The sequence below is a fragment of the Paenibacillus sp. J22R3 genome (assembly GCF_056269305.1).
The window spans coordinates 1-54544 of record NZ_JBWDNS010000014.1; the positions used below are offsets into that span (position 1 = coordinate 1).

The following is a 54544-nucleotide window of genomic DNA, read 5'->3' on the forward strand; positions in this document are numbered from 1 at the left end:
CGAAGGAATAACTCCGCTCGACTTGCATGTATTAGGCACGCCGCCAGCGTTCGTCCTGAGCCAGGATCAAACTCTCCATAAAAGTGGTAAGCCCGAAGGCTTGGCCATTTTAAGAAATCGCTTGTTAGCTCATTCAAAAAACTAGCTTTGCGAAACGTTAGTTTCGCCATTTATGACCATTTGACTGGTCGCTCATTGTTCAGTTTTCAAAGAACAAATTCCGTTGTTCATTCGCCCGTGTCTCAGCGGCGACTTGATTAATATATCACACGCTTTATAAACAATGCAAGGGTTTTTTTGATTTTTTTATCCACATGTTCATAACACCTTGAAAAACCGTTGATATCAGCGGTATGTACGCATATTCAGGGCATATCGGGACAGCTCTTTCGGGGAGGCAATACGAGCATACATGCGGAAAATGACCTTATAGCGTTTGGCAATCGCGGTTTTAATATCGCCGTCTAACCGGGAATCGTTCAAATCGAGCAGCATTTCGTCGAGTTCTTTGCGTAGGACGTAGTCGAGTTCTTTACATTCTTTGTCGTTGAACAGAATTCCGAGCATATCCGTTAGTGGCCCCCTTCAAATAATCAGCCGGAAAATATCGGCCAACATGAAGAAACTGCTAATACCGCCTGAAAACGGCACAATTACTTCATATTATCCAAATTTCAGCAAATCGAAACGAATTTTCGCGCTCTGAAATTTAGAAAAAGCGGCGCCTATCGCATGTCACGATAAACGCCGCTTTATTGTTATGCTCAAATAATTGGAAATTTATTACTAACTAAGCAACCAAACTGTTACCGTGCTCTCAATAACTGCCGCAACAATCAACATAAACACAATTAAAACCATCACCGGCAGCGTCCGCATCACGAACAGCTCAAGCTCTTGCCCCCAGCCTTTACGCTTCGTAAAGACTGTTCCAAGCCCCTGCAGCATCATTCTGCCAAACCGCAAACCATATGCACAAGCAATTATGATTGCCGCGATCTCGATGATACCGTGTGGCAGCAGCCCTTTAAACACCATTGTAAATACGGCTTCATTCCCCTGCTCCGCTGTCTTGTGAACCAAGTAACCGAGCAGCATGCCATTAATCGCTAAGAACGCAATGGGTACGATCCCGAACAGCGAACCTACATACATGACCAGTATGGCTTTAATCGCATTATTGAAGAAAATAAACAGCATTAAGAATAAAGTCGGATGAGAGCTCGAATCAATATTTTCCGCAACACCCTTCAGTCCGCTAAGCTGACTGTTGATAAAGGAGTCTAAAGCCGGGTTAGTTGCACCTACCACGATGCCGGCTAGCAGAAAAATCGTGCTGAACGCGATGTAATGCCGCATCGTCTGCAAATGTCGAAGGATTTCTCTTGGCGAAAACATAAGTAGGCGTCACCTCTTTGGGCTGTTTTTGGGATAACACGAATAAGTTGTTGGTACGAGCATAGATTGTACTAGAACAAGCCCTTATTGGAGAGGAGTGCAATTGTAATGAATATGTTTTATGTGATGAATGGACGGAAACTAAAGCGTTACTTTCTAGTCACCGTAGGTATTTTGTTTGCTGCAGGCGTTATTTACGCGGAGAAAGACAACATTACTGTGTTTGCTCCCAATCAGCCTGCGGCCATCTACAGCGTTCCGACAGATAAGAAGGTTATTGCCCTGACGTTTGACATCAGCTGGGGAGATAAACGTACGGAGCCGATCCTTGAAGTATTGAAGGAGAAAGGTGTGAAGAACGTCACTTTCTTCCTCTCATCGCCTTGGAGTCAAACCCACCCCGATATCGTCAAGAAGATCGTCGACGGCGGTTATGAAATCGGCAGTCATGGTCACAAGCATGACAACTACAGCACGTTCAGTGATGAAGAAATTCGCAGCCAGATCGAGACCGCTCAAACGATTTTGACCCAAGTTACCGGTAAGACACCAAGCCTGATCCGTATGCCTAATGGGGATTTTGACAAACGCGTCCTTCGTATTGCCGAGCAAATGAACTACAAAGTCATTCAATGGGATACCGATTCGCTCGACTGGATGAATATTGGCACGGACAAAATCATCAATCGTGTGGTCAGTAAAGCACATCCCGGGGATATCATTCTGATGCATGCCAGCGATTCCGTGAAGCAAACCCATGAAGCACTGCCTGCCATTATCGAACAGCTGCGCTCCAAGGGTTATGAATTTGTGACGGTATCGGAATTAATCGCCCAAACGGAGCTTCAAGGCAAAACGGTACAAGATAAAACAGCGATGTTCGAGCAGCTTGATGCTTCAGCCGAACAATAATAGCAGCTTATACAGCCGGTTTCGCATTTGATGCGGAATCGGTTGTTTGTTGTTTGCGCACCAGTTTGTGCAGCCACAAGATTTGGTAGGCATTACATACGAACATTGGGATGATCATAAATATCATTGCCGTTACATTGCTTTCTTCGCCTCTAAGGCTTGGCCATGCTTCGAGCAGTGTAACTACAACTTGTAGGAACATCGTCGGTATGAATGCATTATTGTTCGTTAGTTTGGCTTTGTAATACGCTACTGCCCATGATGCCAGTCCAAGTCCAATCGGCAGCACCCAGAAAATCCAATTGTTATCGAGCTTCACGCGATCCTGGTAAAGCAAGTAGCCGATGCCGCCAAGTGCAAACAACGTCGTGTACGCCTGAAGTGCGTTCCACATGTAATTTCTGCGGATGACGCTAAGTGCGATGTAATTCAAGGTCATGTAAGCAAAGAAGCCCATTTGACTGAATGCGCCGAAAAGCAGACCGACAAGTGCCATCATGGCTGCATTAAAGCCTGCAGCCGAAAGGCCCATGAAGCCAAATGAAGCATCGGTCCATTGCATGATACTTCCGACAACAATGGTCACAACACCGCCAACGGCCATCGTACTCCAAAATAAGAAAAACAATTTGCGCAAGTTCACTATTTTCCACTCCTACAGGTTTGTTGAGATTGATGAATTCGGTATGTTTCAGGCGTTAATCGCCAGCGTTTCCGAATATGCCGAAACTATCCTTCATTTTACCATGTCCCATACAAAAAGCCATGCCGCTTCCATGATAATACGATGAACATTGTCGCATACTAAACACACCAACAGTTGCTTTTTCAGAAGGGAGACACTGACAGCATGGTTAAACGAATTACATGGCTTGGTGCCCTCATTGTCCTGACTTTCAGCCTGTCAAGCTGCGGTACGCAGCAATCCAGCGCATCGAGTGAGCCCATCAGCTATAAAGACATGAAGTCTATGGTAATTGACATACTCAAAACCGAAGACGCGCAAAAAGCGCTCCAGGAATCGGCTTCCGCCACAAGCGGCAACAACGGCTCCAGCCTCCGTTCATTGTCCGTGCAGGATCAAGAGCAGGTTCGACTGGCAGTTAAGGAAACGTTGGTCGCGCCGGAGTACAGCAAGGTAATTGAGAAGTTGATGACCGATCCTCGTTTTGCAGGAGAATTCGCGAAAGCCGTAAATAAGCAAAATAAGCAAATTCATAAGGATTTGCTGAAGGACCCTACGTACCAGAAGGATCTCATTCAAGTGATGAAGAGTCCGGAAATGGATAAAATGATTCTTGAAGTGCTGCAAAGCACCCAATACCGGAAACAAACCATGTCGCTCATGCAGGAATCGATGCAAAATCCTCTGTTCCGTCTTGAAATTCTGGATCTGCTCAAGAAGGCTGTTCAAGAGGAGCTTAAGCCTAAGCCGGACGAGAAGGTTACGAAAGAAAAAGAAGGCAGCGATAAAGGCGGCGGTGAGGGCGAAGGTGGCGGCGAAGGAGAAGGCGGCGGTGAAGGTGAAGGCGGCGGCGAAGGTGACAGCGGTATGAGTGATCAAGGCGGTTGATGACTGGATGATTGGATGACTAAAAAGCCGGTATTCTCACACGATTGGGTGTGGAATACCGGCTTTTTGTAAGTGAACGATTAGATTACGCTTCGCATTTCGCAATGACGCGGTCGGCGATGTCTAGGTAAATGCGGCCATTGTCCGTATCGGCTTTGTATACCGATGGTGCGAAATCCGGCTCGGACGGATGGTTGTCCGGCGCGCCAAGCGGGATTTGGGCGAGCAGTTCGGCATTCAGCGATTCAGCCAGCCTTGCGCCGCCTCCGCGTCCGAATACATATTCATGCTCTCCATCCTTGCTTATAAAGTAGGACATGTTCTCGACGATACCGATAATTTCATGTTCGGTCTTAATGGCCATCGCCCCTGCGCGTGCAGCAACAAACGCAGCTGTCGCGTGCGGCGTCGTGACGATGATTTCTTTACTTTGCGGAATCAACTGATGCACATCAAGCGCAACGTCGCCTGTTCCCGGCGGCAGATCAAGCAGCAAGTAATCCAGCTCGCCCCACTCGATCTCCGCGAAGAAATTGCGGAGCATCTTACCCAGCATCGGCCCACGCCATACGATTGGCGCATTGTCTTCTACGAAGAAGCCCATCGACATGACGCGTACGCCGAATTTCTCGATCGGGATAACGCGCTCATTCACGATCTGCGGACGATCCTCGATGCCCATCATATCGGGCACGCTAAAGCCGTAAATGTCCGCGTCGATGATCCCGACGCGTTTGCCCTTGCGGGCTAAGGCGACCGCGAGATTGACGGTCACCGTGGATTTGCCGACGCCGCCCTTGCCGCTGGCGACGGCGATGAACTGCACTCCGCTGCTGCTGCTCAGCAGCGGATGTGCCTCCAGCCCGGCCCCGTGGCCACGTACGGGGGCGGAGGCTGCAGCCTGCGGCTGCGCTGCCGCGGGCGCGGGCTTCGCTGCCGCAGGAGCGCCTTCGCCGGTGCGAAACCGGAAGTGCGCGGTTTCGGCCCCGGCGGCGGCAAGCGCTGCTCGCAGCGCAGCCTCGAGCGCGCGTTCAGCGCTCGCGCTTGCCCCAAGGACCGTCATGGATACGTGACGGTCCTCCTTAACCATCACATCGCGGAAGGTAATCGCACCTTCCGCCATATATGGGGCCGCCGCAGACTCAGCGGCCGCTAAAGCTTCTATGCGGGTCAACATGTTTATCCGTCTCCTCTTGTTCTTGAATGAATGCATATAACAACGTGTAAGTATGTACTCGCTCCATTATAACAAGACCAAGACCCTGTTCCAAGCCGCGCTTATTGGGGATCATTCGGTTCCGTGCTTGAAGCTGCTCCCCATTTCTCACCGGCAGTAAAGCGAAGAACACCTTGATAGATGGAAGCCGCAACCTTCTTCTGGTACTCGGCATCTGCAAGCCGTGCTGCCTCTCCCGGGTTGGATAAGAAACCGACTTCTACTAAGGCGCTCGGTACTTCATCCATAGCCTTAAGCAGATAAACCGTGTTTACAGTAGCAGCCACTCGCTCGGTATTCGCCAGATTGCGCCGAATTTCATCTTGGATCAGAGAGGCAAGAACCGCATTCTCCGGCAGATTCGGATAAAAGAACGTCTGTGCACCTGACCAACGCGGGGACGGGATACTGTTCATATGAATGCTGAGCAACATAGCAGCGTTCTTATCTTTTACAAATTTGGCGCGGTTCACTAAGTCCTGTGTCTTACGCTTGCTTATCTTCGACGTGCCTTCCTCAGCCAGATCGTAATCCCCTTCTCGTGTCATAACCACGATCGCGCCGGCTTGCTGCAAATAATCCCTCAGTTGCAAAGCGATGGCCAAATTCAAATCCTTCTCCACCATCCCTTGCTTGCTGACCGCTCCGCCATCAACGCCGCCGTGACCTGCATCTATGGCGATCACCTTACCGGATAAAGGCAGTGTCCAATACGTCCAGGTGCGTGTGGCAGGCACCTCCTGCGTGAGCAGAATCACAGTTAGTATGACCGCCACCACGCCAAGGGAAATGCGAACAGCACCGCGATACGTGATCCAGATGACGAAACGTTTCCGAACTCCGCGCATACAAAAGCCACCCCAATCTCCATCCGATGATCGTGCACAGGAGTCTGTCCTGTACTCTTTATCATCCTATGGGACGAGGTGGCTTGTTATGCTTTGAACAGCAGCCTATTAATTAACCGGCTGTTCAGACATGCCTTCAATAAGAATTTTGGCGACTTCCGGACGCGAGAATTCCGGCGGCGGGCAAACGCCATCACGCAGCAATGCGCGAACTTTCGTTCCCGATAACGTCAGATGACTCTCTTTGTCATGCGGGCAAGTTTTGCTCGATGCCATATTGCCGCATTTCGTGCAGAAGAAGCTGTGTTCGAAATAAAGTGGAATGATGCCAAGTTCATCTGCTGTAAAGGAACGTAGCAGATCCTGAGCTTCATACGTACCGTAGTAGTCGCCTACACCAGCGTGGTCACGGCCAACGATGAAGTGTGTGCAGCCGTAGTTTTTGCGAACCATAGCATGGAAGATCGCTTCACGAGGACCCGCATAACGCATAGCTGCAGGGAATACGCCAAGGAATGTCCGATCAGCGGGATAGTAGTTCTCAAGCAATGCGATGTAGCTCTTCATCCGAACATTTGCAGGTACATCATCCGATTTGGTTTCGCCTACAAGGGGGTTCAGGAACAACGCATCTACGATTTCCATTGCACACTTCTGAATGTACTCATGTGCACGGTGAACCGGGTTACGCGTTTGGAAGCCGACAATTGTACGCCAGCCTTTCTCCGCGAAGATCCGTCTAGTCTCAGAAGGATCAAAATAGAACTCATTGAACTTCTCAGGCACCGGACGGTTAAGAACCGTAATCGGTCCGCCAACATACGTATTAGGACGGCTGTAGGTTTTGGCAACACCAGGGTGCTCGATGTCATCTGTCTTATACACATTTAATGCCTCATGCTTCTGATCAACGCTGTAGATGCTTTCGATATCAATAACGCCATAAACAATACCGTCTTCGCCTACAAGTGCTGCACGCTGGCCTGTAGAGAGCTCAGAAGCTTTCGCCTCTTCTACTGCCAGTGTAATTGGAATGCTCCATACCGTGCCGTCTGCAAGGCGCATACGTTCAACTACCGAGCGATAGTCAGCTTCATTCAAGAAACCGGTAAGCGGCGAGAATGCACCGACTCCGATCAGATCCAAATCCGATACTGCCCATGTGTTAACAATGATGACCGGTAATGCTGCCGCTTCTGCCAGCAGCGCATCGCGCTCAGCTCCGCTTGCGACTCGGTTGATGAGTACGCCGCCATGTGGCTTAATGCTGCTCATGCTCTGAAAGCCCCCTCTTATTTATGCAATCCGCATTCTGTTTTTTCCTGACCCGACCAACGGCCTGCACGTGGATCCTCACCAGGCATTACCTGACGCGTGCAGTGCTCACATCCGATACTCGGATAGTGATTGTCGTGAAGCGGATTGTAGTACACATTGTTCGTGCGGATATAATCCCAAACATCTTCAGAAGTCCAGTTCGCAATTGGATTGAATTTCACTAATCCGAACTTTGTATCGTATTCAATCTTCTTCGCGTTCGCACGTGTAGGAGCTTGGTCACGGCGAATACCTGTAATCCACGCTTCATATTTGGATAGAATTTGCGTCAAAGGCTGTACTTTACGGATATCACAGCATTGGTTCGCAGCGCTCTTCCAAAGCTCTTCACCAAATTGAGCAGCTTGCTCTTCGGGAGTGATCATAGGCTTCACTTCAACAAAGTTAAGGTTGTAGATATCCGCCATTTTGTCGCGTGTTTCGTAGGTTTCTTTAAAGTGGAAGTCCGTATCCAGATAGAAAATATCCGTTTTCGGGCTGATTTTTTGCAGCATATCGACAAGTACGACATCTTCCGCGCCAAAGCTGCAGGCAAAGGTAATGTTCGGGAAAGTTTCTACCGCGAATTTAATAATCTCCTGCGGTGATGCTGTTTCCAATTCATCCGCTTTTTGCTTGATCAGTGCTTCCTTTTCAAACAAGTTCATGGTGATGACCTCCATATTCAAATTCCTAGTAAACTAATCTACATTAAATTATACGTCGATTGTTCCATTTGTTCAATATTTTTAAATGATATCCGGAATATGAAAAAAATGCCTTCTCTGCAAGCAGAGAAGGCATTTCCGTAAGTCGATATTAACGTTTGGAGAATTGTGGCGCGCGACGTGCTGCTTTAAGACCGTATTTTTTACGCTCTTTCATACGTGGGTCACGAGTCAAGAATCCTGCACGCTTCAAAGCTGGACGGAATTCCGGATCTGCTTTAAGCAGAGCACGGGAGATACCGTGACGGATAGCGCCGGCTTGACCGGAGATACCGCCGCCGTGTGCGATAACCAAGATATCGTATTTGCCTGCAGTCTCAGTAAGAGCAAGCGGTTGTTTAACGATCAGCTTCAGTGTTTCCAGACCGAAGTAATCATTCAAGTCACGTTTGTTAATAATGATTCGTCCTTCACCCGGCACGAGACGTACACGTGCTACAGAGTGTTTACGACGACCGGTTCCATAGTATTGAACTTGTGCCATGAAACTGTCCTCCCTCTATTTACCCGCGAAGTTCGTAAACTTCTGGATTTTGTGCTTGATGTGGATGTTCTGGTCCGGCATAAACTTTGAGCTTCATCTTCATTTTATCGCCAAGACGATTTTTTGGAAGCATGCCGTAGATAGCTTGCTCCAATACTAGCTCTGGTTTGTTCTTGATCATGTCCTGAGCCGGAGTTACTTTAAGTCCGCCTTGGTACATGGAGTGACGGTAGTACATTTTGTTTTGAAGTTTTTTACCAGTAAGGTGAATTTTCTCCGCGTTGATGACAACTACAAAGTCACCAGTATCAACGTGTGGAGTAAAAGTCGGTTTGTGCTTGCCGCGGATCAGGCTAGCAGCTTCGCTCGCTAAGCGACCAAGCGTTTTGCCTTCTGCGTCAATGACAAACCATTTGCGATCAACTTCGCTGGACTTTGCCATATAGGTAATGCGCATGGATGTTCCTCCTTGTTCATTCAAACATTGGTTCTAATTTATAATGTTACGGTACGTTAGAGATGAATGGTGGATCGACCAAAGGTCTACTCTAAGCCATCATCTGTAACCGGCTCGATTCCATTCAAAAATGCTATTGTTGGTTGGCGATCTCAGTCGGGGCTGTGGGAGAGCCACTAAGAAAGCACAAGTTATATTCTACAACATAGGATTAACAAGTGCAAGCTATTTGTTTAGGCATTATGCCCTCAGAGTACTGGTAATACTCGTCAATCGTCGTAGGAAACTTCCCAAAGCATCAGACCGTGAGCCATCGCTGTCGGACCGGCTGCAGTCCGGTCCTTCGCAACAAGGATACGCTCAAAATCAGATACGGTCAGCTTCCCTTCACCTACCCATAGTAAGGTGCCCACAATGATTCTCACCATATTATAGAGAAAGCCATCACCAGTCACAAATAGATCCAATTTCCCTTCACCTTGTTCGATTCTTGCCTCTAGGATCGTTCGCACATGTGTACGCTTCGTAGAACGCTGCGATGCAAAGGAAGTGAAATCATGCTTGCCAACCAATTTGGACAACGCTTCCCTCATCTCGGGCAAGCGAAGAGGCATGGGATAATGGAACCGGTAATCCCGTTCGAATACATCTGCAAACTTATTGGTGTCGATGGAGTAGCGATACGTTTTCCGTTTCGCGCTGTAGCTTGAATGAAAATCAAGCGGTACTTCATCGGCCTTTAAGATGGCGATGTCAACCGGCAATCGAGAGTTCAAGGCGAGCGCCCAGCGTCCGATCGGAATTGGCGAGGAGGTGATGAAATTAAACACCTGTCCCCTCGCATGCACACCTGCATCCGTTCTACCGGATGCCACGATATTCACTTTCTCACCAGTCAACACATGAATCGCTTGCACAAGCACGTCCTGCACCGTATTTCCGATGGGCTGCGTTTGAAAGCCATGATAATGCGTGCCTACATAGCTGACAACCATCCGTATGTTCTTCATCCCATATAGTCCCCCTTATGAACGGTATCAAGGGCAACAAAAAAAGGTGGCCGCAAGGTCCACCCTTTCCGAAAGAAACTTTCGCGGGCGCAAATATATGACGCCAGCCGTTTCTTCTTGCTACGCGCGATCCACCAGTTCCAAGTAAACCATAGGTGCCGCGTCACCGCGACGTGGTCCTAGTTTCAAAATACGCGTATATCCGCCCGGACGTTCCGAGTAACGGGTAGCCAGTTCGGAGAACAATTTTTGAATTGCATCTTGTTCACCAGCTACCAAAGACTCACGGCGAACGAAAGCTGCAACTTGACGACGAGCGTGCAGATCTCCACGTTTTGCAAGTGTGATTAGCTTCTCAGCGATTGGACGAAGCTCTTTTGCTTTCGCCTCAGTCGTTTGAATGCGCTCATACAAGAACAAGTCTGTAACGAGGTCACGGAACAATGCTTTCCGGGAGCTAGCGTCACGGCTCAATTTTGAATATGCCATCGATTTTCCCCTCCTTAAAACAGTCTATCGACCTTTAGTCTACGCTGCTTTTTATTCTTCCATGCGGAGGCCAAGACCCAGTTCTTCGAGCTTTTCTTGAACTTCTTCCAAAGACTTGCGTCCGAGGTTACGGACTTTCATCATGTCTTCTTCTGTTTTCGTGATCAGCTCTTGGACGGTGTTGATACCTGCACGTTTCAGACAGTTATAAGAACGTACCGAGAGATCGAGCTCTTCGATCGTCATCTCAAGTACTTTCTCTTTCTTGTCTTCTTCTTTTTCAACCATGATCTCAGCGTCTTTCGCTTCGTCAGTCAAACCAACGAACAGATCCAGATGCTCAGTCAAAATTTTGGCGCCGAGGCTTACAGCCTCTTCCGGACGAATGCTTCCGTCGGTCCAAACTTCAAGTGTGAGCTTATCGTAGTTAGTCACTTGACCAACGCGAGTGTTCTCAACCGAGTAGTTTACACGAGTAATCGGTGTGTAGATGGAATCAACAGGAATGACGCCAATTGGTTGGTCTTCCCGTTTATTCCGATCTGCTTGCACATAACCGCGTCCGCGATTAGCAAATACCCGCATGTGGAGCCGTGCACCGGAGGCCAGCGTCGCGATATGAAGATCAGGGCTTAAAATCTCGACATCGCTGTCTGCGCGAATATCGCCAGCCGTAACGTTGCCATCGCCTTCCGCATCAATCTCCAATACCTTCTCTTCGTCGGAATGGATTTTCAGCGAGAGGCCTTTGAGATTCAGGATGATTTCGGTAACGTCCTCCATCACACCTGGAACCGTAGAGAACTCGTGAAGTACACCATCGATTTGAACAGAGGTTACCGCTGCACCAGGCAGCGACGACAACAGGATTCGGCGAAGCGAATTCCCGAGCGTTGCTCCGTAGCCACGTTCAAGCGGTTCAACAACGAACCTTCCGTACGTGCCATCCTCGTTTAGTTCTACGGTTTCGATTTTCGGCTTTTCGATCTCAATCACAATAGTACCCTCCCTCAAAACGTCGCTCCGTTACCATTATCGCATAAGTAGTCAAATCATGTAGTATGGCAAACCTTCACAACCATTATTCACAAGTTGTAGTCATTTGATACCACAAATATTGACTATACGCGACGACGTTTTGGCGGGCGGCATCCGTTGTGCGGAACTGGAGTAACGTCTTTAATAAGGTTTACTTCCAGACCTGCTGCTTGTAGCGAACGAATCGCTGCTTCACGGCCTGCGCCAGGACCTTTAACCATTACTTCGACAGTTTTCATGCCGTGTTCCATTGCCGCTTTTGCTGCAGATTCAGCAGCCATTTGAGCTGCGAACGGCGTGCTCTTACGGGAACCTTTAAAGCCGAGGTTACCCGAGCTTGCCCAAGAAATCGCGTTTCCGTGCGGATCAGTAATCGTAACGATCGTATTATTGAATGTCGAGCGGATATGCGCTACGCCAGTATCAATATTTTTACGGTCACGACGTTTCGTACGAACCACTTTTTTTGGTTTAGCCATTTCGGTTATCCCTCCTTCTTATTTCTTCTTGTTCGCTACAGTCCGGCGAGGACCTTTACGCGTACGAGCATTTGTTTTCGTCCGTTGACCACGAACCGGAAGACCACGACGGTGACGAACACCGCGATAGCAGCCGATCTCGATCAGACGTTTGATGTTAAGCGAAATTTCACGACGAAGGTCGCCTTCTACTTTAACCGTTTTATCGATTGTTTCGCGAAGTTGGCTGACTTCATCTTCTGTCAGATCACGAACGCGTGTATTTTCGCTAATACCGGTTGTGCTAAGAATTTTATTGGCAGTCGTTCTGCCAATACCGAAGATGTATGTCAGAGCGATGACAACGCGTTTATCACGCGGTAAGTCTACACCAGAAATACGTGCCATGTATCGTTATCCCTCCTTATCCTTGTTTTTGTTTGTGTTTCGGATTTTCACAAATCACCATAACATTGCCTTTGCGGCGAATGACTTTACATTTCTCGCAAATCGGCTTGACCGATGGTCTAACCTTCATTGTGATTACCTCCCGAATTCTTTCGTCGGCAGGCCTTTAAGGCCTACTTCCGATAGGTAATGCGTCCTCTAGATAAATCATAAGGCGACAATTGAATGACTACTTTATCTCCTGTCAGAATGCGGATAAAATGCATTCTCAGTTTGCCCGATACGTGGGCGAGAATCTGGTGTCCATTCTCAAGTTCAACCTTGAACATGGCGTTAGGTAGTGGTTCGATGACCGTACCTTCGACTTCAATGACGTCTTCTTTGGCCATAGTCATTCTCCTTTCCCTTGCACAGCCTTCTGAATAGCATAACGCAGTTTAGCGTTAGTAACACGGCCGGTTTCCCGCATGCTGTCAGCCACTTCATGACTGACGACCGGTTGCATCAGAAGATGCAGTACGTTCTTCTTCTTCGATTGATCGAAGCGCCGCTTGTCTCCGTCAGCTACAAGGACGAAACGTTCATCCAGAACCTGAATGATGACGGCGTATGAGCCTCCGTCTTTTCCTTTAAGGACCTTAACTATACGGCCGATCTCCGGCATATGTTCCAATGCACTCAACCTGCCTGCTCCCTGGATAGGGTTAAGATTTCGCAGCCATCCTCTGTGACGGCAACCGTGTGCTCGAAGTGAGCGCATCGGCTGTTATCCTGTGTAACGACTGTCCAATTATCCTCCAGCGTACGCACATATCGCTCACCGATGTTGACCATCGGTTCTATCGCCAGCACCATTCCTGGTTTTAGACGAGGTCCGCGATCGGGTAATCCGAAATTCGGAATTTGCGGTTCTTCGTGCAAATCTGCACCAATGCCATGCCCCACAAAATCTCGAACAACAGAAAAACCAGCAGCTTCAATCACTTGTTGAATCGCATGCGAGATGGTGAACAAACGAACATCCGATTTCACGAGCGCGAGTCCTGCATAAAGCGATTGTTCTGTAATGTCGAGCAGTCGCTGGGACTCTTCACTAATACTGCCTACACCGTAGGTCCAAGCGGAATCGCCATGGTAGCCTTTATACTGTGCGCCAATATCTATGCTGATGATGTCGCCATCATGCAACTTACGTGATCCTGGAATACCGTGTACCAGCTCATTGTTTACAGAAGCGCAGATACTGGCAGGAAATTGATTGTACCCTTTAAAAGAAGGTATTGCGTCCTGACTGCGAATGTACGACTCAGCAATATCGTCCAATTCTTTGGTCGTAATGCCGGGACGAATAGCTTGTTTGAGCAAGCGATGCGTCTCCGATACAATTCGGCCAGCTATTCTCATTACTTGCAATTCCGATTCGGATTTGCAAATGATCATTCTGCTGTTCCCCGCAGGCAGCTAACGATGTCAGCTGTAACTTCGTCGATTTCTTTCTCGCCGTCTACTTCGCACAAAACGGCTTTACTTGTGTAGTACTCAAGTAATGGAGCTGTTTTGGAGATATATTCGTCGAGACGCGTGCCTACTTTTGCTTCCGTATCGTCTGACCGCTGGTACAGCTCGCCGCCGCATTTATCACAAACGCCTTCTTGCTTCGGCGGGTTGAACATAACATGGTAAGTGGAGCCGCATGCTTTACAAATGCGACGACCGGTCAGACGCGCAAGCAGTAGACCGCGGTCAACCTTCAAGTTAACAACATGATCGATACTGCGTCCCATTTCAGCCAACATCCCGTCCAGCGCCTCAGCTTGTTGCAGTGTGCGAGGAAATCCATCCAGCAGGAAGCCGCCATTACAATCCTCAAGTTGGAGACGTTCACGAACGATGCCGTTCGTAATTTCATCCGGGACAAGAAGTCCTTGATCCACGAATTCTTTAGCCTTCAGACCAAGAGGTGTGCCTTGCTTCATTGCTAAACGGAAAGCATCGCCAGTGGAAATGTGCGGGACACTGAAAGTGTCCACGATACGTTCCGCCTGTGTGCCTTTGCCGGCGCCCGGAGGGCCCATGAATAAGATGTTCATTAGCGTGTTCCTCGCTTTAAACATAATAGGCTCGGCCGGGTCCCGCCACACAACTAGATGCGCGGAAGCCCGCTTGCGAACCTATTGTTATTTATTGATAAACCCTTTGTAGTGGCGCTTGATCAATTGCGTCTCGATTTGCTTCATCGTATCCAGTGCAACACCGATTACGATTAGCAGCGAGGTTCCGCCTAGCTTCACATCACGAGGCAAATCAGCGAGCGTGCCGAAGAGTACCGGCAAGATCGAGATGAGCGATAGGAAGATCGCTCCGCTGAGTGTGATCCGCGACATGACGCGCGTAATGTAGGAAGATGTCGGCTTACCAGGACGAATGCCCGGGATGTAACCACCATTTTTCTTCATTTGATCGGCCATCTGCACCGGATTGATTTGCACAAACGTGTAGAAGAACGTGAAAGCGATAATCAGAATTACGTACAACACCATGCCTAGCGGCTTGTCGTAGTACATATGAGTTTGAACCCATGATGCCCATGCATGCGTCGACCAGAAGTTCGCGATCGTAACCGGGAACATCAGAAGCGATACTGCAAAGATAACCGGGATAACACCTGCACCGTTAACTTTCAGCGGAATGTGGGTAGATTGCCCACCGTACATTTTCCGTCCAACAACGCGCTTAGCGTATTGTACCGGAATCTTACGAATACCTTGTTGTACAAAGATAACGCCGACGATAATTGCGATAATCGCAATTACAATCACTACTACCTTGATAATGCTAAGGAAGATGTTGCTTGCATCAACAAACTCCGCTGTGTAGATCGAACGAATGTGAGAAGGAATTGCTGCTACGATACCGGCAAAAATCAAGACCGAGATCCCGTTGCCGATGCCTCTCTCTGTAATCTGCTCACCGAGCCACATGAGGAAGGCTGTTCCCGCCGTTAGAATTATCGCAATCATAATATAATCCGTAACCGTTGCACCAGGAATCATATCGTACTGATATTGCCGGTTAAAACCAATTGCAGTACCAAAACCTTGGACTAAACCAAGAACAATCGTACCGTAACGAGTAATCTGAGCAAGTTTACGTTTACCGTTCTCGCCCTCCTTCGCCCATTCAGCGAATTTAGGGATAACGTCCATCGACAGAAGCTGTACGATGATCGATGAGGTAATGTAAGGCATGATCCCGATCGCGAAGATCGAGAACTGGAACAGTGCCCCACCGGAAAACGTATTAAGCAAACCAAACAATTCAGAACCGGCCTGATCAGTTTGTGTAAATACATCTTTATTGACACCAGGAACCGGTATAAAGGAACCGATCCGGTAAACCAACAAGATGAACAACGTGAACAGGATCCGCTTGCGAAGGTCTTCCACTTTCCAAATGTTGGACACGGTCTTGAACAATTAGATCACCTCGGTTTTACCGCCGGCAGCCTGGATTTTCTCTACCGCAGATTGAGAGAACTTGCTTGCTTTTACCGTAAGCTGAACAGTGATTTCGCCATTACCCAAGATCTTGATTCCGCTCTGTGGGTTTTTAACGATACCTTGCTCAAGCAGAAGCTCAGGTGTTACCTCTGTGCCAGCTGCAAAGCTGTTCAACTCATCGATGTTCACAATCGCATACTCTTTACGGAACGGGTTGTTGAAGCCGCGTTTAGGCAAGCGACGGTACAATGGGTTTTGTCCGCCCTCGAACCCTGGGCGAACGCCACCACCGGAACGAGCATTTTGACCTTTGTGACCACGACCGGCTGTCTTACCGTTGCCGCTACCGATACCACGGCCTTTACGGAAGCCCTCTTTACGAGAACCCGGTGCTGGTGAAAGTTCATGCAATTTCATCGTACGTTGCACCTCCTTAATGTTTTACGCTGCTTTCTGTACGAGTTTGCTTCATCAGCAAAACTCGTCTTTGAAAGCATACTTTTGATGCGGTATATCGTTTACGCCATTAAAGACGATTTAAGCTTGTACTTCTTCCACTTTAACCAAGTGGCTGACATGAGTAATCATGCCACGGATAGCCGGGCTGTCGCTGTGGACAACCGATTGACGAATCTTGCGAAGACCAAGCGTAGCAACAGTCGCACGCTGCTTCTCGTTACGACCGATCAGGCTGCGAACGAGGGTGATTTGCAATTTTGCCATCGTATTCTCCTCCTTAGCCCAAAAGCTCTTTCACGGTTTTGCCACGAAGTTTAGCAACGTCCTCGGCACGTTTCAGACGGGAAAGTCCTTCTAGTGTCGCGTTAACCATATTCATGGAGTTTGAAGAACCAAGCGATTTGGTTAGAATGTCGCCAACACCTGCAAGCTCAAGAACGGCACGAACCGGTCCGCCTGCAATTACTCCAGTACCTTCAGATGCTGGTTTAAGCAATACGCGGCCAGCGCCGAAGTGTCCGAGAACTAGATGTGGGATTGTTGTTTTCACAAGTGGTACATGGATCAGGTTTTTCTTAGCATCTTCGATACCTTTGCGGATTGCATCCGGTACCTCGCCAGCTTTACCGATCCCTGCGCCAACATATCCTTTACCGTCACCTACAACTACCAGTGCGCTAAAGCTGAAACGGCGTCCGCCTTTTACTACTTTCGCTACACGGTTGATTTGAACTACTTTTTCAGTTAGTTCTAACGTATTTGGATCGATACGCAAGTCGACTTACCTCCTTCATAAGTATTATCGATTAAAACTCAAGTCCTGCTTCGCGAGCTGCATCAGCCAGTGCTTGAATTCTTCCATGGTACAAGTAACCGCCGCGGTCGAAAACCACTTGCTCTACGCCTTTCGCTTTAGCGCGAGAAGCGATAACTTCGCCGATTTTACGAGCAGCCTCGATGTTACCACCATTGCTGAATTGTTCTGCGATTTCTTTATCAAGCGTGGACGCTGAAGCGACCGTTACGCCTAGAACATCATCAATCAATTGTGCATAGATGTGTTTGGAGGAACGGAATACAGAGAGACGCGGACGCTGCGTAGTTCCGTTGATTTTCTTACGCACACGCAGGTGACGTTTGAGACGTGCTTTGTTTTTATCGCCTTTTGTAATCATTCGTTGTACACTCCTTTCCTTGTGCTTATGAAGCTATCCGATTAAGCAACGCTAAGCGTCTGCTTATTTCTTCTTACCAGCTTTACCTTCTTTACGAAGGATACGCTCGCCTTCATACTTGATACCTTTACCTTTATACGGTTCAGGCTCACGTACGGAGCGAATTTTCGCAGCAGTTGCACCAACGAGTTCCTTATCGATGCCTCTAACAGTGATTTTCGTGTTCGATGGAACATCGAACTCGATTCCGCTCTCAGGAGTGATTTCAACTGGATGCGAGTAACCTACGTTAAGTACGATTTTCTCGCCAGTTTTGTTTGCACGGTAACCAACGCCTACTAGCTCAAGGTTTTTTGCAAAACCTTCAGTTACACCACTAACCATGTTAGCGATGACGCTGCGAGTTGTACCGTGTAGGGAACGATGCAATTTATTGTCAGAAGGACGCTCTACAGTAATTACGCTGTCTGCTACAACCACTTTCATATCCTTGTGGATTTCGCGGCTCAGTGTACCTTTAGGTCCTTTAACAGTGATCAAGCTGTTGTCCAAGTCGATGTTTACGCCACCTGGAACTTGGATCGGTTTACGGCCAATACGAGACATTGTTACACCTCCAATCGTTGTGACAGTTAATTACCAAACGTAGCAGACGACTTCGCCGCCGGATTTAACTTGGCGTGCTTCTTTATCAGTCATAATTCCTTGGGACGTGGAAATGATTGCCATTCCCAGGCCGCCCAATACGCGAGGCACTTCAGTGCTTTTCGTGTAAACGCGTAGACCCGGTTTGCTGATACGTTTCAGCCCCGTAATTACACGCTCTTGGTTCGGGCCGTATTTAAGGAAAATACGGATCATCCCTTGTTTGTTATCTTCAATATACTCGGCATCGCGGATAAAGCCCTCGCGTTTCAAAATTTCAGCGATTTGCTTCTTTACTTTCGAAGCAGGCATTTCTACGGTCTCATGACGCACAACGTTTGCGTTGCGAATGCGTGTAAGCATATCTGCGATCGGATCAGACATAACCATTGTGTAAACCTCCTTCCCGAACTAGGCTGATTACCAGCTTGCTTTTTTAACGCCAGGAATCTGGCCTTTGTATGCTAATTCACGGAAACAAATCCGGCAAATTTTAAACTTTTGCAAAACGGAATGCGGACGGCCGCAACGTTCGCAGCGTGTGTAAGCCTGCACTTTGAATTTAGGAGCACGTTGCTGCTTAACCTTCATCGAAGTTTTTGCCACTTGGTATTACACCTCCTGTGGATTACTTCGTAAACGGCATGCCCATTTGGGTCAGCAGTTCACGAGCTTCTTCGTCCGATTTTGCCGTCGTGACGATGACGACGTCCATACCGCGTACTTTGTCAACTTTATCATACTCGATCTCAGGGAAGATCAATTGCTCTTTCAAACCCAGAGTGTAGTTACCACGGCCATCAAACGCTTTGTTTGATACGCCGCGGAAATCGCGTACGCGTGGAAGTGTGACATTGAACAGTTTATCAAGGAAATAGTACATACGCTCACCGCGTAGTGTTACTTTAACCCCGATCGGCATGTTCTCGCGAAGTTTGAAACCAGCGATCGATTTCTTGGAGCGAGTTACTACAGGCTTTTGACCAGAGATCAAACGCATGTCTTCAACAGCAACATCGAGAACTTTAGAGTTGGAAACAGCCTCACCAACACCCATGTTGATTACAACTTTCTCGATCTTAGGCACTTGCATTACTGTTGTATAGTTGAACTTCTGCATAAGAGCAGGAGTGATTTCATTCAGGAAACGATCTTTCATTCTTGCTGCCATGTAACGTGGACCTCCTTTCCGTATCGGTCAATTAATCAATTACCTCGCCGGATTTTTTAGCGATCCGGACTTTTTTGCCGTTATCAAGCACTTTATATCCGATCCGAGTTACTTTACCGCTCTTAGGATCGATGTGCATAACGTTGGAAACGTGAATCGCCGCTTCTTGCTCGATAATGCCGCCTTGCGGATTAGCTTGCGAAGGACGAGCATGTTTCTTCACCATATTGACGCCTTCAATGAGTACGCGGTTTTGACGCGGATACGCAGCAATAACGCGGCCTTTTTTGCCTTTGTCTTTGCCCGTAATGACCATTACCGTGTCATCTTTCTTCACGTGCAATTTATTGTTATGGGATTCTAACACTTTCTTCAACCGTGGCATGAGTTACACCTCCTGCGTGCTTGCGCGGAATGCGCAAAGTACTTTTTAGATAACTTCCGGAGCAAGCGATACGATTTTCATGAAGTCGCGGTCGCGAAGTTCACGAGCAACTGGTCCAAAAATACGTGTGCCGCGCGGGCTTTTGTCTTCTTTTACGATAACCGCTGCATTCTCATCAAATGCGATGTATGAACCGTCTTTACGGCGAACCGCACGTTTCGTACGTACGATAACCGCTTTAACTACATCACCCTTTTTGACAACGCCACCGGGTGTTGCTTGTTTGACGGAGCAGACGATCAAATCGCCGATATGGCCAACACGACGTCCAGTACCACCGAGCACACGAATGCACATCAGTTCTTTAGCGCCGGAGTTGTCAGCGACAGCTAAACGTGTAAATGGTTGAATCATTTCAACGTCCTCCTTTCGGGAAAATGCTTACTAAGAAGCATTTCTTACAAAATAACAGCAGCTTCAACGATTTCGACTAAACGGAACCGTTTGTCTTTCGATAGCGGGCGAGTTTCCATGACTTTAACGATATCACCGATCTTAGCTTGGTTGTTCTCGTCGTGCGCCTTGAATTTTCTCGTGTATTTAATACGTTTGTGGTACAGGTCGTGTTTTTTGTAAGTTTCAATGGCAACAACGATTGTTTTGTCCATTTTATCACTCACGACTTTACCTACTTGAACTTTGCGGGCATTACGTTCGCTCATGTTCATCCTCCTTCCATACATTCGTTATCGCTCACGGACAATCGCAGTTTAGCTGCTGATTCCGAGTTCTCTTTCACGAAGAACGGTTTTGGCACGAGCTATATCCTTACGTACGTCGCGGATGCGAGTTGGGTTTTCCAGTTGGCCGGTAGCCAATTGAAAACGAAGGTTGAATAGCTCTTCTTTGAATCCAGCGACTTTTTGTTCGAGTTCAACAGAGGTTAGGTTGCGGAAATCATTAGCTTTCATTTGCTTCACCACCCACTTCTTCGCGTTTCACGAACTTCGTTTTAACTGGGAGTTTATGTGCTGCAAGACGCATAGCTTCACGTGCGATCTCTTCAGATACGCCAGCAAGCTCGAACATTATTTTGCCCGGTTTTACGACAGCAACCCATTTTTCTACGTTACCTTTACCGCTACCCATCCGAACTTCAAGAGGCTTTTGCGTAATTGGTTTCGCAGGGAAAATCTTGATCCATACTTTACCGCCACGTTTAATGTAACGAGTCATCGCAATACGCGCTGCTTCGATTTGACGGTTAGTGATCCATGAAGGCTCAAGTGCTTGTAGACCGTATTCGCCGAAGGCTACTTCAGTACCGCCTTTAGCGCGACCTTTCATATGACCACGTTGTTGCTTACGATGTTTGACACGTTTTGGGACCAACATGATTAGTTGCCTCCTTCCTGTGGAGCTTTCTTCTTAGTTGGAAGGATTTCACCGCGATAGATCCATACTTTAACGCCGATACGGCCGTATGTTGTCGCAGCTTCTGCTGTTCCATAATCAATGTCTGCACGCAGCGTATGAAGTGGAACTGTACCTTCGCTATAACCTTCTTGACGAGCAATCTCAGCGCCGCCCAAACGACCGCTAACGGCAGTTTTGATACCTTTCGCGCCCGAACGGATTGTACGTTGGATGGATTGTTTCATTGCACGGCGGAACGAGATCCGACGCTCAAGTTGTTGTGCAATGCTCTCAGCTACGAGAATCGCATCAAGTTCTGGATGTTTGATCTCAGAGATGTTGATGTGCACTTTTTTGCCTTTAGCGATTTTCGACAGTTCGGAACGAAGGTTTTCAACTTCAGATCCGCCTTTACCGATTACCATACCAGGCTTAGCTGTATGAATTGTAACGTTAACGCGGTTAGCTGCACGCTCGATTTCGAACTTGGAGACAGCCGCATCTTTCAATTTGTTTTTGAGGTACTCACGGATTTTAACATCTTCCATGAGCAATTCGCCGAAGTCTTTGCCTGCGTACCATTTGGATTCCCAATCACGGATAATACCAACACGTAGACCGACCGGGTTTACTTTTTGTCCCACACGTTTTCCCTCCTTATTTTTCGGATACCACCAAAGTAATGTGGCTGGTTCTTTTGTTAATCCGGCTAGCACGACCCATTGCGCGCGGGCGGAAACGTTTCATTGTTGGCCCTTGGTTAACAAACACTTGTGTAATCACAAGTTTGTTCACGTCCAATTGGTAGTTGTGCTCCGCATTAGCAATTGCGGAATTCAGCAGCTTCTCAACGATTGGGGAAGCCGATTTTGGTGTGTGGCGCAGAATCGCGATTGCTTCGCCGACTTGCTTACCACGGATCAAATCAACAACCAGCTGAGCTTTACGAGGTGCAATGCGGACGTGGTTAGCGAACGCTTTAGCTTGTTGCATGGATGAACCTCCTCTCGACCTTTATTACCTAACTATTTAACCGATTAACGACGACCAGTCTTCTTGTCATCGTTACCGTGTCCTTTGTACGTACGAGTTGGCGCGAACTCACCGAGTTTGTGGCCAACCATATCTTCCGTCACATATACCGGCACGTGCTTCTTACCGTCATAAACAGCAAAAGTGTGACCGATGAATTGCGGGAAAATTGTAGAACGACGCGACCAAGTTTTGACAACAGTCTTCTTCTCAGCCTCGTTCAGAACTTCAACCTTTTTCAGCAAGTAACCGTCAATAAACGGTCCTTTCTTCAAACTGCGACCCATGGATGATCCTCCCTTCACGCTAGCGTTACGCGACGCAGCGCGTCACGCTCATGACGCCGAGGCGCCTATTACTTCGTACGACGACGAACAATGTATTGGCTCGATGCTTTTTTCTTTTTGCGTGTTTTGAAACCAAGTGTAGGTTTGCCCCATGGAGACATTGGAGATTTACGTCCGATTGGCGCACGGCCTTCACCACCACCGTGTGGGTGATCGTTCGGGTTCATTACAACACCACGTACTTCAGGGCGTTTGCCCATCCAACGGGAACGGCCGGCTTTACCGATTTTCACGAGTTCGTGATCTTCGTTACCAACAGAACCGATTGTCGCACGGCATTTTTTCAGAATACGACGTACTTCGCCAGACGTCAAGCGAATTGTGACGTATTGCTCTTCTTTACCAAGAAGTTGAGCAGTTGTTCCAGCAGCACGAACCAATTGTCCGCCTTTGCCTGGTTTTAGCTCGATGTTGTGGATAACTGTACCTACCGGGATGTTCTCAAGCGGCAACGCGTTACCGATCTTGATGTCAGCATCTGCTCCGGAAACGATTTTATCCCCAACTTTAAGGCCTTTAGGTGCGATGATGTAGGCTTTCGCTCCATCCACATAGTGGATAAGTGCGATGTTGGACGTACGGTTCGGATCGTATTCGATCGTCGCGACGTTACCTACGATACCGTCCTTGTTACGTTTGAAGTCGATGATCCGGTATTTACGTTTATGGCCGCCACCGTGATGACGAACCGTAATTTTACCTTGGTTGTTACGACCAGCTTTTTTGAAAAGCGGCGCAAGAAGCGATTTCTCCGGTGTGCTTGTGGTGATCTCTTCAAATGTCGAGACGGACATACCACGTCGCGCTGGAGATGTCGGTTTATACTTCTTAACTGGCACTTCGATTCCCTCCTTAACCGATATCTAACGTTCTTTCACGAGAAGCCGGGGACTTCTTCGCTAATTAAACTGTTTCGAAAAATTCTAGCTCGTTGCTATCTGCGCTCAATTGCACGATCGCTTTTTTCCACTCGGATGTATATCCGCTGTGTTTACCGTAGCGTTTAGGCTTAGCCGGCATGCGAAGCGTGTTCACGCTCGATACTTTCACTTTGAAGATCGATTGAATCGCAAGTTTGATCTCAGTTTTGTTTGCACGAAGATCAACTTCGAATACATACTTTTTGTTCGCCATGAAATCACTTGTTTGTTCAGTAATGATTGGGCGCTTGATAATATCGCGAGGATTTTTCATTACGCAAGCACCTCCTGTACTTTTTCAACCGCTTCTTTAGTGATAATCAGCTTGTCGTATTTCATAACGTCTAGAACATTGATGCCATCGGCTGCAACGAACTTCACATTAGGAATGTTACGAGCTGAAAGTGCTACATTATCTTCGTAGCTAGCTGTTACAACCAGTGCTTTACGAGCCACTTTCAGGTTGTTCAGAATTGCTACGAATTCTTTAGTCTTCGGTTGCGCGAACGCCAGTTGATCCAGAACGATAATTTCGTTGTCGATCACTTTGGAAGACAATGCAGATTTGATTGCTAGGCGACGAACTTTCTTAGGAAGTTTGAAGCTATAGCTACGTGGAGTTGGTCCGAATACTGTACCACCGCCAACCCATTGTGGGGAGCGAATGCTACCTTGACGTGCACGGCCTGTACCTTTTTGTTTCCAAGGCTTACGACCGCCACCGCGTACTTCGGAGCGTCCTTTTGTTTTGTGCGTACCTCTGCGTTCAGAAGCTTGCTGCAAAAGAACTGCGCTATGCAATACGTGAACGTTTGGTTCAATTCCGAATACCGCTTCGGACAATTCAACCTCGCCAACTTGCGAGCCATTCACGCTATAAACTGCTACTTTCGGCATTTCATGTTCCTCCTTTCTTAGGCGATTATTTCTTCACCGTAGATTTAACTTTTACAAAGCTATTTTTAGGGCCCGGAATGGAGCCTTTAACGAGCAATACATTACGTTCCACATCAACGCGCACGATTTCAAGGTTCTGGATTGTAACTGTTTCGTTACCCATGTGCCCTGGAAGGTGTTTGCCTTTTGGTACGCGGTTCGCTTGGATAGAACCCATCGAACCTGGACCACGGTGGTAACGCGAGCCGTGCGCCATAGGGCCGCGGCTTTGGTTCCAACGTTTGATGTTACCTTGGAAACCTTTACCTTTGGAAGTAGCTGTAACGTCAACGAACTCGCCAGCTGTGAATAGGTCAGCCTTCAATTCCTGGCCAACTTCATATTCAGCAATGTTGATGCTGCGGAATTCACGAACGTAGCGCTTAGGAGCCGTTTCCGCTTTTTTAGCGTGGCCGATTTCTGGCTTAGTAGCTCTCGATACTTTCTTGTCGGAGAAACCAAGTTGTACGGATACGTAACCGTCGTTGTCTTGGTCCTTCTTCTGTAAAACAACACAAGGGCCTGCTTCGATAACCGTAACCGGAATTACGTTACCTTCAGGAGTAAACACTTGCGTCATTCCAAGTTTTTTACCTAAGATACCTTTCATGTTGACACCTCATTTCCTTTCCATTTTCAAATATGCATAACTTACAGTTTGATTTCGATATCTACACCGGATGGCAGATCTAAGCGCATCAATGCATCAACCGTTTGCGGCGTTGGGTTAACAATGTCGATCAAACGCTTATGAGTGCGCATTTCGAATTGCTCCCTAGAATCCTTGTACTTGTGTACCGCACGCAGAATGGTGATGATTTGCTTCTCAGTAGGAAGCGGAATCGGCCCAGACACGCCTGCACCGGAACGTTTCGCAGTTTCAACAATCTTCTCTGCGGATTGATCCAGAATTCTATGATCGTATGCTTTCAAGCGAATACGAATCTTTTGCTTAGCCATATAAGTCCCTCCTTCTATCGCCCAATTTAGTATCGGACATACTCCGCAAGAAAACCCGACACGCCCCTCATGGCAAAGGAGCCGTGTGTGTCGGCAACCTCTCGCATCATCGCAACGTCACAGACCAACGCTCACTATTATATCTGAAACGCTGGGCGAATGCAACAAAAATGTTGGCTTTGTAAAAAGAAAAGATTGTCCGACCTTCGTTGCGTTTCGCGACGTAAATAATGGCCTGCGGCAGCTGTTGTAATCCTGTTGCTTCATATATAGAACATAATCGGTGACAACAGGATTACAAAGGCTGCACGTAAACTCTTCGGCTCATTATTCACTTTGCTTCACAACTTTGTGTTGGCACCAAAGCATTTCTTTCTAACAAAACCCATGAAAGAAAACATAATAAAAAGTGGCTTTAACATGAAGCCACTTTTTCATCAGTTCGATCAGTCACTTTGCCATTGCTAGCTTGCCTGTGCTGTTTCAGCGCCTGCGTCTTTGTCTTCACTTATAATAGTGAAATTCGAGCTTTTACGCAAACATCAAAATTTAGTAATAAAAAAGCCCCCACCGAAGTGAGGGCTTTATGAGCTGCAGCTTACGCTGCAGTTTCATTATTTTTGGATGGAAGCTACAGCGCCGGCGCCTACAGTACGGCCACCTTCACGGATTGCGAAGCGAGTACCATCTTCCAGAGCGATTGGAGCGATAAGCTCAACCGTTACTGTGATGTTGTCGCCTGGCATAACCATCTCAGTACCTTCAGGCAAGCTGATGATACCAGTTACGTCAGTTGTACGGAAGTAGAACTGTGGACGGTAACCTGTGAAAAAAGGTTTGTGACGTCCGCCCTCTTCTTTAGTCAGAACGTAGATTTGAGCTGTAAAGTTCGTGTGTGGTTTAACGGAACCTGGCTTAGCAAGTACTTGACCACGCTCGATGTCTTTACGGTCTACACCACGAAGCAATGCGCCGATGTTGTCACCAGCTTGTGCGGAATCAAGCAATTTACGGAACATTTCTACGCCTGTTACGATACATTTGCGAGTTTCTTCAGCAATACCGATGATTTCAACTTCGTCAGATACTTTAACTACGCCACGCTCAACGCGTCCTGTAGCAACAGTACCACGACCTGTGATTGTGAACACGTCCTCAACTGGCATAAGGAACGGCTTCTCAGTATCACGTTGTGGAGTTGGGATGTAAGTATCGACTTGTTCGAACAACTCGATGATTTTGTCAGCCCATGGGCCATCTGGGTTTTGAAGAGCTTCACGAGCAGCGCCGCGGATGATTGGAGTATCATCACCTGGGAACTCATATTCGCTAAGAAGGTCGCGAACTTCCATCTCAACGAGTTCAAGCAACTCTTCATCTTCAACCATGTCGCATTTGTTCAGGAATACGACGATGTAAGGTACGCCTACTTGGCGGGAAAGAAGGATGTGCTCACGCGTTTGCGGCATTGGGCCGTCAGCTGCGGATACAACCAGGATTGCTCCGTCCATTTGTGCAGCACCAGTGATCATGTTTTTAACATAGTCGGCGTGACCTGGGCAGTCAACGTGTGCATAGTGACGGTTAGGAGTTTCATACTCAACGTGAGCAGTGGAGATTGTGATACCGCGCTCGCGCTCTTCTGGAGCTTTGTCGATTTGGTCGAATGCTACAGCAGCACCACCGTATCTTTTCGAAAGAACTGTAGTGATTGCAGCCGTCAAAGTTGTTTTACCATGATCGACGTGACCAATTGTACCAATGTTAACGTGCGGTTTATTACGTTCAAATTTAGCCTTAGCCATTGAACTATTCCTCCTTAATAAGTAGAAGATTATGTGATCGGCTGTGCGGGAGCTTAATGCCCCCAACATTCAGCCAAAGTGCAACTTATGAGATGCAAGTTGTCAAAGAGCTACTAGTTAGCAGCGCCTTTGGATTTGGAGATGATCTCTTCCGAGATCGAACGTGGTACTTCTTCATAGTGCGAAAGCTCCATGGAGAACACGCCGCGACCTTGTGTACCGGAACGAAGTGTAGTGGAGTAACCGAACATCTCAGCCAGAGGCACCTTAGCACGAACGATCAACGCACCATGGCGTGTGTCCGAACCTTCGATACGACCGCGGCGGGAGCTCAACATACCCATTACGTCGCCCATGTACTCTTCAGGAACGCTAACTTCTACTTTCATGATAGGCTCAAGCAAAATCGGAGAACATTTCTCTTTCGCTGCTTTAAGCGCCATCGATCCAGCAATTTTGAACGCCATCTCCGAGGAGTCAACGTCATGGTAGGAACCGTCGACTACGACTGCTTTGATGTCAACAACCGGGAAGCCGGCAACGACACCATTTTTCATCGATTCTTCGATACCTGCTTGAATTGGAGCAATGAACTCACGTGGAATCGAGCCACCCACGGTTTTGTTCTCAAACACAAAGCCTGAGCCTGGCTCAAGCGGGGAGAATTCAACCCAGCAATGTCCGAATTGGCCGCGTCCGCCGGATTGACGAACGAATTTACCTTCGACCTTCGCAGCCGTTTTGAACGTCTCACGGTAAGCTACTTGAGGCTTACCAACGTTTGTTTCGACTTTGAATTCACGAAGCATACGGTCAACTAGAATTTCAAGGTGAAGCTCACCCATACCAGCGATAATCGTTTGGCCGGTCTCTTCGTCCGTGTGAGCACGGAACGTAGGATCTTCCTCAGACAGCTTTTGAAGAGCAATACCCATTTTGTCTTGGTCAGCTTTTGTCTTAGGCTCAACCGCAAGCTGGATAACCGGCTCAGGGAAGTTCATGGACTCAAGGATAACCGGGTGCTTCTCATCACAAAGCGTATCGCCAGTAGTTGTATCTTTCAGACCTACAGCTGCTGCGATATCACCGGAGTAAACTTCGCTGATTTCTTGACGGCTGTTAGCGTGCATCTGAAGGATACGACCGATCCGCTCACGTTTGCCTTTCGTTGCATTCACAACGTATGAACCGGAGCTAAGTACGCCGGAGTATACGCGGAAGAACGTCAGTTTACCTACGTAAGGGTCAGTCATGATTTTGAACGCCAATGCTGCGAAAGGCTGGTCGTCAGCAGACTTGCGGATCGTCTCAGTACCATCTTCAAGGTGACCCTTGATGTCTGGAACGTCGATTGGCGATGGCAAGTAGTCAACAACTGCATCAAGCATCAATTGAACGCCTTTGTTACGGTACGAAGAACCAACGATTACTGGGAAGATCTTAACATCGCAAACACCTTTGCGAAGTACGGATTTAATCTCAGCAACAGTGATTTCTTCGCCTTCGAGATATTTCATTGTGAGCTCTTCATCAAGCTCAGCAACTTTCTCGATCAGTTCCAAGCGAAGTTCTTCGACTTGGTCCTTATATTCCGCAGGGATTTCAATTTTCTCCGGATCTTTACCAAGATCGTCTTTGTACTTGTAAGCAACTCGTTCAACCAAGTCAATTACACCTACAAAGTCGTTCTCAGCGCCGATCGGCAATTGAATTGCCACTGCATTTGCGTTAAGACGCAAGCGCATATCTCTAACTACGTTAAGGAAGTCTGCGCCGATAATATCCATTTTGTTGACGTAAGCGATCCGCGGTACGCCGTAACGATCAGCTTGACGCCAAACGGTTTCGGATTGCGGCTCTACGCCTTCTTTCGCACTGAAAACACCAACGGCCCCGTCCAATACACGCAGGGAACGTTCAACTTCAACAGTGAAGTCAACGTGCCCCGGGGTGTCGATAATATTAATGCGGTGACCATGCCATTGAGCAGTAGTAGCAGCGGAAGTAATCGTGATTCCGCGCTCTTGTTCCTGCTCCATCCAGTCCATCGTTGCTGCACCTTCGTGCACCTCGCCGATTTTGTGGGTACGGCCTGTGTAGAACAGGATCCGCTCTGTCGTGGTAGTTTTACCTGCATCAATATGCGCCATGATCCCGATATTACGCGTATTTTCCAAGGAGAACTCTCTTGCCATAATTCAGTCTCCTTTCGATTAAGCGAATTCTACCAACGATAGTGAGCGAATGCTTTATTCGCTTCAGCCATTTTGTGTGTATCTTCGCGTTTTTTCACGGATGAACCAGTGTTGTTGGAAGCATCGATGATTTCAGCTGCCAAACGTTCTTCCATTGTTTTCTCACCGCGGTTACGTGAATAGTTCACGAGCCAACGGAGACCAAGCGCTGTACGGCGCTCCGGTTTAACTTCAATTGGTACCTGGTAGTTCGAACCGCCTACACGGCGTGCCTTAACTTCAAGTACTGGCATGATGTTCTTAATTGCTGCTTCAAAAACTTCCATCGGTTCTTTACCCGTACGCTCGTTGATAAGTGTGAACGCATCATACAAAATTGTTTGAGCGACACCGCGTTTACCATCGATCATGATACGGTTGATCAAGCGAGTTACAAGCTTGCTGCTGTACAACGGATCTGGCAATACATCACGTTTTGCTACTGGACCTTTGCGTGGCATGTGGAAGTCCCCCTTTCTTCTAGTTTTTCATTTTAGGATGAGGATAACCGTCGCCGGCTATGCCTTATTTTTTAACTTTAGGACGTTTAGTTCCGTATTTGGAACGAGCTTGTTTACGGTTGTTTACACCCGCTGTATCAAGCGCACCGCGAACGATATGGTAACGAACACCCGGAAGATCTTTTACCCGGCCGCCGCGTACCAATACTACGCTATGCTCTTGCAGGTTGTGTCCAATACCGCCGATGTAAGCTGTAACCTCAACGCGGTTTGTCAAACGTACACGCGCATATTTCCGCAAAGCGGAGTTCGGTTTTTTCGGAGTCATCGTACCTACACGTGTACAAACCCCACGTTTTTGTGGTGAACTAAGGTTTGTCTCTTCACGTTTCAATGCATTGAAACCTCTTTGCAGGGCTGGCGATTTCGATTTAACGACTTTCGCTTCACGGCCTTTGCGAACGAGTTGGTTAATTGTTGGCATGTTGCATCCCCCTTCCTCACTTAGTAAAACATTTCAAGACATATTGGCTATTTAAGCCCACAGATCCAGGCGGTTCATAAAGAAACAAACGAAAGTTTCTACCTTGTCATTCAACTCGGTAAAAACGTTACTTCTTTATTCGATTTCCGGTATAACCGCTGCCATCGCTGCACCAACTTCAATTCCACAGGTTTCCCCAAGGTCCTTCATTGATTCAGACCAGATGATTGGCACTCCCGATGTTTCGCAAAGCCGAACAATACTGTTCTTCAGCCGCGGATCTGTATCTTGTGCTACATAGACTTGAGTGGCTAATCCTTGCTCAACCATCTTCGTCGTTTGCTTGCTACCAATTACAAATCGCATCTCAACCATCCTTCCAAGTCAGTCAAAACTAGAACGATCAAGTTTCGTTAATGACATGCGTAGAGGTTGTGCGATTTGGCACACTACGACATATTAGCATCTAGGCTTGGTAATTGTCAAGCACGACTCTTTAAGAATTACAGGAGAAAATGGATTATCATGACATGGCATGACGGCGCAAAGAGCGGCAGGCTTACTTCCGTTTGCAACGGCTGCAGCCCCGCTCGCTCTTTGTCCTCATGCTGCCTTATATCACTTCCCGATTAAGACTCAACCGGTACGCTCTCTGCTTCAACTTGCAGTTCTTCCATGCCTGGTTCATCATCCATACCAGCTACATGCACGCTGCGATAACGCTGCATACCTGTACCTGCCGGGATGAGCTTACCAATGATAACATTCTCTTTCAAACCAAGCAACTGGTCGACTTTACCTTTGATAGCGGCATCAGTCAAGACACGAGTTGTCTCTTGGAATGAGGCTGCTGACAAGAAGGAGTCAGTTTCCAGGGATGCTTTAGTAATACCCAGCAATACCGGTTTAGCTACCGCCGGCTCTTTGCCGGAGAGAATTGCGTCGCGGTTTGCCGCTTCATACTCATGAATGTCAACAAAAGCACCTGGCAGCAACGTTGTGTCGCCAGCTTCTACGATACGGATTTTGCGAAGCATTTGCTTCACCATAACCTCGATATGCTTATCGTTGATTTCTACCCCTTGGTTCCGGTATACGCGTTGAACTTCCTGAAGGATATAGTTCTGAACGCCACGGATGCCTTTAATACGGAGCATATCCTTCGGATCGATCGAACCGTCTGTGAGCTCATCGCCGGCTTCGATCTGCTTGCCTTTGGCTACGCGGATACGCGAACCATAGGTAACAGCATAAACTTTTGATTCTGCTTCACCTTGAACTTCGATTTCACGGCGGTCTTTCGTTTCGCGGATGTCTTTAATGACACCGTCGATTTCGGAAATGATCGCTTGACCTTTCGGGTTACGTGCTTCGAAAAGCTCTTGGATACGCGGCAAACCTTGCGTGATATCGTCTCCGGCAACACCGCCGGTATGGAAAGTACGCATTGTAAGCTGTGTTCCCGGTTCCCCGATGGATTGAGCAGCGATAATACCGACCGCTTCACCGATCTCAACGAATTTACCTGTTGCCAAGTTACGTCCGTAGCAAATTTTACATACGCCATGACGAGCACGGCAGCTAAGAACGGAACGGATTTGCAGGCTTTCTACTCCAGCAGCGATAAGTTCCTCTGCTTTATTGGAATCGATCAACTGGCTGCGGTGTAGAATGATTTCGCCGTTTTGTGGATTACGTACAGTTTCAAAGGAGTAACGGCCTTCAATACGGTCGTAGAGATCTTCGATAACCTCTTTACCGTCTTGAATTTTACTTACTCTAAAGCCTTTGTCTGTTCCGCAATCATCCTCACGAACGATTACATCTTGTGCAACGTCAACCAGACGACGAGTCAGGTAACCTGAGTCAGCTGTACGCAATGCAGTATCGGCAAGACCTTTACGCGCACCATGCGTCGAGATGAAGTACTCGAGTACGGTTAGGCCTTCACGGAAGTTGGACTTGATTGGCAATTCGATAATCCGACCGGATGGATTCGCCATCAAACCACGCATACCGCCAAGCTGCGTAATTTGCGATTTGTTACCCCGTGCTTTGGAATCCACCATGAGCATGATGGAGTTGTAACGATCCATCGATTTCATAAGGATTTCAGTGATTTGATCTTTGGTTTTGCTCCAAATTTCAATTACACGGTCATAACGTTCTTCGTTTGTAATCAAACCACGACGGTATTGATTCGAAACGACTTTTACTTTCTCTTCGGACTCTCTCAAGATCTCAACCTTCTCAGGAGGTACGATAACGTCAGATACCGCAACCGTAATACCTGCACGAGTCGAGTACGTAAAGCCCAGTTCCTTGATCTTGTCGAGCATGATCGAAGTTCTGGTTGTGTGGTATTGACGGAAGCACTCCGCAATAATTAAGCCGAGATACTCTTTACCTACACCGCCAATTTGAGCCAACCCATCCATAAACTTAAGCAAGTCAGCGCCCTTATCATGGACAAAATATTTATCCGGGGTACCTTGCAGCAAGTTCACCTTGGTAGGTTCATTGATGTAAGGGAAATCCGGCGGGTAAATTTCGTTGAAGATTACTTTACCAACCGTGGTGCAGATCAGCGTCTTCTGCTGTGCATCCGTGAAGGACGTTTTCTTCAGAACTTTAACCGGAATAAATATACGTGCATGCAGCGATACAATACCGCGTTGGTATGCAGAGATCGCTTCGTTTACAGTAGCGAATACAGAACCGCTGCCTTTACCCTCTTTGTTGTCCATCGTCAGGTAGAAGCTTCCGAGAACCATATCCTGTGAAGGCGTTACGACCGGCTTGCCGTCTTTCGGGTTCAAAATGTTACCCGAAGCAAGCATGAGCAAACGTGCTTCAGCTTGCGCTTCAGCAGAGAGCGGTACGTGAACTGCCATTTGGTCACCGTCAAAGTCCGCGTTATAAGCGGTACATACGAGCGGGTGAAGTTTAATTGCGCGACCTTCAACCAAAATCGGTTCGAACGCTTGGATACCCAAACGGTGAAGGGTCGGGGCACGGTTGAGTAGAACCGGGTGCTCCTTGATTACTTCTTCTAGCACATCCCAAACTTCTGGGCTGACACGTTCAACTTTACGTTTCGCACTCTTAATGTTGTGTGCAAGACCTTTGTTAACGAGTTCCTTCATAACGAATGGCTTGAAGAGCTCAAGCGCCATTTCTTTCGGCAATCCGCATTGGAACATTTTCAAGCTAGGACCTACGACGATAACGGAACGACCGGAATAGTCAACCCGTTTACCGAGCAAGTTCTGACGGAAACGTCCTTGCTTACCTTTGAGCATATGGCTGAGCGATTTAAGCGGACGGTTACCTGGACCCGTTACCGGGCGACCACGGCGGCCATTATCGATCAAAGCATCAACCGCTTCTTGAAGCATACGCTTCTCATTCTGCACGATAATATCCGGAGCACCGAGATCGAGCAGACGTTTCAGACGGTTGTTACGGTTAATTACACGACGGTACAAGTCATTCAGGTCAGACGTTGCAAAACGTCCACCGTCAAGCTGTACCATTGGACGAAGTTCCGGCGGAATGACCGGCAGCACATCAAGAATCATCCATTCCGGCATATTGCCGGAGTTACGGAATGCTTCGATAACTTCAAGACGTTTGATCGCACGGTTACGACGTTGGCCTTGAGCGGTACGAAGATCTTCTTTCAATGTTTCAAGCTCACGCTCGACATCGATGTCTTGAAGCAGTTTCTTGACTGCTTCTGCACCCATGCCGGCATGGAAGCCATAGCCGTACTTCTCACGGTAGCTGCGGTATTCTTTCTCGGACAACAGCTGCTTTTTCTCAAGCGGCGTATCGCCTGGATCCGTTACCACATATGATGCAAAATAGATGATCTCTTCAAGAGAACGAGGCGACATATCAAGCGCCAGCCCCATACGGCTCGGAATTCCTTTGAAGTACCAGATATGGGATACAGGAGCCGCTAGCTCGATATGCCCCATACGCTCACGACGCACTTTCGCACGCGTTACTTCAACACCACAGCGGTCACAGACAACGCCTTTATAGCGAACGCGCTTGTATTTACCGCAATGACATTCCCAGTCTTTCGTCGGTCCGAAAATCTTTTCGCAGAAAAGACCTTCTTTCTCCGGTTTTAAAGTCCTGTAGTTGATCGTTTCCGGTTTCTTTACTTCTCCGCGGGACCACGATCGGATTTTATCCGGAGATGCCAATCCAATCTTCATATACTCGAAGTTGTTCACGTCCAACAAGGAGCAACCCTCCTTCGTCATGGTTCACTAATATGCTGTATTTAACGCCGTTAACGGCTAAAGGAGCACAGCGCAAGCGGCTCCTTCAACCTTACATCCGCCCGTGAAGTTGGACTTCGGCATGCTTATGACTTCCGGCAGGAAAGCAACGATTACTCGACGCCTACTTCTGCACCTTCCAAATTGAGGTTGAGCTTGTCATTCGCTGCATCATCCTCATCGTCCATCTCTTTCATTTCGATCTCTTCTTCATTCTCAGATAGGATCTTAACGTCCATACCTAAGCTCTGAAGCTCTTTGATCAAAACTTTGAAGGATTCAGGCACGCCCGGTTCCGGAACGTTCTCACCCTTCACGATAGACTCGTACGTTTTGACACGGCCGACGACATCATCGGATTTCACGGTCAAAATCTCTTGCAATGTATAGGCAGCCCCATATGCTTCAAGCGCCCAAACTTCCATCTCCCCGAAACGCTGACCGCCGAACTGCGCTTTACCACCCAGCGGCTGCTGAGTAACAAGTGAGTAAGGACCAGTTGAACGAGCATGGATTTTGTCATCAACCATGTGCGCCAGTTTAATCATGTACATGACGCCGACAGTTACTTCACGCTCGAACGGCTCACCGGAGCGTCCGTCGTAAAGAACGGTCTTACCGTTACGCTGCATACCTGCTTCTTCCATGGAGTCAAACACGTCATACTCACGCGCTCCATCGAATACCGGTGTTGCAGCATGGATGCCAAGTTTCTTACAAGCCATACCAAGATGGACTTCCAGTACTTGACCGATGTTCATACGCGAAGGTACACCCAACGGGTTAAGAACAACCTCTACTGGCGTTCCGTCCGGTAGGAAAGGCATATCTTCTTCTGGGAGGATACGAGCGATAACCCCTTTGTTACCATGGCGTCCTGCCATCTTATCCCCTTCAGAGATCTTACGTTTCTGCGCGATGTAGGCACGAACCAATTGGTTAACGCCTGGCGGCAATTCGTCGCCATTCTCACGAGTAAATACTTTAACGTCTACGACGATACCATCAGTACCATGAGGTACACGCAAGCTAGTATCACGTACTTCACGCGCTTTCTCACCGAAAATCGCATGCAGCAAACGCTCTTCAGCCGTCAATTCCGTAACCCCTTTAGGCGTTACTTTACCAACGAGAATGTCCCCTGCGCTAATTTCAGCACCGACGCGGATAATTCCACGCTCATCCAAGTTGCGGAGCGCTTCTTCACCGACGTTCGGAATGTCGCGCGTAATTTCTTCCGGTCCGAGTTTCGTGTCACGTGCTTCCGACTCATATTCTTCGATATGAATGGACGTGTACACATCCTCTTTAACGAGTTTCTCGCTTAGTAGGATCGCATCCTCATAGTTGTAGCCTTCCCACGTCATAAACGCAACGACAACGTTACGTCCGAGCGCCAATTCGCCCATTTCCGTGGAAGGACCATCCGCAAGGATATCACCTTTCTTCACGATGTCGCCTTTACGGCAGATCGGACGCTGGTTGATACAAGTACCTTGGTTAGAGCGCATGAACTTATGCAGCTTCGATTTCACCAAGTCGCCTGTTACCGGCTTACCGTCAATCATCTCAACGCGGCGCAGCCAGATCTCATTGGCTGATACGCGTTCGATAACGCCATCGTATTTCGCAACGATACATACACCTGAATCTTTAGCAGACTTATGTTCCATACCCGTTCCGACAAGTGGAGACTTCGGAATTAGAAGTGGAACAGCCTGCCGCTGCATGTTGGATCCCATGAGCGCACGGTTGGAGTCATCGTTCTCAAGGAACGGAATGAGCGCCGTAGCGACGGATACAACCTGTTTAGGCGATACGTCCATATAGTCAACACGTTCAGTAGGCATGGTCAAAATATTGTCAGCCTGTTTGTTGTAACGAACGATAACCGCATCGTCGAGGAACTTACCTTCGTCGGTAAGCTTCGCATTCGCTTGCGCGATGACGTAGTTATCTTCTTCATCAGCAGTCAGGTAGGCAATTTGCTCCGTAACAATAGCCGTCTTCGGATCTACCCAACGGTAAGGAGCTTCGATAAAGCCATATTCATTAATACGCGCGAATGTCGACAAGGAGTTAATCAGACCGATGTTCGGTCCCTCCGGCGTCTCAATCGGACACATACGGCCATAGTGAGAGTTATGAACGTCACGAACCTCAAAGCCCGCGCGCTCACGCGTCAAACCGCCGGGTCCGAGTGCAGACAGACGACGTTTGTGCGTCAGTTCAGCAAGCGGATTGGTTTGGTCCATAAACTGCGAGAGTTGGGATGAACCAAAGAACTCTTTAATCGACGCAATAACAGGACGGATATTGATAAGCGCCTGCGGTGTAATCGCATTAGCATCCTGGATGGACATACGCTCTCGAACAACACGCTCCATACGGGACAAACCGATACGGAACTGGTTCTGAAGCAGCTCGCCAACCGAACGAAGACGACGGTTACCTAGGTGGTCAATATCATCCGTGCTTCCTACGCCGTGCAGCAAATCTATGAAATAATTGATGGAAGCGATTATATCAGCAGGTGTAATATGCTTAACAGCTTTGTCGATAATGCCGTTGGCAATGACCTTAATCACTTTAGTCTCATCAAGCGGGGAGTATACGCTCACCGTTTGAAGCGGAATACTATCCGCATCAAGAACGCCATTTGCCACATTGTACGTTTTGAAGCCTACATTGTTCTCCAGATGAGGGATTAGCTCATCCAGCAAACGACGGTCGATCATTTGACCAGCTTCCGCCAGGATTTCCCCTGTAGAAGGATCAATCAGCGTTTCCGCAAGCCGCGTGTTGAACAGACGGTTCTTAATGTGCAGCTTCTTATTGATTTTGTAACGACCTACGTTTGCCAAATCATAACGCTTTGGATCAAAGAAGCGCGCTACCAGCAAGCTCTTTGCATTATCAAGCGTAGGCGGCTCACCCGGACGGAGTCTTTCGTAAATCTCGATAAGAGCTTTTTCCGTGGAATCGGTGTTATCCTTATCCAGCGTGTTTCGAATATATTCGTCATGGCCCAGCAATTCTAAAATTTCAGCATCCGTGCCGAATCCAAGGGAGCGAAGAAGCACTGTAACCGGGATCTTCCGAGTACGGTCAATACGAACATAAATAATGTCCTTCGCATCGGTTTCAAGCTCCAGCCACGCACCGCGGTTTGGAATCACCGTAGCCGTATAATTTTTCTTGCCGTTTTTGTCCACTTTCGTGCTAAAGTAAACGCTAGGTGAACGAACCAATTGGCTGACGATAACACGTTCCGCGCCATTAATAATAAATGTGCCCGTCTCGGTCATCAGCGGGAAATCACCCATGAACACTTCTTGCTCTTTCACTTCACCAGTTTCTTTGTTAATGAGTCGAACCTTAACACGCAGCGGTGCCGCATAAGTCACGTCGCGTTCTTTCGACTCATCGACAGAATACTTAGGCTCGCCAAGTGAATAGTCGATGAACTCAAGCATCAAATTACCTGTAAAATCCTGAATCGGCGAAATGTCTTGGAAAAGCTCAAGCAAGTCCTTCTCCAAAAACTTCTCGTACGATTTTTGTTGGATTTCAATCAGGTTCGGAACTTCGAGCACCTCGCGGATGCGGGCATAGCTTCTACGCGTGCGACGCCCATACTGAACAAGTTGTCCTGCCAACTTAACCTCACCCCTCATGTCTGCTTCACAGAAAGTGAACAATGACCTTGTATAAACAAGCTTAAACAGTTCGCTAATCGTACCCGTAAATTTGCGAGCAAGACCGCGAACGTTTATCACATTGTTAAAACCAGAATGTGCAGCAGGCAAATTCTGATTCAAATAAAGAAAAGCCCTTATCGAGAAATCGAAAAAAGAGCATGCTTCTGTCAGCCACAACTCTGTGGTACAATAAACCACAAAAGTCTCATATCAAGTAATTTTGACCCAAAATGTAAACATTATACGTCAAATCCGCTGTTTCTATTCATTTAAAATAGCGCTTGACATTTTAGTGGACTAAAGAGATTGTGCCCATTTTAATGCTGACATTTCATAATGATATCACATCAGAAAAGTCAAGTCAACAAAATGTTGCGTTTTTCCCTAGACTTCCTTCTGTGCCCTAAATATGCGATAACCCTTTTCTTTCGTAACCTCTTCCACGTTTCCAAAAATCGCTTCGAGCTTCGCCGCCGCAGATGGTGCCCCTTGCTTCTTCTGAATGACCACCCACATCGCCCCGCCAGGTACTAACAGCTTCGCACCTTCTTCAAATATCCGATGGACAACCTCTTTGCCCGCCCGGATCGGCGGATTCGTTATGATCGTGTCGAAAGTTTGACCCATCACCCGTTCATAAATGTCGCTTTGCAACACTGTGGCGTTCAAGATCCCATTCAACTTCAAGTTTTCCGTTGCCAACGCAACTGCACGTTCATTAATGTCGATCATCGTTACATGCCCGTGCTCAGCCAGCTTCGCTGCTGTAATACCCATTGGCCCATAACCACAGCCGACATCCAGCACCTTCGCTTGCTTATCCAGCTGAAGCGCTTCGACAAGAACTCGACTGCCAAAGTCTATGCCGGTTTTCGAGAAAACGCCTGCATCCGTCATAAAACGCAGCTTATAGCCACAAAGCTCGGTCTCGAGAAGATGCCGATCATGCGCGGTTCCCGGTGTACGTGTGTAATAATGGTCTGACATCATATCCCTCCCATCCGGAACAACCTTAAAAATCAAGGAAACCCCTTGAAGCCGAAGCTTCAAGGGGTTTCCGCTATAAGCGGTTATTACTTCACTTCTACGGAAGCGCCTGCTTCTTCAAGCTTAGCTTTGATAGCGTCAGCGTCTTCTTTGGAGATTCTTTCTTTAACTGCTTTAGGAGCGCCGTCAACAAGGTCTTTCGCTTCTTTCAGGCCAAGACCTGTGATTTCGCGAACTGCTTTGATAACGTTGATTTTGGAAGCGCCAGCGTTGTTCAAGATTACGTCGAACTCAGTTTGCTCTTCAACTACAGCTGCTGCTGCGCCTGCTGCTGCAACTGGTGCTGCTGCTGTTACGCCGAATTCTTCTTCGATTGCTTTAACCAGGTCGTTCAGTTCTAGAACGTTCATGCCTTTAATGGCTTCCAAGATTTGTTCTTTACTCATGAGAGAAACCTCCAATAGTTTGTTTTGTTTTTGTTTTATTTCTTATATTCAGATGAATACGGCGTGCCGAGCTCGGCCCGACACAAAACCAATCATCTTAAGCTTCTTGTTTCTCTGCAACAGCTTTAACTGCAAGAGCAAAGTTGCGCATTGGAGCTTGAAGCACGCTGAGAAGCATGGACAGCAAACCTTCTTTGGAAGGTAGATCCGCCAGTGCTTTGATTTCTTCCGCGTTGAAGACTTGACCTTCAACTACGCCGCCCTTAAGTTTAAGTGCGTCGTTTTTCTTAGCGAAATCAGCCAAAATCTTAGCTGGAGCAACTGCATCCTCTTTGCTGAAAGCGATAGCCGTAGGGCCAGCCAGAACAGCATCCAATTCAGTCAGTTCCGCTTGTGCAGTCGCACGGCGAACGAGGGAGTTTTTCAATACTTGGAACTCGATGTTCGCTTCGCGCAATTGTTTACGGAGCTCAGTTACTTGCTTCACGTTAAGTCCACGGTAATCAGCAACAACTGTGCAAGAACTCTCGCGAAGTTTAGTCGTGATGTCTGCAACAGCCAGCTCTTTACCTTGAATGATTTTTGCGTTTGCCATAATGTACACCTCCCGTTATGTTGTCAACATCCCGATTAATGCAGCGGAATCCTTCCACGCGATGCATGAGAAAGGCCCCCGCAGACGTAGCGAAGGCCATGATGGTCCGTAAATCACTTCCTGCCAATCGGCGAAAAGCGCACAAACACGTTTATCATAACACCTCGGTAGGAAATTAAGCCGAGCGGGCACCTACTGTCTTCGGTATGCATATTCGATTATCAATTTCTGTTTCTCTTAGCGGAACGAAGCAGCGTTCAAACGAGCGCCGGGACCCATTGTCGAGGAAACAGAAATACCTTTCAGGTAAACCCCTTTAGCTGCAGCCGGTTTTGCACGGTTCAGCGCATCGATCAGTGTTTTCAAGTTTTCGTTCAGCTTCTCGGAGTCGAACGATACTTTACCGATTGGTGCATGGATTTGACCTGCTCTGTCAAGACGGTATTCAATCTTACCAGCCTTGATTTCTTGTACGGCTTTCGTAACGTCAAACGTTACTGTACCCGCTTTAGGGTTAGGCATAAGGCCTTTACCACCGAGGATACGGCCGAGTTTACCAACTTCAGCCATCATGTCCGGAGTAGCAACGCAAACGTCGAACTCGAACCAGCCTTGTTGGATTTTTGCGATTACGTCAGCATCGCCGACATAATCTGCGCCTGCTGCTTCTGCTTCTTTGGCTTTATCGCCCTTAGCAAAAACGAGTACGCGTTTTGTTTTACCAGTACCGTGAGGAAGTACAACTACGCCACGAACTGCTTGGTCTTGTTTCTTAGGGTCTACACCCAAACGTACAGCAACTTCAACCGTTTCGTCGAATTTAGCTGTAGCGGCTTTCTTAACGAGTTCAATCGCTTCAGCAGCCTCGTATGTTGCTTCAACATCGATCAGCTTAACAGCTTCAAGATATTTTTTACCGTGTTTAGCCATTAGAATTCTCCTCCTTATGTGGTAGTAACGGAAAATCCTCCCTGTGAAAGGGAGATCCTCCCACCTGAGCGAAGCAGCGCTTCGTCAGTCAGACAACGCCATCTGGTGTGTCTTCTGTCAGCCGTTAACGACTAGTCTTCAATAACAACGCCCATGCTGCGCGCTGTACCTTCAACCATGCGCATAGCTGCTTCTACAGAAGCTGCGTTGAGGTCAGGCATTTTTTGTTCAGCGATCTCACGAACGACAGAACGTTTAACCGTCGCAACTTTCTTCTTGTTCGGCTCTCCGGAACCTTTAGCAATCTTAGCAGCAACGCGAAGAAGTACTGCAGCCGGCGGCGTTTTCGTTTCGAAAGTAAACGAGCGATCTTCAAAAACAGTGATTACAACTGGGATAATCAAACCAGCTTGATCTGCAGTACGAGCGTTAAACTCTTTACAGAAAGCCATGATGTTAACCCCTGCTTGACCTAGCGCTGGACCGATCGGCGGAGCCGGATTCGCTTTACCCGCTGGAACTTGCAGTTTAACCAACTTGATGACCTTTTTTGCCATGATGAACACCTCCTTGCCGTAATAATCACACGCAAGTCCAAGAAACCGCGATTAGACCTTCTCTACTTGATTGTAGTCAAGCTCAACCGGTGTTTCTCTTCCGAACATGTTGACATGCACCTTCAGCTTACTCTTGTCGAGCAGAATTTCTTCCACTGTTCCGACAAAGTTAGCGAACGGCCCGACTTTAACACGTACCGTTTCCTTCAGATCGAATTCAATCTTAGGCTTCGGTTCTTCCATGCCCATATGGCGCAAAATTTGTTCCACTTCATCAGGCAGAAGCGGTGTAGGTTTTGAGCCAGAGCCAGTCGAACCGACAAATCCGGTTACGCCGGGTGTGTTGCGAACGACATACCAGGAATCATCCGTCTGAACCATTTCCACAAGAACATAGCCGGGGTAAACTTTACGCATGACGGTTTTCTTCTTGCCGTCCTTGTCTACCACTTCTTCTTCCATAGGAACAAGCACACGGAAGATCTTGTCTTCCATGCCCATCGATTCAACACGTTTCTCCAAGTTCGCTTTTACTTTGTTCTCATACCCTGAATAGGTGTGAACAACATACCATCTTTTCTCCATCGTTTCCATAACAAGCCACCCTTGGCCCCTTCTTAAACAATCAGTTCGACCAATGCGGAAATTCCGATGTCAAGAACCCAGAAGTAAACTGTCACCGCTATAATCGTAAAGAATACTACGAGTGTATAGCTTGTCAATTCCTTACGGCTTGGCCAGCGGACTTTCTTTAATTCCGCGAAGCTGTCGGTGAAGAAGGAAAAAGTCGACCCGAAGCTTTGCTTCAGCTTAGCTAAAAATGCCACGTCCACCAACCTCCATAATGACCTTATCGAGTTTCGCGATGAGGAGTATGCTCGTTACAATACTTGCAAAACTTCTTCATCTCAATACGGTCGGGGTGATTCCGTTTGTTCTTGCTGGAAGCATAGTTTCTTTGTTTGCAGTTTGTGCAAGCCAACGTAATAATTACCCGCATTGCTGACACCTCCCGAACTTACCATAAATAAATAAAGTGTGAAACGTTGTATGTGAACCCAGCCTGATTTTGGTCCCATAATAAAAAAAGACCTATTTAGGGCTACCAAAACACTTTATCACAAGCAATAGGTAGTGTCAACGGAAAACTATTCCTGCACACTTGCTATTCTTGTGCTGCTTGCTCACATCTCAGACAGGGCGACAACAACACAAAAAGAGCCGACAACTTCCATTCCGCAGTAAACAGTATGATCCGGACAAGGACATTTCAAACCTCGAAAAGCCCTCCCATTAAAAAAGAGCCGCAATCGGCTCCCTGGTTTCATCCATTTAGCTACCAATATCACGCAATTCCAAATACCGTTCGAGCTTCCGTTTCACCCGTTGAAGCGCATTATCAATGGATTTCACATGCCGATCCAAATCAACGGCGATCTCTTGATAGGATCTTCCATCCAAATAGAGCATAAGCACTTTACGTTCAAGATCACTGAGGATCTCGGACATTTTATCCTCAAGACCTACAAACTCTTCTTGATTGATAATGAGTTCTTCCGGATCCGAAACTCTCGTTCCGCAAATGACGTCAAGCAGCGTGCGATCCGAATCTTCGTCATAGATTGGCTTGTCCAACGAAACATAAGAATTAAGCGGGATATGCTTCTGACGGGTTGCCGTCTTAATCGCCGTAATGATCTGCCTTGTTATGCACAGTTCGGCAAAGGCTTTGAAAGAAGCTAACTTATCACCCTTAAAATCTCGTATCGCCTTATAAAGGCCAATCATGCCTTCTTGGACGATATCTTCGCGGTCGGCCCCAATCAAGAAGTAGGAACGCGCTTTGGCACGGACAAAGTTCTTATATTTATTGATTAAATATTCCAGCGCTTCGCTGTCACCCTCGCGAACCGTCTCGACAATGTCTTCGTCCGTTTTGCAGTCATAATCCAGCGTTTTCCATTCTCTGAGGTCGATGCTCACGAACAATCCCTCCGGCTCGAAAGGCGTACAATGCCCAAAACTATCAGTAGCTTAATCTATAACCGGCGCGCAATGTCTCAAAACTAGAGCAAATAACATATCTGAAACAACCTTCTACAACGTACCCTACGTGTAGAAACTTAGACTCAGTATACATTATGTAACCTTCAACCGTCAATGATGATCCCGCTGAAAACATGCTAATTATCTAGCAAAAATGGGAATTCCAACCGACTTAAATGAGAATTTCAAGCTAATATCTCACATGCCGGTAACGTAAAAGTCTAGCGCTTACATTTGACCTCTGCGCCATTGTTCCAGTTTCATTCGTACATCATTGCTAATATTACCATCCAGCTCATTGCGAACCGTCGTTTTCTGTTCGACCTTTCGCTCAATTGCTTTACGGTTTTGCTGGATTTCGATAAGCAATTCTCTGGCTGATTTCCGCAAGGCACCTTTACCGAAAGTGACCGCCTGCTCAGCCATATCGGATGTCGCGACATGAATGTTGCGGCTTCGAAGCGCAAGCTCCGACGCAAGACGCTCAATACAAGCGTCGGCTGTTTCTTTCTCCTTCGTAAACACGACGGTCAGCCTATGCTGTTTGAACGTGGAGCCTGCTCCGGGAACTTGATGCGCATCGAATACCACGATGACCTTCATACCGGTGAAGCCTTGATAGTCCGCCAGCATTTCCAGCAGTCGGTCCCGCGCATCCTCTAAATCCTTATCTCCCAAAGCTGACAGGACCGGCCAAGCGCCAATCATGTTATATCCGTCAACCAGCAGAACGTCATCCCGCCGCTGCATCGCCTACTTGGCGAGGCGCTGCCGCAAGACTTCGTACATCAGTACACCTGCTGCAACTGAAGCATTGAGTGAATTTAATTGGCCGTTCATCGGAAGCTTGATGAGGAAATCGCATTTCTCACGAATCAGTCTGCCAATCCCTTTTGCTTCATTGCCAATGACAATCGCCAGCGGCATATCAAACTTCGTAGATGAGGAATAGACATCCTGCTTCGCGCCAACGTCAGCGCCTGCTACCCAAATACCCTCTTCCTTCAGCTTGTCGATTGTTTGCGCCATGTTCGTAATCCGAGCAACCGGCATATATTCCACTGCACCGGCCGATGTTTTGGAAACCGTTGCTGTCAGCGAAGCAGAGCGACGCTTCGGAATGATAACGCCATGTACACCGGTACACTCCGCTGTCCGCAGAATAGAGCCTAAGTTATGGGGATCTTCAATTTCATCAAGCAGCAAGAAGAATGGCATCTCTCCGCTTTCTTTGGCGCGCGCAAGAAGCTCTTCAATTTCGTAGTACCGGTAAGCTGCTGCTTGGGCAACAACACCTTGATGCGGAACGCCTTCCACCATTTGGTCCAGCTTCCGTTTGTCCACGATCTGTACAACAAGACCCGCTTTCTTCGCTTCCAGCATAATCGGCTGCGCTGCCTTCTGCGCTTGCTCAGCCACCCAAATTTTGTTGATTTCGCGTCCGGAGCGCAGTGCTTCCATTACGGGATGCTTACCTGCGATCCATTCCTGTGTATCTTCTTCAACCTCGCGCATCATTAACCTCCTTAAATATGTCTCTTCTAAATCTATTCGTCAAAAGCGATCGCCATCAGCTCACGCAGCCGGGTCACTTTCTTGCCATAATACAAATACCCTATTAAACACTCCAGCGCCGTCGCCTGTTGGTAGTCAGCCGGATCTGCGTTCTTCGGCGAAGTGCCTGACTTGGCATTACGTCCTCGCCTGACGATATCCGCTTCTTCCTCGGTCAGAATCGGCTGCCACTTCTCCAGCAGGATCCGCTGCGCTTTAGCCGAGACTAACTGTGTTGCCTGACGATGAAGATGGTGCAGCTTATGATTGGACTGCGAAATGAGATATTGTCGTACCATCATCTCAAACACCGCATCGCCAATGTAAGCCAGCACGATGGGATTCATTAATTGAACCGGTTTGTTCGGGGGGTGGAACCATAAGCCTTCTTCTATGCCCAAACCGATTCCACCGTTTCCTCCGATACCGATATCCGTATGTCCGTTATCCATCATTTCCGCCGCCACCGGATACCTTGCGGAGTATCCTCAAGTACAATCCCGAGCGCAGACAGCTGGTCGCGTATTTCATCGGCCCGCTTCCAATCCTTATTGGTTCGCGCTTCTGTCCGCTGCACGATAAGGGCATCGATATCGGCATCGAGCAGTTCTTCTGCTGCTTCCAACAGCCCCAGTACACGGTCAAAATCTTGGAACGCCGTGAGCAATAGCTCAAGCTCCTCTGCCGATACAACCGGACGCTGCAGAAGCAGGTTCGCTTCACTGACCAGCTCGAACATAGCGGTAATGGCATCCGGCGTGTTGAAGTCATCGTCCATCTTCGCATTAAACTGCTCGCGAATCGCAGCGATTCTTTCTTTGAGTTGATCAAGCGCCGCCACGTCCGGCACGCTTACCGCAACGGAAAGACGGTGTTTCACATTCGAAACGGAGTTCAAGATCCGCTCCACACTGTTCTCTGCCTGCGCAATCGTCTCGTCGCTGAAGTTAAGCGGACTTCTATAATGTGCCGACAGCATAAAGTAGCGAATAACGGCCGGTTTAATACGAGTAAGCATCTCCTGCACCGTGATCCCGTTGCCGAGCGACTTGGACATTTTCTCATTGTTGATGTTGATGTAACCATTATGCATCCAATAGTTCGCGAGCGGCTTGCCTGTCACGGACTCGGATTGCGCAATTTCACATTCATGATGCGGGAACTGCAGGTCATGGCCGCCGCCATGGATATCCAGCGTATCGCCTAGATATTTGCGCGCCATCGCGGAGCACTCAATGTGCCACCCCGGGCGTCCCGCTCCCCATGGGCTATCCCATTTAATTTCTCCGGGCTTCGCAGCTTTCCATAGTACAAAGTCTTGACCGCTTTCTTTGCGCTCATCCACGCCGATCCGAATGCCCAGCTGCAGCTCATCCAGATTCTGATGCGACAGCTTGCCGTAGTCAGGGAACGTACTCGTACGGAAAAATACATCTCCGCCGTTCTCATACGCATGGCCGCCATCGACGAGCGACTTGATGAAGGCAATAATTTCATCCACATGATCGGTAACACGCGGATTAAGCGTAGCTTTGTGGATACCCAGCCCTTCGATATTCTCATTGAACGCATGAATAAACCGCTCTGCTACTTCAGGAACCGTTGTGCCCAGCTGCTCCGCTTTACGAATCAGCTTATCGTCCACATCCGTAAAGTTCACGACGTAATTCACTTCGTAAGCAGCCGACTCCAGATAGCGGCGCACGACATCGAAGAAAATCGCCGGACGGGCATTCCCGATATGGATATAATCATAAACCGTTGGTCCGCACACGTACATTTTCACTTTGCCGGGCTCAAGCGATTGAAAAATTTCCTTCTCACGTGTCAGTGTGTTATATATACGCAGGCTCATTATCTCGTTTCTCCTCCAGCAACTGGCTCTTTGCGTCTTTCTCTTTCTTGCTCCAGCTCTATTCTTAACTCAGACACTTCCTTCTGCATCGCCCGCAGCATCTCAATGACCGGATCCGGGAGCTGGGTATGATCAAGGCGGTCCCCTACCCGCGTGCCATTGCGTTTAATTACTCTGCCGGGGATACCGACGACTGTGCTGTTCGACGGAACTTCCCGCAGCACAACGGAATTTGCCCCTATATTCACATTGTCTCCAACCTTGAAGGAGCCTAGAACCTTTGCCCCTGATGCGATGACCACATTGTTGCCGATGGTCGGGTGACGTTTCCCTCTTTCCTTCCCCGTCCCGCCAAGCGTAACCCCTTGATAGATAACCACATTATCACCGATTTCGCAGGTCTCCCCAATGACAACGCCCATGCCGTGGTCAATAAACAGCTTTTCCCCGATTGTCGCACCCGGATGGATTTCAATGCCTGTAAAAAATCGGCTGGTCTGCGAGATGACGCGTGCAAGTGTGTACCATTTGCGTTTGAAGAGCGCATGCGCGATTCGGTGCGACCATATCGCATGAAGACCTGAATAAGTGAACACGACTTCCAGCTTATTGCGGGCAGCAGGATCATTCTCTAGTATCGTCTCAATGTCAGACGCCAAGCTTCGAAACATCGAAATTCCCCCTCTCCGGTATCGACAATAATACAAAAAAGCCCCCGCAGCCCAAAGGCTGCAGAGGCGTAATCACGCGGTCCCACTCTGCATCGGAACGATTTGTTGTACGTCTTGCTATCGTCCGTCTTATAGTCCGTAACGAGGACCAATCGTCACCACCCACCCTGCCAATAACGGCAGCTCGGAGATGCGGCTCCCAGGCGCAACGTTTATTCCCAAGAATAAGCGACTCACACCCAGTCATTCGAACACCGCTATACTACTGTATCTGCGGCTCCGTTTGAAGGTCGCCCTCTCTGGTATTCCTGTACTGAAATAAACAATCCTGTTCTAAGCCTTATCGTTCTAAATTAATTCAAGTATAGCCGAGGACTTCCTAACTGGCAAGTAGTCAAACGCCCATCACGTTCAAGTATTCGTGGGATATCAATAGGCTGACGCTATTTAGCCCAGTCGCCCCTGCAAACGCTGTTCGACCTTTGCTTGACCCAGCAGAGCTATGGTCTGATTCAAGTCCGGCCCGTGAGTTTGACCCGTCAGAGCGGCGCGAATCGGCATAAAGAGCTGCTTGCCCTTGAAGCCCGTTGCTTGCTGCACCGATTTGATGGCTGCTTTGATTCCATCTACATGGAAGGCGTCCATCGCTTTAACTTGCTCCAAGAAAGCTTGCAGGACAACCGGCACCTGCTCCTCCGCCAAGACTGCCTTTGCCTCATCCTCATCTGCCGCCTCCGGCAAGAAGAAGAGCTCGGTAAGCGGCACAATATCCGCTGCAAATCGCAGCTTATCTTGATAAAGAGCAACCAGATCACGCGCCCAATCATGCTCGCTCGCGCTTAGTGCCGCAGGCAAACGTCCCGCTTCTTGAAGATGCGGTATACACAGCTCCACAATGCGTGGAATGTCTGATTTCTTCATATACTCATTATTCATCCAGCTCAGCTTGTTCGTATCGAACACGGCAGGGCTCTTGCTTAAACGATTTGCTGTAAAGACCGACACCAATTCCTCGCGCGTGAACATCTCCTGCTCACCTTCAGGCGACCAGCCGAGCAAGGTAATGAAGTTGAACATCGCTTCCGGCAAATAACCAAGCTTATCGTATTGCTCGATAAACTGGATAATGGACTCGTCGCGTTTGCTGAGCTTCTTCCGGTTCTCGTTGACGATCAGCGTCATATGACCGAATACCGGCGGCTCCCAGCCGAACGCTTCATAAATCATCAGCTGACGCGGCGTGTTGGAGATATGATCCTCTCCACGCAGGACGTGGCTGATGGCCATCAGATGATCATCCAATGCGACAGCGAAATTGTACGTTGGAATGCCGTCCTTCTTCACAATGACGTAATCGCCGATGCCATCGGACTCGAAGCTGATTTGCCCTTTTACCAGATCGTTAAACGTGTAGGTCCGGTTCTCCGGTACACGGAAACGGATGCTCGGAATGCGGCCTTCCGCTTCAAAAGCAGTCCGCTGCTCATCAGTCAGGCTGCGGTGCTTACCGGAATAACGAGGCATTTCACCGCGTGCTGTCTGCTCTTCCCGCTCCTGCTCCAGCTCTTCCTCGGTGCAGTAGCACTTGTAAGCCAGATCCTTGTCGAGCAGCTCTTGCCAGTACTCGCGGTACAGATCAAGACGCTCTGTCTGGCGGTAAGGGCCGTAGCCTCCGCCGACGTCGATGCTTTCATCCCAATCGATCCCAAGCCACTTCAAATACGTGAGCTGGTTTTCTTCGCCGCCCGCTACATTGCGTTTCACGTCGGTATCTTCGATCCGTATAATGAATTTGCCGCCTAAATTACGCGCAAACAGATAGTTGAATAAGGCCGTTCTGGCGTTGCCGATATGTAAATGACCTGTTGGTGACGGTGCATACCGTACTCTGATTTGTTCTGACATCTTGTTTAACTCCTCCCGGGCAATCTATTGTATTGCAGAATCATAGCACAACTTTTACAAGGCAGACAACCGATTGCGCGGCAATCCCTTCGCCGCGGCCGGTGAATCCAAGCTGCTCCGTTGTGGTTGCTTTCACATTCACCTGCGAGAGATCCTCTGCTTCCAGCGCTCCTGCAATAATCTCGACCATCTGCGGAATGTAAGGCAGCATTTTGGGACGCTGCGCGATGATCGTTGAATCGATATTGCCGAGCTTATAACCGCGCTCTTTCACTAATCCCCAAATATGCTGAAGCAGCTTCAAGCTGTCTGCATCCTTAAACGCCTGATCGGTATCCGGGAAATGCTTCCCGATATCGCCAAGTCCCAGAGCCCCCAGCACCGCATCACTGATGGCATGCAGCAATACATCGGCATCGGAATGCCCCAGAAGTCCGCGCTCGTACGGAATGGTAACGCCCCCAATGATACAAGGCCGTCCCTCCACCAACTGATGTACATCAAACCCTTGTCCTACTCGAATCATGATTCCGATCCCCTCTCCCGCTCTCGGCTTGCCAGCAGAAACTCCGCATACGGCAAATCCTCCGGTGTTGTAATCTTAATATTCGTATAATCGCCTTCGGCAACCGATACCGTCACACCTAATCGTTCCACAGCCATCGCGTCATCCGTTCCAAGAAACTGCTCCGCGGCCGCTTGATCAAGCGCCTGCTGCAGCAAGGAACGACGAAAAGCCTGCGGCGTTTGAATCGCCCACAAGCTTCGCCGATCCGGAGTCGCCGTAATGGCGCCGGTTTCATTCACTTGCTTAATTGTATCTTTAACAGGTACGGCAAGCACAGCTGCTTCCGTCTGAAGAGCTTTATGCATACATGAGCGAACCGCATGCTCGGTCACAAAAGGCCGGACACCGTCATGAACCATGACCCAGTCGACCGATTGGCTTAAAGCCGCAAGTCCCAGATGAACCGAATGCTGACGCTCGCTTCCGCCCGCCGCCACTTGCTTCACTTTGTGCAGGCCATATTCCGTTACGAATGCCCGGCATCGGTCCACATCCTGCTGACCGACGATAAGCGCCACTTCCGCAATGTCATCCATGGCTTGAAATCGTTCAAGGGTATGAACCAGAATAGGCTTGTCCCGCAAGAGCAAATATTGTTTGCTCTCCGCTGTGCCCATTCTGGTTCCTCGGCCCGCCGCCACAACGACGACGCCCCATTTTGCATCTGCTGCTTCCATGCCTTCAACCGCCCCGCGTGTATACTTCTAGTCTGGCCGCTACATGCTGCAGCCCCCACTATCATACCGCGTTACAGCGCTTTTTCCAACAATTTAGGCTTCGCGAAAATCATTCTGCCCGCAGAGGTTTGGAGCACGCTCGTCACGAGCACCTCCATCGTCGTTCCGATGTAGTCTCTGCCGCCTTCTACTACAATCATGGTACCGTCATCCAAATACGCGACTCCTTGGCCATGCTCTTTGCCGTCCTTGATGACTTGCACGACAATCTCTTCGCCTGGGAGCACGACCGGTTTCACTGCATTCGCAAGGTCATTAATATTTAACACCGATACGCCTTGCAGCTCACATACTTTGTTCAGGTTAAAGTCATTCGTGACGACTTTACCGTGCAGCACTTTCGCCAGCTTCACGAGCTTGCTGTCCACTTCGCCCTCTTCGGCTTCACCTTCATAGATCAGCACTTTCACGTCGAGCTCTTTTTGAATCTTGTTCAAAATATCAAGCCCTCTGCGCCCTCTGTTCCGTTTGAGCAAATCCGACGAATCGGCAATATGCTGCAGCTCTTCCAGCACGAACTCCGGAATGACCAGCGTGCCCTCGATGAACCCGGTTTTGCAAATGTCTGCAATTCGGCCATCGATGATAACACTCGTATCCAGAATCTTGTGCTCCTCATAGCTGCTTTCCTCTTCCACTCGGGAAGCATTGCTCCGCCGTTCGAAGAGCCCTCTCAGACTTTCGGTAAATTCCTCACGCTTGTTTAACCCGATCCGCAGTCCTGCATACCCTAAGAACAACGTCAGTAGTAGAGGAATGAATAGGCCTGCTCCCGATAAACCAGATAAAACCGGATACAATAGCGCAGACAGTGCAAGTCCGCCAATCAATCCACTGCCGCCTGCTACCAGTTCGCCTGTCGGAATGGCTGACGCCCGCTCCGCTCCTTGCCGCATCCATTTGAGGATGGAGCCTGCCAATACCGTTGCTGCTGCAAGGCCGCACAACGCGCCAATGCCGACGTTCATGTAATAGCTTCCTGAATGCTGCATAAGACCGGTAGACGATTCCGCCCAGCTCACACCGCCGCTCAGGGAGCTGTTCATTTGAGCGCCCAGAACTCCGCCGAACAATAGACCAATCAGTTGAATCATTCGTTTCATCATATAAATCCACCTCCATTACAATTATGTTCCAATTATGGTTACGTTAATCGCCTACAAGGGCGAAAGCATTAGAATTTATTAACCTATTGCGAAAAGCGGACAAAAAGGTGAAATCCATTTTGTAATGCACCGCGGGGAGGCTTATAATAAAAGAAAAGCAATCCATTCCTGAAATGAGGTGGAATCGATGAACGCACCAACACTGGAGCAATTTCAGCAGCAGGTCTCTGAACTGCTGTTGCGACATCGCAGCTTGTTAGACGTCATGTCGAAGTACGGCCAGTCCGGCGCTTCCGTTAATCGGGCAGTTGCCAAATCCGTTACGGAATGCGGATGTATCGAATTAAATGCCCGGAAGCAGCAGTTTGCGGATGACTTTAACCTGGAGCAAGCCAAAACAAAGCTTCATCATCACATTTCAGGCGAGCTATGCGAACATTGCAAAGAGGCCATTCAGAACGAGCTCGGTCGGAATTTGTTCTATATGTCCGCGATGGCGAATCTGCTCGACATTCAACTCGAAGACGTCATTGAACACGAATCCGATAAATGCAGTACGCTCGGCTTATTCAATCTTACTTAGTCTTTACCCACCCGTTCGCATAATTAGCGGTAAACGCAAGAAAGACCGCCTTGTACATCCCCTTAGGGGACAGACAAGGCGGTCTTTCTAATTAGCCGCTTATGCGCTATGTTCGCTGTGAACCGCTTCTTCTTGGCGCTGGCTTTCCATTAAACGCTTGCGTTTCCTGCTTGGGAGACGGCGATCAACGTTTTTTTTTAGGCCGTACAGCGCGTAGAGTACCAGCGGAACGAATAGGATCTTCGATAGATGATGTGGGAACAAGATGCCGAGCACCACGGAGACCGCAACAATAATCGGTACGACCCAGATCGCGTTCTTCGGAATACCGAGCTTCTTAAAGTTCGGGTAACGAACGGTGCTTACCATCAGGAACGACAAGACAAGCGTACTTGCCATCAGGACGGATACAGCAATATCTTTGTGGAACAAAGCCAGTGTGGCAAGTACGCCGCCAGCGGCTGGAATCGGCAAGCCAATGAAATAACCAGGCATACCGGAGACGACGTTGAATCTCGCAAGCCGTAATGCTCCGCAAATCGGGAACAAAGCGGTTATAATCCAAGCCGGAGCCGGGGTCAGTTCTTGGAAAGCGACACTATACATAATAAAAGCAGGTGCAACTCCAAAAGAAATTACATCCGACAGTGAATCTAATTCTTTACCAAATTCGCTTTGAGCGTTAAGTGCGCGGGCCACTCGGCCATCAACACCATCCATCAGCATAGCGATAATAACCATCATCGCAGCTACCTCAGGCTTCGCATTCTCAGGAAATATGAGAATAATGGCGACAATACCCAGGAATAAATTCGCCACCGTAAAAAGACTCGGTATTGACTTCGTAATCATTTGCTCCACCTCATCTTTACTATGCCCTAAAACCGCAATTTGCAGTAGTGCAGGCAAACTGAGAAAATAACTTCCACCAGAAGGTTAAGGGGTGCAATACGGCTAATTGTCAGTTGTAACCAGCGTCCGTCTGCATTCCCTCATTGTATGGGATTTAAATTTGTCTGTCAATGAACATCTGCTCTTGGATCCGCTTCAAGCCTTCCTTAATCGCACGTGCTCGAACTTCCCCAATGCCGTCTACCGAGTCCAATTCTTCAATCGTGGCCATCAAAATATGAGGCAAATATCCGAATCGCTCCACGAGATTGTTCATGATAACCTGCGGTAATCTTGGAATGCGACTTAACAGACGATAACCGCGCGGCGCAACCATTTCTTCTGAAGCAGCACTTAGTCCCGTATAACCGAGCAATTTCATGATTTGCCCCAGTTCCAGCAGCTCCTCGGAATTCAACTTGCGAATGCTTGCGCGAATTTCACGGATGCGGTCCTCGTTGGGATCCTTCACATAGTCCTTGAGGAGGAACCAGGCTTCCTCTTCAACGCCGCCGACAAGCTCTTCCATCTGCATGCTGATGAGTCGGCCTTCCGTACCGAGTTCATTCACATAACGCTTGATTTCCATTTTGACGCGGATGACCATCTCTACCCGCTTAATGACATGGGCAACCTCTTGCAAGGTGACCATTTCTTCGAACTCCAGTGCGGATAGGTTCGTAAAGGACTGGTTCAGCACCACTTTGTATTTTTCAAGCGTCTGAATCGCCTGATTAGCCTTAGTCAGGATAACGCCCATTTCCTTTAGGGAATACCTGAACTGACCTTGATAAAGCGTAATAACATTCCGTCGCTGGGAGATCGATACAACCAGCTTGCCGGTTTGTTTC

The 54544-nt window shown here is 48.3% G+C and carries 71 protein-coding genes, 1 rRNA gene and 1 other annotated feature (1 of these 73 cut by a window edge); of the genes, 3 read left to right on the forward strand and 69 right to left on the reverse strand.

Translation table 11 applies throughout. The features are described from left to right. From AC0YN4_RS30615 to AC0YN4_RS30625, 3 genes are all read right to left on the reverse strand, one after another. Positions 1-82, reverse strand: a 16S ribosomal RNA gene (locus AC0YN4_RS30615); the annotation flags it as partial. Positions 83-345: 263 nt separating this feature from the next. Then, positions 346-567, reverse strand: coding sequence for a hypothetical protein (locus AC0YN4_RS30620; protein WP_090986273.1), 222 nt, complete (start codon positions 565-567; stop codon positions 346-348). Between the two features lie 219 nt (positions 568-786). Further along, a complete protein-coding gene (locus AC0YN4_RS30625) occupies positions 787-1398 on the reverse strand; it encodes a stage II sporulation protein M (RefSeq protein ID WP_475784648.1) in 612 nt (203 codons plus the stop codon). 108 nt (positions 1399-1506) lie between these two features. Between AC0YN4_RS30625 and pdaB the strand changes: the two genes are divergently transcribed. After that, positions 1507-2310, forward strand: a complete 804-nt coding sequence (pdaB, locus tag AC0YN4_RS30630; RefSeq protein WP_090986276.1) for a polysaccharide deacetylase family sporulation protein PdaB — start codon at positions 1507-1509, stop codon at positions 2308-2310. A 7-nt stretch (positions 2311-2317) separates the two neighbouring features. Here pdaB and AC0YN4_RS30635 read toward each other — a convergent pair whose 3' ends face one another. Beyond that, positions 2318-2953, reverse strand: coding sequence for a KinB-signaling pathway activation protein (locus tag AC0YN4_RS30635; protein ID WP_475837559.1), 636 nt, complete (start codon positions 2951-2953; stop codon positions 2318-2320). Positions 2954-3160: 207 nt separating this feature from the next. Between AC0YN4_RS30635 and gerD the strand changes: the two genes are divergently transcribed. Further along, positions 3161-3883 (forward strand): spore germination lipoprotein GerD, encoded by a 723-nt coding sequence (gene gerD / locus AC0YN4_RS30640; protein ID WP_475784650.1) that lies wholly within the window; start codon positions 3161-3163, stop codon positions 3881-3883. A gap of 85 nt (positions 3884-3968) precedes the next feature. Here gerD and AC0YN4_RS30645 read toward each other — a convergent pair whose 3' ends face one another. The 63 genes from AC0YN4_RS30645 to AC0YN4_RS30955 form a co-directional block, all read right to left on the reverse strand. After that, positions 3969-5060: a P-loop NTPase gene (locus AC0YN4_RS30645; protein WP_475784651.1), complete on the reverse strand. Its 1092-nt coding sequence runs from the start codon at positions 5058-5060 to the stop codon at positions 3969-3971. Between the two features lie 101 nt (positions 5061-5161). Next, positions 5162-5947 carry an N-acetylmuramoyl-L-alanine amidase CwlD gene (gene cwlD / locus AC0YN4_RS30650; protein WP_475784652.1) on the reverse strand — a complete coding sequence of 262 codons (786 nt, stop codon included), beginning with the start codon at positions 5945-5947 and terminating at the stop codon, positions 5162-5164. A 108-nt stretch (positions 5948-6055) separates the two neighbouring features. Next, entirely contained in the window at positions 6056-7222 is a 1167-nt protein-coding gene (gene sat, locus AC0YN4_RS30655) for a sulfate adenylyltransferase (protein ID WP_475784653.1), read from the reverse strand. A gap of 17 nt (positions 7223-7239) precedes the next feature. After that, positions 7240-7932, reverse strand: coding sequence for a phosphoadenylyl-sulfate reductase (locus AC0YN4_RS30660; RefSeq protein ID WP_475784654.1), 693 nt, complete (start codon positions 7930-7932; stop codon positions 7240-7242). A 151-nt stretch (positions 7933-8083) separates the two neighbouring features. Continuing rightward, complete coding sequence (gene rpsI, locus AC0YN4_RS30665) at positions 8084-8476, reverse strand: 30S ribosomal protein S9 (RefSeq protein WP_308636566.1); 393 nt, start codon at positions 8474-8476, stop codon at positions 8084-8086. Between the two features lie 19 nt (positions 8477-8495). After that, positions 8496-8933: a 50S ribosomal protein L13 gene (gene rplM / locus AC0YN4_RS30670; protein ID WP_090986290.1), complete on the reverse strand. Its 438-nt coding sequence runs from the start codon at positions 8931-8933 to the stop codon at positions 8496-8498. Between the two features lie 269 nt (positions 8934-9202). Continuing rightward, positions 9203-9943, reverse strand: a complete 741-nt coding sequence (gene truA, locus AC0YN4_RS30675) for a tRNA pseudouridine(38-40) synthase TruA (protein WP_475837560.1) — start codon at positions 9941-9943, stop codon at positions 9203-9205. 120 nt (positions 9944-10063) lie between these two features. Next, positions 10064-10432 (reverse strand): 50S ribosomal protein L17, encoded by a 369-nt coding sequence (rplQ, locus tag AC0YN4_RS30680; RefSeq protein ID WP_090583277.1) that lies wholly within the window; start codon positions 10430-10432, stop codon positions 10064-10066. Between the two features lie 51 nt (positions 10433-10483). Beyond that, positions 10484-11428, reverse strand: a complete 945-nt coding sequence (locus AC0YN4_RS30685; protein ID WP_090986294.1) for a DNA-directed RNA polymerase subunit alpha — start codon at positions 11426-11428, stop codon at positions 10484-10486. A 125-nt stretch (positions 11429-11553) separates the two neighbouring features. Continuing rightward, positions 11554-11949, reverse strand: a complete 396-nt coding sequence (rpsK, locus tag AC0YN4_RS30690; protein WP_090986296.1) for a 30S ribosomal protein S11 — start codon at positions 11947-11949, stop codon at positions 11554-11556. 18 nt (positions 11950-11967) lie between these two features. Next, entirely contained in the window at positions 11968-12336 is a 369-nt protein-coding gene (gene rpsM, locus AC0YN4_RS30695; RefSeq protein ID WP_475784656.1) for a 30S ribosomal protein S13, read from the reverse strand. A 16-nt stretch (positions 12337-12352) separates the two neighbouring features. Further along, entirely contained in the window at positions 12353-12466 is a 114-nt protein-coding gene (gene rpmJ / locus AC0YN4_RS30700) for a 50S ribosomal protein L36 (protein WP_003333770.1), read from the reverse strand. A 43-nt stretch (positions 12467-12509) separates the two neighbouring features. Continuing rightward, positions 12510-12725 (reverse strand): translation initiation factor IF-1, encoded by a 216-nt coding sequence (gene infA, locus AC0YN4_RS30705; RefSeq protein WP_015847200.1) that lies wholly within the window; start codon positions 12723-12725, stop codon positions 12510-12512. A gap of 2 nt (positions 12726-12727) precedes the next feature. Further along, positions 12728-13000 (reverse strand): KOW domain-containing RNA-binding protein, encoded by a 273-nt coding sequence (locus AC0YN4_RS30710; RefSeq protein ID WP_090986392.1) that lies wholly within the window; start codon positions 12998-13000, stop codon positions 12728-12730. 14 nt (positions 13001-13014) lie between these two features. Beyond that, complete coding sequence (gene map / locus AC0YN4_RS30715) at positions 13015-13776, reverse strand: type I methionyl aminopeptidase (protein WP_475837561.1); 762 nt, start codon at positions 13774-13776, stop codon at positions 13015-13017. Further along, positions 13773-14426, reverse strand: coding sequence for an adenylate kinase (locus AC0YN4_RS30720; RefSeq protein ID WP_090986302.1), 654 nt, complete (start codon positions 14424-14426; stop codon positions 13773-13775). The genes map and AC0YN4_RS30720 overlap by 4 nt, the downstream gene beginning before the upstream one ends. An 87-nt stretch (positions 14427-14513) precedes the next feature. Next, positions 14514-15812, reverse strand: coding sequence for a preprotein translocase subunit SecY (gene secY, locus AC0YN4_RS30725; RefSeq protein ID WP_475837562.1), 1299 nt, complete (start codon positions 15810-15812; stop codon positions 14514-14516). Continuing rightward, positions 15813-16253, reverse strand: coding sequence for a 50S ribosomal protein L15 (gene rplO / locus AC0YN4_RS30730; protein WP_090986306.1), 441 nt, complete (start codon positions 16251-16253; stop codon positions 15813-15815). It abuts the gene before it with no gap. Between the two features lie 120 nt (positions 16254-16373). Next, positions 16374-16559: a 50S ribosomal protein L30 gene (gene rpmD, locus AC0YN4_RS30735; protein WP_090986308.1), complete on the reverse strand. Its 186-nt coding sequence runs from the start codon at positions 16557-16559 to the stop codon at positions 16374-16376. A gap of 13 nt (positions 16560-16572) precedes the next feature. Continuing rightward, the gene (rpsE, locus tag AC0YN4_RS30740) at positions 16573-17070 is read right to left on the reverse strand and encodes a 30S ribosomal protein S5 (protein WP_475784659.1); all 498 of its coding nucleotides are present in this window, start codon (positions 17068-17070) and stop codon (positions 16573-16575) included. 31 nt (positions 17071-17101) lie between these two features. Then, positions 17102-17470 carry a 50S ribosomal protein L18 gene (gene rplR, locus AC0YN4_RS30745; RefSeq protein WP_475784660.1) on the reverse strand — a complete coding sequence of 123 codons (369 nt, stop codon included), beginning with the start codon at positions 17468-17470 and terminating at the stop codon, positions 17102-17104. 63 nt (positions 17471-17533) lie between these two features. After that, on the reverse strand, positions 17534-18076 hold the full coding sequence (rplF, locus tag AC0YN4_RS30750; protein ID WP_090986312.1) for a 50S ribosomal protein L6: 543 nt from the start codon (positions 18074-18076) through the stop codon (positions 17534-17536). 30 nt (positions 18077-18106) lie between these two features. Further along, positions 18107-18505, reverse strand: a complete 399-nt coding sequence (rpsH, locus tag AC0YN4_RS30755) for a 30S ribosomal protein S8 (protein ID WP_090986314.1) — start codon at positions 18503-18505, stop codon at positions 18107-18109. A gap of 30 nt (positions 18506-18535) precedes the next feature. Then, positions 18536-18721, reverse strand: a complete 186-nt coding sequence (locus tag AC0YN4_RS30760; RefSeq protein ID WP_090583249.1) for a type Z 30S ribosomal protein S14 — start codon at positions 18719-18721, stop codon at positions 18536-18538. A 22-nt stretch (positions 18722-18743) separates the two neighbouring features. Further along, positions 18744-19286, reverse strand: coding sequence for a 50S ribosomal protein L5 (gene rplE, locus AC0YN4_RS30765; RefSeq protein WP_090986316.1), 543 nt, complete (start codon positions 19284-19286; stop codon positions 18744-18746). Positions 19287-19317: 31 nt separating this feature from the next. Next, positions 19318-19671, reverse strand: coding sequence for a 50S ribosomal protein L24 (gene rplX, locus AC0YN4_RS30770; protein ID WP_090986318.1), 354 nt, complete (start codon positions 19669-19671; stop codon positions 19318-19320). 45 nt (positions 19672-19716) lie between these two features. After that, positions 19717-20085: a 50S ribosomal protein L14 gene (gene rplN, locus AC0YN4_RS30775; RefSeq protein ID WP_090583243.1), complete on the reverse strand. Its 369-nt coding sequence runs from the start codon at positions 20083-20085 to the stop codon at positions 19717-19719. 44 nt (positions 20086-20129) lie between these two features. Continuing rightward, positions 20130-20393, reverse strand: a complete 264-nt coding sequence (gene rpsQ / locus AC0YN4_RS30780; RefSeq protein WP_090986321.1) for a 30S ribosomal protein S17 — start codon at positions 20391-20393, stop codon at positions 20130-20132. A 48-nt stretch (positions 20394-20441) separates the two neighbouring features. After that, positions 20442-20642 carry a 50S ribosomal protein L29 gene (gene rpmC / locus AC0YN4_RS30785; protein ID WP_090583239.1) on the reverse strand — a complete coding sequence of 67 codons (201 nt, stop codon included), beginning with the start codon at positions 20640-20642 and terminating at the stop codon, positions 20442-20444. After that, positions 20632-21066, reverse strand: coding sequence for a 50S ribosomal protein L16 (rplP, locus tag AC0YN4_RS30790; protein WP_090986323.1), 435 nt, complete (start codon positions 21064-21066; stop codon positions 20632-20634). Before rplP ends, rpmC begins: the two co-directional genes overlap by 11 nt. 2 nt (positions 21067-21068) lie before the next feature. Continuing rightward, a complete protein-coding gene (gene rpsC, locus AC0YN4_RS30795; protein ID WP_475784661.1) occupies positions 21069-21731 on the reverse strand; it encodes a 30S ribosomal protein S3 in 663 nt (220 codons plus the stop codon). Positions 21732-21744: 13 nt separating this feature from the next. Further along, the gene (gene rplV, locus AC0YN4_RS30800) at positions 21745-22080 is read right to left on the reverse strand and encodes a 50S ribosomal protein L22 (RefSeq protein WP_090986326.1); all 336 of its coding nucleotides are present in this window, start codon (positions 22078-22080) and stop codon (positions 21745-21747) included. 44 nt (positions 22081-22124) lie between these two features. Then, complete coding sequence (gene rpsS / locus AC0YN4_RS30805) at positions 22125-22406, reverse strand: 30S ribosomal protein S19 (protein WP_090986328.1); 282 nt, start codon at positions 22404-22406, stop codon at positions 22125-22127. Positions 22407-22474: 68 nt separating this feature from the next. Further along, entirely contained in the window at positions 22475-23305 is an 831-nt protein-coding gene (rplB, locus tag AC0YN4_RS30810; protein WP_090986330.1) for a 50S ribosomal protein L2, read from the reverse strand. Positions 23306-23369: 64 nt separating this feature from the next. Then, complete coding sequence (gene rplW, locus AC0YN4_RS30815) at positions 23370-23660, reverse strand: 50S ribosomal protein L23 (protein ID WP_210663952.1); 291 nt, start codon at positions 23658-23660, stop codon at positions 23370-23372. Further along, entirely contained in the window at positions 23660-24283 is a 624-nt protein-coding gene (rplD, locus tag AC0YN4_RS30820; RefSeq protein ID WP_475837563.1) for a 50S ribosomal protein L4, read from the reverse strand. Before rplD ends, rplW begins: the two co-directional genes overlap by 1 nt. Before the next feature lie 25 nt (positions 24284-24308). Continuing rightward, the gene (rplC, locus tag AC0YN4_RS30825; protein WP_475784663.1) at positions 24309-24932 is read right to left on the reverse strand and encodes a 50S ribosomal protein L3; all 624 of its coding nucleotides are present in this window, start codon (positions 24930-24932) and stop codon (positions 24309-24311) included. Positions 24933-24973: 41 nt separating this feature from the next. Next, on the reverse strand, positions 24974-25282 hold the full coding sequence (rpsJ, locus tag AC0YN4_RS30830; protein WP_005544556.1) for a 30S ribosomal protein S10: 309 nt from the start codon (positions 25280-25282) through the stop codon (positions 24974-24976). Between the two features lie 614 nt (positions 25283-25896). Then, entirely contained in the window at positions 25897-27087 is a 1191-nt protein-coding gene (gene tuf, locus AC0YN4_RS30835; RefSeq protein ID WP_475784664.1) for an elongation factor Tu, read from the reverse strand. Positions 27088-27200: 113 nt separating this feature from the next. Further along, positions 27201-29282, reverse strand: coding sequence for an elongation factor G (gene fusA / locus AC0YN4_RS30840; RefSeq protein WP_475784665.1), 2082 nt, complete (start codon positions 29280-29282; stop codon positions 27201-27203). A gap of 29 nt (positions 29283-29311) precedes the next feature. Then, the gene (rpsG, locus tag AC0YN4_RS30845) at positions 29312-29782 is read right to left on the reverse strand and encodes a 30S ribosomal protein S7 (RefSeq protein ID WP_090986341.1); all 471 of its coding nucleotides are present in this window, start codon (positions 29780-29782) and stop codon (positions 29312-29314) included. A gap of 64 nt (positions 29783-29846) precedes the next feature. Beyond that, positions 29847-30266 (reverse strand): 30S ribosomal protein S12, encoded by a 420-nt coding sequence (gene rpsL, locus AC0YN4_RS30850; protein ID WP_090583216.1) that lies wholly within the window; start codon positions 30264-30266, stop codon positions 29847-29849. A gap of 135 nt (positions 30267-30401) precedes the next feature. Then, entirely contained in the window at positions 30402-30632 is a 231-nt protein-coding gene (locus tag AC0YN4_RS30855; protein ID WP_475784666.1) for a ribosomal L7Ae/L30e/S12e/Gadd45 family protein, read from the reverse strand. Between the two features lie 263 nt (positions 30633-30895). After that, positions 30896-34522, reverse strand: a complete 3627-nt coding sequence (rpoC, locus tag AC0YN4_RS30860) for a DNA-directed RNA polymerase subunit beta' (RefSeq protein ID WP_475784667.1) — start codon at positions 34520-34522, stop codon at positions 30896-30898. Between the two features lie 152 nt (positions 34523-34674). Further along, entirely contained in the window at positions 34675-38238 is a 3564-nt protein-coding gene (gene rpoB / locus AC0YN4_RS30865; RefSeq protein ID WP_475784681.1) for a DNA-directed RNA polymerase subunit beta, read from the reverse strand. A gap of 408 nt (positions 38239-38646) precedes the next feature. After that, on the reverse strand, positions 38647-39249 hold the full coding sequence (locus tag AC0YN4_RS30870; RefSeq protein WP_475784668.1) for a class I SAM-dependent methyltransferase: 603 nt from the start codon (positions 39247-39249) through the stop codon (positions 38647-38649). 86 nt (positions 39250-39335) lie between these two features. Then, the gene (gene rplL, locus AC0YN4_RS30875; protein ID WP_475784669.1) at positions 39336-39695 is read right to left on the reverse strand and encodes a 50S ribosomal protein L7/L12; all 360 of its coding nucleotides are present in this window, start codon (positions 39693-39695) and stop codon (positions 39336-39338) included. A 97-nt stretch (positions 39696-39792) separates the two neighbouring features. Next, entirely contained in the window at positions 39793-40290 is a 498-nt protein-coding gene (gene rplJ, locus AC0YN4_RS30880) for a 50S ribosomal protein L10 (RefSeq protein WP_475784670.1), read from the reverse strand. Between the two features lie 59 nt (positions 40291-40349). After that, positions 40350-40513, reverse strand: a sequence feature (ribosomal protein L10 leader region). 14 nt (positions 40514-40527) lie between these two features. Beyond that, positions 40528-41220, reverse strand: a complete 693-nt coding sequence (rplA, locus tag AC0YN4_RS30885) for a 50S ribosomal protein L1 (RefSeq protein WP_090986355.1) — start codon at positions 41218-41220, stop codon at positions 40528-40530. A gap of 131 nt (positions 41221-41351) precedes the next feature. Then, positions 41352-41777: a 50S ribosomal protein L11 gene (rplK, locus tag AC0YN4_RS30890; protein ID WP_090583195.1), complete on the reverse strand. Its 426-nt coding sequence runs from the start codon at positions 41775-41777 to the stop codon at positions 41352-41354. A gap of 51 nt (positions 41778-41828) precedes the next feature. After that, complete coding sequence (gene nusG / locus AC0YN4_RS30895) at positions 41829-42362, reverse strand: transcription termination/antitermination protein NusG (RefSeq protein ID WP_090986393.1); 534 nt, start codon at positions 42360-42362, stop codon at positions 41829-41831. Between the two features lie 32 nt (positions 42363-42394). Further along, positions 42395-42604, reverse strand: coding sequence for a preprotein translocase subunit SecE (secE, locus tag AC0YN4_RS30900; RefSeq protein ID WP_090986359.1), 210 nt, complete (start codon positions 42602-42604; stop codon positions 42395-42397). Between the two features lie 23 nt (positions 42605-42627). Next, entirely contained in the window at positions 42628-42777 is a 150-nt protein-coding gene (gene rpmG / locus AC0YN4_RS30905) for a 50S ribosomal protein L33 (protein ID WP_090583192.1), read from the reverse strand. Positions 42778-43109: 332 nt separating this feature from the next. Further along, the gene (gene sigH / locus AC0YN4_RS30910; RefSeq protein ID WP_090986361.1) at positions 43110-43760 is read right to left on the reverse strand and encodes an RNA polymerase sporulation sigma factor SigH; all 651 of its coding nucleotides are present in this window, start codon (positions 43758-43760) and stop codon (positions 43110-43112) included. A gap of 291 nt (positions 43761-44051) precedes the next feature. Further along, the gene (locus AC0YN4_RS30915) at positions 44052-44573 is read right to left on the reverse strand and encodes an NYN domain-containing protein (RefSeq protein WP_475837564.1); all 522 of its coding nucleotides are present in this window, start codon (positions 44571-44573) and stop codon (positions 44052-44054) included. A 3-nt stretch (positions 44574-44576) separates the two neighbouring features. After that, positions 44577-45341, reverse strand: a complete 765-nt coding sequence (gene rlmB / locus AC0YN4_RS30920) for a 23S rRNA (guanosine(2251)-2'-O)-methyltransferase RlmB (RefSeq protein ID WP_475837565.1) — start codon at positions 45339-45341, stop codon at positions 44577-44579. A 29-nt stretch (positions 45342-45370) separates the two neighbouring features. Next, positions 45371-45829, reverse strand: coding sequence for a Mini-ribonuclease 3 (locus AC0YN4_RS30925; RefSeq protein ID WP_475837569.1), 459 nt, complete (start codon positions 45827-45829; stop codon positions 45371-45373). Next, complete coding sequence (cysS, locus tag AC0YN4_RS30930) at positions 45829-47232, reverse strand: cysteine--tRNA ligase (RefSeq protein WP_475837566.1); 1404 nt, start codon at positions 47230-47232, stop codon at positions 45829-45831. The genes AC0YN4_RS30925 and cysS overlap by 1 nt, the downstream gene beginning before the upstream one ends. After that, complete coding sequence (gene epsC / locus AC0YN4_RS30935; protein WP_090986368.1) at positions 47232-47903, reverse strand: serine O-acetyltransferase EpsC; 672 nt, start codon at positions 47901-47903, stop codon at positions 47232-47234. The genes cysS and epsC overlap by 1 nt, the downstream gene beginning before the upstream one ends. Before the next feature lie 447 nt (positions 47904-48350). Further along, a complete protein-coding gene (gltX, locus tag AC0YN4_RS30940) occupies positions 48351-49808 on the reverse strand; it encodes a glutamate--tRNA ligase (RefSeq protein ID WP_475784674.1) in 1458 nt (485 codons plus the stop codon). A 40-nt stretch (positions 49809-49848) separates the two neighbouring features. Further along, on the reverse strand, positions 49849-50334 hold the full coding sequence (gene ispF / locus AC0YN4_RS30945) for a 2-C-methyl-D-erythritol 2,4-cyclodiphosphate synthase (protein WP_090986371.1): 486 nt from the start codon (positions 50332-50334) through the stop codon (positions 49849-49851). Next, positions 50331-51053 carry a 2-C-methyl-D-erythritol 4-phosphate cytidylyltransferase gene (gene ispD / locus AC0YN4_RS30950; protein ID WP_475837567.1) on the reverse strand — a complete coding sequence of 241 codons (723 nt, stop codon included), beginning with the start codon at positions 51051-51053 and terminating at the stop codon, positions 50331-50333. The genes ispF and ispD overlap by 4 nt, the downstream gene beginning before the upstream one ends. 71 nt (positions 51054-51124) lie before the next feature. Further along, positions 51125-52219, reverse strand: coding sequence for a PIN/TRAM domain-containing protein (locus AC0YN4_RS30955; RefSeq protein WP_475784676.1), 1095 nt, complete (start codon positions 52217-52219; stop codon positions 51125-51127). 187 nt (positions 52220-52406) lie between these two features. On the opposite strand from AC0YN4_RS30955, the gene AC0YN4_RS30960 reads away from it, so the two are divergent. Beyond that, a complete protein-coding gene (locus AC0YN4_RS30960) occupies positions 52407-52802 on the forward strand; it encodes a nucleoside triphosphate pyrophosphohydrolase family protein (protein ID WP_090986375.1) in 396 nt (131 codons plus the stop codon). Between the two features lie 99 nt (positions 52803-52901). Here AC0YN4_RS30960 and pssA read toward each other — a convergent pair whose 3' ends face one another. Further along, complete coding sequence (gene pssA, locus AC0YN4_RS30965) at positions 52902-53654, reverse strand: CDP-diacylglycerol--serine O-phosphatidyltransferase (RefSeq protein ID WP_475784677.1); 753 nt, start codon at positions 53652-53654, stop codon at positions 52902-52904. A gap of 154 nt (positions 53655-53808) precedes the next feature. Then, on the reverse strand, positions 53809-54544 hold the 3' portion of the coding sequence (disA, locus tag AC0YN4_RS30970) for a DNA integrity scanning diadenylate cyclase DisA (protein WP_090986378.1). The gene runs 341 nt beyond the window's last position; the window shows 736 of its 1077 coding nt (coding positions 342-1077); its start codon lies beyond the right edge, outside the window — the gene reads right to left on this strand; the stop codon is at positions 53809-53811.

What these genes read in the sequence shown, in the direction of transcription:
- AC0YN4_RS30620 (WP_090986273.1), bottom strand. Translation starts at nt 567, where the DNA reads ATGCTCGGAATTCTGTTCAACGACAAAGAATGTAAAGAACTCGACTAC.
- AC0YN4_RS30625 (WP_475784648.1), bottom strand. Translation starts at nt 1,398, where the DNA reads ATGTTTTCGCCAAGAGAAATCCTTCGACATTTGCAGACGATGCGGCAT.
- pdaB (WP_090986276.1), top strand. Translation starts at nt 1,507, where the DNA reads ATGAATATGTTTTATGTGATGAATGGACGGAAACTAAAGCGTTACTTT.
- gerD (WP_475784650.1), top strand. Translation starts at nt 3,161, where the DNA reads ATGGTTAAACGAATTACATGGCTTGGTGCCCTCATTGTCCTGACTTTC.
- AC0YN4_RS30645 (WP_475784651.1), bottom strand. Translation starts at nt 5,060, where the DNA reads ATGTTGACCCGCATAGAAGCTTTAGCGGCCGCTGAGTCTGCGGCGGCC.
- cwlD (WP_475784652.1), bottom strand. Translation starts at nt 5,947, where the DNA reads ATGCGCGGAGTTCGGAAACGTTTCGTCATCTGGATCACGTATCGCGGT.
- sat (WP_475784653.1), bottom strand. Translation starts at nt 7,222, where the DNA reads ATGAGCAGCATTAAGCCACATGGCGGCGTACTCATCAACCGAGTCGCA.
- AC0YN4_RS30660 (WP_475784654.1), bottom strand. Translation starts at nt 7,932, where the DNA reads ATGAACTTGTTTGAAAAGGAAGCACTGATCAAGCAAAAAGCGGATGAA.
- rpsI (WP_308636566.1), bottom strand. Translation starts at nt 8,476, where the DNA reads ATGGCACAAGTTCAATACTATGGAACCGGTCGTCGTAAACACTCTGTA.
- rplM (WP_090986290.1), bottom strand. Translation starts at nt 8,933, where the DNA reads ATGCGCATTACCTATATGGCAAAGTCCAGCGAAGTTGATCGCAAATGG.
- truA (WP_475837560.1), bottom strand. Translation starts at nt 9,943, where the DNA reads ATGAAGAACATACGGATGGTTGTCAGCTATGTAGGCACGCATTATCAT.
- rplQ (WP_090583277.1), bottom strand. Translation starts at nt 10,432, where the DNA reads ATGGCATATTCAAAATTGAGCCGTGACGCTAGCTCCCGGAAAGCATTG.
- rpsK (WP_090986296.1), bottom strand. Translation starts at nt 11,949, where the DNA reads ATGGCTAAACCAAAAAAAGTGGTTCGTACGAAACGTCGTGACCGTAAA.
- rpsM (WP_475784656.1), bottom strand. Translation starts at nt 12,336, where the DNA reads ATGGCACGTATTTCTGGTGTAGACTTACCGCGTGATAAACGCGTTGTC.
- rpmJ (WP_003333770.1), bottom strand. Translation starts at nt 12,466, where the DNA reads ATGAAGGTTAGACCATCGGTCAAGCCGATTTGCGAGAAATGTAAAGTC.
- infA (WP_015847200.1), bottom strand. Translation starts at nt 12,725, where the DNA reads ATGGCCAAAGAAGACGTCATTGAAGTCGAAGGTACGGTCATCGAACCA.
- AC0YN4_RS30710 (WP_090986392.1), bottom strand. Translation starts at nt 13,000, where the DNA reads ATGCCGGAGATCGGCCGTATAGTTAAGGTCCTTAAAGGAAAAGACGGA.
- map (WP_475837561.1), bottom strand. Translation starts at nt 13,776, where the DNA reads ATGATCATTTGCAAATCCGAATCGGAATTGCAAGTAATGAGAATAGCT.
- AC0YN4_RS30720 (WP_090986302.1), bottom strand. Translation starts at nt 14,426, where the DNA reads ATGAACATCTTATTCATGGGCCCTCCGGGCGCCGGCAAAGGCACACAG.
- rplO (WP_090986306.1), bottom strand. Translation starts at nt 16,253, where the DNA reads ATGAAATTGCATGAACTTTCACCAGCACCGGGTTCTCGTAAAGAGGGC.
- rpmD (WP_090986308.1), bottom strand. Translation starts at nt 16,559, where the DNA reads ATGGCAAAATTGCAAATCACCCTCGTTCGCAGCCTGATCGGTCGTAAC.
- rplR (WP_475784660.1), bottom strand. Translation starts at nt 17,470, where the DNA reads ATGATTACAAAAGGCGATAAAAACAAAGCACGTCTCAAACGTCACCTG.
- rplF (WP_090986312.1), bottom strand. Translation starts at nt 18,076, where the DNA reads ATGTCTCGTATTGGCCGTAAACCGATCCAAGTTCCAGGTGGCGTAAAC.
- rpsH (WP_090986314.1), bottom strand. Translation starts at nt 18,505, where the DNA reads ATGGTTATGTCTGATCCGATCGCAGATATGCTTACACGCATTCGCAAC.
- rplE (WP_090986316.1), bottom strand. Translation starts at nt 19,286, where the DNA reads ATGGCAGCAAGAATGAAAGATCGTTTCCTGAATGAAATCACTCCTGCT.
- rplX (WP_090986318.1), bottom strand. Translation starts at nt 19,671, where the DNA reads ATGCCACGGTTGAAGAAAGTGTTAGAATCCCATAACAATAAATTGCAC.
- rplN (WP_090583243.1), bottom strand. Translation starts at nt 20,085, where the DNA reads ATGATTCAACCATTTACACGTTTAGCTGTCGCTGACAACTCCGGCGCT.
- rpsQ (WP_090986321.1), bottom strand. Translation starts at nt 20,393, where the DNA reads ATGAGCGAACGTAATGCCCGCAAAGTTCAAGTAGGTAAAGTCGTGAGT.
- rpmC (WP_090583239.1), bottom strand. Translation starts at nt 20,642, where the DNA reads ATGAAAGCTAATGATTTCCGCAACCTAACCTCTGTTGAACTCGAACAA.
- rplP (WP_090986323.1), bottom strand. Translation starts at nt 21,066, where the DNA reads ATGTTGGTCCCAAAACGTGTCAAACATCGTAAGCAACAACGTGGTCAT.
- rplV (WP_090986326.1), bottom strand. Translation starts at nt 22,080, where the DNA reads ATGCAACAAGCTAAAGCGTTCGCTAACCACGTCCGCATTGCACCTCGT.
- rpsS (WP_090986328.1), bottom strand. Translation starts at nt 22,406, where the DNA reads ATGGGTCGCAGTTTGAAGAAAGGACCGTTTATTGACGGTTACTTGCTG.
- rplW (WP_210663952.1), bottom strand. Translation starts at nt 23,660, where the DNA reads ATGAAAAATCCTCGCGATATTATCAAGCGCCCAATCATTACTGAACAA.
- rplD (WP_475837563.1), bottom strand. Translation starts at nt 24,283, where the DNA reads ATGCCGAAAGTAGCAGTTTATAGCGTGAATGGCTCGCAAGTTGGCGAG.
- rplC (WP_475784663.1), bottom strand. Translation starts at nt 24,932, where the DNA reads ATGAAAGGTATCTTAGGTAAAAAACTTGGAATGACGCAAGTGTTTACT.
- rpsJ (WP_005544556.1), bottom strand. Translation starts at nt 25,282, where the DNA reads ATGGCTAAGCAAAAGATTCGTATTCGCTTGAAAGCATACGATCATAGA.
- tuf (WP_475784664.1), bottom strand. Translation starts at nt 27,087, where the DNA reads ATGGCTAAGGCTAAATTTGAACGTAATAAACCGCACGTTAACATTGGT.
- fusA (WP_475784665.1), bottom strand. Translation starts at nt 29,282, where the DNA reads ATGGCAAGAGAGTTCTCCTTGGAAAATACGCGTAATATCGGGATCATG.
- rpsG (WP_090986341.1), bottom strand. Translation starts at nt 29,782, where the DNA reads ATGCCACGCAAAGGTCCAGTAGCAAAACGTGATGTATTGCCAGATCCG.
- rpsL (WP_090583216.1), bottom strand. Translation starts at nt 30,266, where the DNA reads ATGCCAACAATTAACCAACTCGTTCGCAAAGGCCGTGAAGCGAAAGTC.
- AC0YN4_RS30855 (WP_475784666.1), bottom strand. Translation starts at nt 30,632, where the DNA reads ATGCGATTTGTAATTGGTAGCAAGCAAACGACGAAGATGGTTGAGCAA.
- rpoB (WP_475784681.1), bottom strand. Translation starts at nt 38,238, where the DNA reads ATGAGGGGTGAGGTTAAGTTGGCAGGACAACTTGTTCAGTATGGGCGT.
- AC0YN4_RS30870 (WP_475784668.1), bottom strand. Translation starts at nt 39,249, where the DNA reads ATGTCAGACCATTATTACACACGTACACCGGGAACCGCGCATGATCGG.
- rplL (WP_475784669.1), bottom strand. Translation starts at nt 39,695, where the DNA reads ATGAGTAAAGAACAAATCTTGGAAGCCATTAAAGGCATGAACGTTCTA.
- rplJ (WP_475784670.1), bottom strand. Translation starts at nt 40,290, where the DNA reads ATGGCAAACGCAAAAATCATTCAAGGTAAAGAGCTGGCTGTTGCAGAC.
- rplA (WP_090986355.1), bottom strand. Translation starts at nt 41,220, where the DNA reads ATGGCTAAACACGGTAAAAAATATCTTGAAGCTGTTAAGCTGATCGAT.
- rplK (WP_090583195.1), bottom strand. Translation starts at nt 41,777, where the DNA reads ATGGCAAAAAAGGTCATCAAGTTGGTTAAACTGCAAGTTCCAGCGGGT.
- nusG (WP_090986393.1), bottom strand. Translation starts at nt 42,362, where the DNA reads ATGGAGAAAAGATGGTATGTTGTTCACACCTATTCAGGGTATGAGAAC.
- rpmG (WP_090583192.1), bottom strand. Translation starts at nt 42,777, where the DNA reads ATGCGGGTAATTATTACGTTGGCTTGCACAAACTGCAAACAAAGAAAC.
- AC0YN4_RS30915 (WP_475837564.1), bottom strand. Translation starts at nt 44,573, where the DNA reads ATGCAGCGGCGGGATGACGTTCTGCTGGTTGACGGATATAACATGATT.
- rlmB (WP_475837565.1), bottom strand. Translation starts at nt 45,341, where the DNA reads ATGATGCGCGAGGTTGAAGAAGATACACAGGAATGGATCGCAGGTAAG.
- AC0YN4_RS30925 (WP_475837569.1), bottom strand. Translation starts at nt 45,829, where the DNA reads ATGGATAACGGACATACGGATATCGGTATCGGAGGAAACGGTGGAATC.
- cysS (WP_475837566.1), bottom strand. Translation starts at nt 47,232, where the DNA reads ATGAGCCTGCGTATATATAACACACTGACACGTGAGAAGGAAATTTTT.
- epsC (WP_090986368.1), bottom strand. Translation starts at nt 47,903, where the DNA reads ATGTTTCGAAGCTTGGCGTCTGACATTGAGACGATACTAGAGAATGAT.
- gltX (WP_475784674.1), bottom strand. Translation starts at nt 49,808, where the DNA reads ATGTCAGAACAAATCAGAGTACGGTATGCACCGTCACCAACAGGTCAT.
- ispF (WP_090986371.1), bottom strand. Translation starts at nt 50,334, where the DNA reads ATGATTCGAGTAGGACAAGGGTTTGATGTACATCAGTTGGTGGAGGGA.
- ispD (WP_475837567.1), bottom strand. Translation starts at nt 51,053, where the DNA reads ATGGAAGCAGCAGATGCAAAATGGGGCGTCGTCGTTGTGGCGGCGGGC.
- AC0YN4_RS30955 (WP_475784676.1), bottom strand. Translation starts at nt 52,219, where the DNA reads ATGATGAAACGAATGATTCAACTGATTGGTCTATTGTTCGGCGGAGTT.
- AC0YN4_RS30960 (WP_090986375.1), top strand. Translation starts at nt 52,407, where the DNA reads ATGAACGCACCAACACTGGAGCAATTTCAGCAGCAGGTCTCTGAACTG.
- pssA (WP_475784677.1), bottom strand. Translation starts at nt 53,654, where the DNA reads ATGATTACGAAGTCAATACCGAGTCTTTTTACGGTGGCGAATTTATTC.